Genomic DNA, 55,277 nt, shown 5'->3' with positions numbered 1-55,277 from the left:
AGTAATGGCAGGCGCCGCCAAACAGCAGGCGCCGATCCGCCGAGAGCCGGTAGTAGTCCAGCGCCACCCGTTGATCACACACCGCCATGTTCTGCGGCAGCAGTGAATGAGCCTGCTCTTCGCTCAGGGGTTCGGTGGCGATGATGTAGCTGCCCGCAGGCAGCACTTTGCCGCTGAGTTCAGGGTTGAGCCCGTTGAGATAGGCGTTGCATCCCAGGACCAGGGTCTTGGCGCGGACCGAGCCGTGGAGCGTGCGGACTTTCACTTGCGGGCCATACTCGATGCGGGTCACCGCCGACTGTTCAAACAACCGGGCGCCCAATTGCTGCGCGGCAGCCGCTTCGCCGAGCGCCAGGTTGAGCGGGTGCAGATGCCCGGAGCCCATATCGATGAGGCCGCCCACATACCGATTGGAGCCCACCACCGTGTGCATTTCTTCGGCGTGTAACAGCCGGGTTTCGTAGCGATAACCGAGCTCATGCAGCTCGGCGGCATCTTCGGCGAAACCTTGCAGATCACCGGGCTTGTTGGCGAGGTCGCAATAACCCCAGGTCAGGTCACACGGAATCTGGAAGCGTTCGACCCGCTGGCGGACGATTTCCACCGCCTCCAGGCCCATGAGTTTCATCTGGCGCACGCCGTCGGCGCCGATCACGTTGGCGAACTGGTCGATCCCATGGCCGACTCCACGAATCAGCTGCCCGCCGTTGCGGCCGCTGGCTCCCCAGCCAATCTTATGGGCTTCGAGCAGCACCACATTGAAGCCTCGCTCGGCCAATTCCAGTGCCGTGTTCAGCCCGGAGAAGCCTCCGCCAACCACGCAGACGTCAGCCACCACGTCGCCCTGCAATATCGGATGATCAGGTTGCGCCAGGCTGCTGGCGGCGTAGTAAGAGCGCGTGTGCTGGTGGCTCGCGACCGGTTGCTGAGCACGGGCATTCATGTGCGTGTTCCTGATTCGGGTGTCTGGAAAATTTGACCGAGCATAAGCCGGTCCTTCAAGGCCGGGCAACACTGGTCGGTTCGCGCTGTCTGGATGGGCGCTTTTGCTGCACAATTGCGCTCTATTTCGCTGCTTTGGTCACTGTTTCGATGAGCTGCAACAGTCAGAAAATTCGCGCCCTGCGCCAGCAGATACCCTCGTTCGAGTGCGTGCCCGGCTGCCATGACTGCTGTGGGCCGGTGACCACCTCGCCGGAAGAAATGTCCCGCCTGCCGCGCAAGACCCGCGCCGAACAGGACGCGGCAATGGATGAGCTCAACTGTGTGCACCTGGGCCCGAATGGTTGCACGGTGTATGGCGAGCGGCCGCTGATCTGCCGGCTGTTTGGCACCACCAAAACCTTGCCGTGCCCCAATGGGCGTGGGCCTGTGGAGTTGATTCATCCTCGGGTGGAGAAGCAGATTCATGAGTACATGGCGTCGACCCGACAGGTGTTGGTTTAAACGTCGAAAGTCAAAAGATCAATCCGGAATCGGCAAACACAGGCTCTCCTTCACCTCTTCCATCACGATGTAGCTCTTGGATTCGCGCACATGCGGCAGCTTGAGCAGGATGTCTCCGAGCAGTTTGCGGTACGAAGCCATCTCGGAAATCCGCGCCTTCACCAGATAGTCGAAATCTCCTGACACCAGGTGGCATTCCAGCACGTGCGGCAGTTTCAGCACGGCACGGCGAAACTCCTCGAATGTATCTCCGGATTTGTAGTCCAGGCTGATCTCGACGAACACCAGCAGGCTACCCTTGAGGTGCTGCGGATTCAGGCGGGCGTTGTAGCCCATGATGATCCCTTCACGCTCCAGGCGCCGGACCCGCTCGGTGCAGGGCGTAGTCGAGAGCCCGACCTTTTCCCCCAGCTCGGTAAACGAGATGCGCCCGTCCGCTTGCAGGATCCGCAGGATGTTGCGGTCGATCTTGTCCAGCTCACGTTTGGTCTGAGTGTTGGTACGCATAGGGGATGCGCCTCCGTGAAAAGGGTTTTTGCCGAGAATTGTCGCCAAATATAGGCACTTATATAGTGAAAAGCACTGCCTAATCTTTTTTACACTGCGCACATCATTGCTCGAACACAACAAACGTCAGCGGCGTGCCGCGATGAGGGATATGAAAATGCGCGTTATGGTCTTGGGTAGCGGCGTCATCGGTACCGCCAGTGCTTATTATCTGGCTCGAGCCGGGTTTGAAGTGGTGGTCGTGGATCGTCAGCCGGCCGCTGCCATGGAGACCAGTTTCGCCAACGCCGGCCAGGTGTCGCCGGGTTATGCCTCGCCGTGGGCGGCACCGGGTGTACCGCTCAAGGCGATCAAGTGGCTGCTGCAACGCCACGCCCCGTTGGCGATCAAGGCCACCGCCGACATCGACCAGTACCTGTGGATGGCGCAAATGCTGCGCAACTGCACCGCCAGCCGTTATGCGGTGAACAAGGAGCGCATGGTCCGCCTGTCCGAGTACAGCCGTGACTGCCTCGATGAATTGCGCGCTGAAACCGGCATTGCCTACGAAGGCCGCAGCCTCGGCACGACTCAACTGTTCCGTACCCAGGCGCAACTGGATGGCGCGGCAAAAGACATCGCCGTCCTCAAAGAGTCCGGCGTGCCGTTCGAGTTGCTCGATCGCGCTGGTATCGCCCGGGTCGAACCGGCCTTGGCCAGCGTCACCGATATCCTCGCAGGTGCCTTGCGCCTGCCGAACGACCAGACGGGCGACTGCCAGATGTTCACCACCCGCCTGGCCGAAATGGCCGTGAAACTGGGCGTTGAATTCCGCTTTGGCCAGGACATCCAGAAGCTCGACTACGCCGGCGACCGCGTCAATGGCGTGTGGATCGACGGCAAGCTGGAAACCGCTGACCGCTACGTACTTGCGCTCGGCAGCTACTCGCCGCAGCTGCTCAAGCCGCTGGGCATCAAGGCTCCGGTGTATCCGCTCAAGGGTTACTCCCTGACCGTGCCGATCACCAACCCGGCAATGGCGCCGACTTCGACCATTCTCGACGAGACCTACAAGGTCGCAATCACCCGTTTCGACAACCGCATCCGGGTCGGCGGCATGGCGGAGATTGCCGGTTTTGACCTGTCGCTTAACCCGCGTCGGCGTGAAACCCTGGAGATGATCGTCAACGACCTCTATCCTCAGGGCGGCGATCTGGCCCAGGCAAGTTTCTGGACCGGCTTGCGTCCGACTACCCCGGACGGTACGCCGATCGTGGGCGCGACCCCGTTCAGCAATCTGTTTTTGAACACCGGTCACGGCACCCTGGGTTGGACCATGGCATGCGGTTCCGGTCGCTTGCTGGCCGATCTGATGGCGAAGAAATCGCCGCAGATCAGTGCCGAAGGCCTCGATATTTCTCGTTATGGCCACAAAATTCAGGAGTCCGCAAAACATGTCAATCCAGCGCCAGCTCACCAATGAGCGCATGAGCCAGATCGTCGTCCATAGCGGTACCGTGTACCTGTCTGGGCAAGTCGGCGATGATATGAGCGCCGGGATTGAACAGCAGACCCGCGAAACACTGGCCAATATCGAGCGTTTGCTCGATCTGGCGGGGACCGACAAGAACCGCCTGTTGTCGGTCACGATTTACCTGAAAGACATCGACGCGCATTTCGCCGGCATGAACTCGGTGTGGGACAAGTGGCTGCCAAAAGGCGTCGCCCCAGCCCGTGCCACGGTCGAGTCAAAGCTGTGCGAACCGCAAATCCTGGTTGAGCTGTCGGTAGTGGCCGCTCTGCCTTAAGCAAGATCCCTCTCCCGGTGCGACTGGCGGTGTACGCCACCAGTCGCGCCGGTTTTTCTTCCACTGACCGACCAGAAGTCTGCCGCCATGCGTCCTGCCCGTGCCCTGATCGACCTTCAAGCCCTGCGCCACAACTACCAACTGGCCCGTGAAGTCACGGGGTCCAAAGCCCTCGCCGTGATCAAGGCCGATGCCTACGGTCATGGCGCGGTACGGTGTGCCCAGGCCCTTGAAGCCGAGGCGGACGGTTTTGCCGTGGCCTGCATCGAAGAAGCCCTGGAATTGCGGGCTGCAGGCATTCGCGCGCCGGTCCTGTTGCTCGAAGGCTTTTTCGAAGCCGATGAGTTGTCGCTGATCGTCGAGCACGATTTCTGGTGTGTTGTGCATTCGCTGTGGCAACTCGAAGCCATTGAAAAAGCCGCTCTAAGCAAGCCGATCACGGTATGGCTCAAGCTTGACTCGGGCATGCACCGGGTCGGCCTGCATCCGGCGGACTACCAGGCGGCGTATCAGCGGCTGCTGGCCAGCGGCAAGGTCGCGAAGATTGTGCTGATGAGCCACTTCGCCCGTGCTGACGAGTTGCATGATCAATCCAGTGCCGAGCAGGTCGCGGTGTTTGAGTCGGCCCGCCAGGGGTTGTCGGCGGAAATCAGCCTGCGCAACTCCCCGGCGGTGATGGGCTGGCCGCAGGTTCCCAGCGACTGGGTACGCCCAGGCATCATGCTGTACGGCGCGACGCCGTTCGAAGAAGCCAACACGGTGGCCTCGCGCCTGCAACCGGTGATGACCCTCGAGTCGAAAGTCATCTGTGTGCGTGAGCTTCCGGCCGGCGAGCCGATTGGCTATGGCGCCCGTTTTGTCACCCCGAAGCCGATGCGCGTTGGCGTGGTGGCTATGGGTTATGCCGATGGTTATCCGCGCCAGGCGCCCACCGGTACGCCGGTCATGGTCGCCGGGCAGCGTAGCCAGTTGATTGGCCGGGTGTCGATGGACATGTTGTGCATCGACCTGACCGACGTGCCACAGGCTGGCCTCGGCTCAACCGTCGAACTGTGGGGCCGGAACGTCCTTGCCAGCGAAGTCGCAGCGGCTGCTGACACGATTCCTTACCAGATATTCTGCAATTTGCGTCGGGTGCCAAAGCTCTATTCCGGGGTTTGACGCAAGGCACGGTGTGCACAATATCGCCTCGCCCAACAGGATTCAGGTCCAAGTGTTGTAAATACTGAACGCTGTCGCCATGATAACGCTCAATATTCCAACAACCTGAATTCCTGGAGGCTCCTGCATTGGACGTCGGTGAACGACTGCAATCCATCCGTAAGCTCAAGGGTCTCTCCCAGCGTGAGCTCGCCAAGCGCGCGGGTGTTACCAACAGCACCATCTCGATGATTGAGAAGAACAGCGTCAGCCCCTCGATCAGTTCGTTGCGCAAGGTGTTGGGCGGAATTCCCATGTCCATGGTCGAGTTCTTTTCCGAAGAAATCCTGCAGGAAAAACCGACCCAGATCGTCTACAAGGCCAATGAGCTGATCGATATCTCCGATGGTGCAGTGACCATGAAGCTGGTCGGCCGTGCTCATCCGACTCGCGCCATTGCGTTCCTCAACGAAATCTACCCGCCGGGCGCCGACACCGGTGACGAGATGCTCACCCATGAAGGTGAGGAGACCGGGATTCTGCTTGAGGGTCGACTGGAATTGGTGGTCGGGCTTGAAACATTTGTGCTCGAGGCGGGCGATAGCTACTACTTTGAAAGTACCAAGCCGCACCGTTTCCGTAATCCGTTCGATGCACCGGCGCGGCTAATCAGCGCAGCGACACCGGCGAATTTCTGACGCAAGAGGCGTCCTGCCACTACCGCAGAGGCGCCCGAAGCGTTTTAACGCCATGGAACAAGACCCCTTCGACTTTGGGGTTGTTTCAGTGTGGCGGGCTTACCGTTATACTTGCGCCCGCCTGCGAACCGTGGCCGTGGGCGTGACTAGCCACCATTGAGGGTGAACGCGTGAACCTAATTATGAAAATGCTGGCTGTACCAGCAACCGTACTGGCCCTATGGGCTGTCAGCGCTCAAGCTGCGACGAATGACGATATTGCCAAGCGCCTTGAACCTGTCGGCAAGGTCTGTGTAACAGGTCAAGAGTGCAAAGGTATGGAAGTCGCTGCTTCTGTCGGCGGCGGTGATGCCAAGACGCCTGACTCTATCATTGCAAAACATTGCAACGCTTGCCACGGCTCCGGCCTGCTGGGCGCACCAAAAATTGGTGACACTGCAGCCTGGAAGGAACGTGCGGATCACCAGGGCGGCCTCGACGGCATCCTGGCCAAAGCGATCACCGGGATTAACGCAATGCCGCCAAAAGGCACCTGTGCTGACTGCTCCGATGCAGATCTCAAAGGCGCCATCGAGAAAATGTCCGGCTTGAAATAAGCGTTCATCTTCAGCAAAAAGCCGCTTTCGGGCGGCTTTTTTGTGCCTGTAGGAGCGAGCTTGCTCGCGATGATCGTCAACGATGACGTCGGTGACCTGACGCCCCGCGCAAGCGTGCTCCGCCAATTTTCCACTGTTCCAGACTGTTCAATGCAGCAAAGAGCAGGCAAGCTCGGTCCAACCCTGACTCACGGAATGTAAGGGAAGATCAGATGGTTCAGCTGTGTTCTATCGAGCAAGCGGTCGATGACGTCCTGGCACGGTTGCCGGCGCACATTCACATGGGCCTGCCCCTGGGCCTGGGCAAACCCAACCATTTCGTCAATGCGCTGTATCACCGTGTGGCGCAGCTGCCCGAACGCCAGCTGACCGTCTACACCGCGTTGTGCCTGGGCCGACCGGTGCTGGGCGATGGCTTGCAGCGGCGCTTCCTCAAGCCTTTCATCGAGCGGGTGTTCGGCGATTATCCGGAACTGGATTTCCTGGCGGATTTGCTCAAGGACAGCCTGCCGGCCAACGTGCATGTGCAGCAGTTCTTCATGCAGCCAGGCAGCCTGCTCCACAGCGAATCGGCGCAGCAGGATTACGTCAGCAGCAACTACAGCCACGCCGCGCGGGACATCAATGCCGCCGGCTTGAACCTGATCGCCCAGCTTGTGGCCAGCCACAGCGAGCACCCCGATCGCCTGAGCCTGAGCTGCAATCCAGACATCACCCTCGACTTGTTGCCCATGGTGGAAAAACGCCGGGCAGCGGGGGAGACGATCCTGGTGGTCGGGCAGGTGCATAACGATTTGCCTTATATGCCCGGCGACGCTGAAATCGGTATCGATGTCTTCGACCTGTTGATCGATGCCAAGGACGACACCACGCTGTTCTCCACGCCCAACATGCCGGTGGGCTTGCAGGACCATTTCATCGGGCTGCACGCCAGCGCACTGGTGCGCGACGGCGGTACGTTGCAGATCGGCATCGGCTCGATGGGCGATGCGCTGACCGCGGCCTTGCTCGCGCGTCAGGCCGACAGTGACGGCTACAAAGCGCTGTTGGCAGACATCAATCTCAGCCAGTGGGCGCAACTGATCGAGCGCGAAGGCGGTATCGAACCGTTCGCCAGAGGCTTGTACGGTTGCAGCGAAATGTTCGTCAACGGGCTGCTGGTGCTGGCGGATGCCGGGATCGTGCGGCGCAAGGTCTACCCGGATGTGCCGACTCAGCAACAGGCCAATGCCGGCACACTGGATGAGGCCGCACAGACCGATGGCATCTCGGTGCATGGCGGGTTTTTCCTCGGCCCGCGCAGCTTCTACGAGCGCCTGCGCGAGTTGCCGCAGAGCAAGCGGCTCGAATTCAACATGACCCGCATCAGCTACATCAACGAGCTATACGGTCAGGAGGAGCTCAAGCGCCTGCAACGCCTGGATGCTCGTTTCATCAACACGGTCTTCACCATGACCCTGCTGGGTGCCGGCGTGGCCGACCAGCTGGAGGACGGGCGCGTGCTCAGCGGCGTGGGCGGCCAGTACAACTTTGTCGCCCAGGGTCATGCACTGCAAGGCGCGCGCTCGGTGCTGATCTTGCGCAGCTGGCGCGAGGCGGGTGGGGAGGTCAGTTCGAACATCGTCTGGGAATATGGCCATTGCACCATCCCACGGCACCTGCGCGATATTGTGGTGACGGAATACGGCATTGCCGATCTGCGTGGCAAAACCGATGCGGCGGTGATCGAGGCGCTGCTGAATATCAGCGACTCGCGCTTTCAGCCGGGGCTGATCGAGCAGGCGCAGAAGGTGGGCAAGCTGCCGAAAGACTTCCGCATCGATCCGCGATTTGCCGACAATACGCCGCAACGGCTGCAGGCGATTCAGGCGCGGCATCCGCAGTTGTTCCCCGAATATCCGCTGGGGTGCGATTTCACTGAGGTGGAGCGGGATCTGTTGCGGGCTTTGAACTGGTTGAAGAGCAAGTTCAAGCTGGCGGAAATCCTGGAGCTGGGCAAGGCGGCGCTGGATGCGCCAGAGGCGTCGCAGTTTCCGGTGCATCTGGAGCGGATGCAGCTGACTAACCCGGACGGATTGAAAGAGGATCTGTTCCAGCGGTTGTTGCTCACCGGCCTCAAGGCCACTTCGCAATAGCGCCCAGCACAAGACCAACTGTGGGAGCCAGCCAGCCTGCTGGCGATGGCTGTCTGTCAGTCATTAAGATGTTGACTGACACGATGCCATCGCCAGCAGGCTGGCTCCCACAGAGATAACACAATGCGGCAGGTTACTCGATGAAGGTTACAACGCCATCCTTCAGCGACTGCACGCGCGCCAGCGACTCGACGCGATAACCCTGCGAATCCAGCTCGGCACGACCACCCTGGAACGACTTCTCGATCACGATCCCCAGGCCGGCCACGGTCGCGCCGGCTTGCTTGATGATCGAGATCAGCGCCTGGGACGCCTTGCCGTTGGCCAGGAAGTCATCAATGATCAGCACGCGGTCGCTGCTGGTCAGGTGGCGCGGGGAGATCGCCACGGTGCTTTCGGTCTTCTTGGTGAACGAGTAAACGGTCGCCGACAGCAGGTTTTCAGTCAGGGTCAGGGACTGTTGCTTGCGGGCGAAGATCACCGGCACGCCGAGGTTCAGCCCGGTCATGATCGCCGGCGCAATACCAGAGGCTTCAATGGTGACGATCTTGGTGATGCCCGAGTCCTTGAACAGCGCGGCAAATTCATCGCCGATCAGCTTCATCAGGGCCGGGTCGATCTGGTGGTTCAAAAAGGCGTCAACCTTCAGGACCTGATCGGAAAGCACGATGCCTTCTTCGCGGATTTTCTTGTGCAGTGCTTCCATGAAGCTTTCCTCTACCGGCGCGAGATGCGCCTAGCTTGTCAAAAAGTGTTTGGTTAAAAAGTATTCGATTCTAGCGCTTTAACATCGCCCGTATATCCGCCAATGCGGTATTGCCGCGAACGGCTTTGACTTCGACGGGGGTGTCGTCATTGCCTTCCCAAGCCAGGTCGTCCGGCGGCAGCTCATCGAGGAAGCGGCTTGGCGCACAGTCGATGATCTCGCCATATTGCTTACGCTTGGCCGCGAAGGTGAAGGCCAGGGTCTGGCGCGCGCGGGTGATGCCCACGTAGGCCAGGCGGCGTTCTTCCTCGATGGTGTCGGCTTCGATGCTGGAGCGGTGGGGGAGGATTTCCTCTTCCATGCCCATGATGAACACGTAGGGGAACTCCAGGCCCTTGGAGGCGTGCAAGGTCATCATCTGCACGCCTTCGGCGCCGTCTTCCTCTTCCTGCTGACGTTCCAGCATGTCGCGCAACACCAGTTTGCCGATGGCGTCTTCGACGGTCATCTCGCCTTCTTCGTCCTTCTCGAGGGTGTTTTTCAATGCCTCGATCAGGAACCAGACGTTGCCCATCCGGTAATCGGCCGCCTTGTCGCTGGAGCTGTTGGTGCGCAGCCAGTTCTCATAGTCAATGTCCATGACCATGCTGCGCAGCGCCGAAATCGGATCTTCGCCGGCACACTGCTCGCGGACCCTGTCCATGAAGCGCTTGAAGCGTGACAGGCGATCGGTGAACCGCGTATCCAGGTGTTCGCCCAGGCCGATTTCGTCGGTGGCCGCGTACATCGAGATCTTGCGTTCGGTGGCGTAGTTACCGAGTTTTTCCAGGGTGGTCGAGCCGATTTCCCGGCGTGGGACGTTGATCACTCGCAGGAAGGCGTTGTCGTCGTCCGGGTTCACGATCAGGCGGAAGTAGGCCATCAGGTCTTTCACTTCCTGGCGCCCGAAGAAGCTGTTACCGCCCGACAACCGATACGGAATCTGGTGGTGTTGCAGTTTCAGCTCGATCAGCTTGGCCTGGTAGTTGCCGCGGTACAGGATCGCGAAATCGCTGTAGGGCCGGTCAGTGCGCAGGTGCAGGGTCAGCAGTTCCACGGCCACGCGCTCGGCTTCGGCGTCTTCGTTGCGGCAGCGGATCACGCGGATCTCGTCGCCGTGGCCCATCTCGCTCCACAGCTGCTTTTCGAACTCGTGGGGGTTGTTGGAGATCAGCACGTTGGCGCAGCGCAGGATGCGACTGGTGGAGCGGTAGTTCTGCTCGAGCATGACCACTTTCAGGGACGGATAATCGTCCTTGAGCAGCATCAGGTTTTCCGGCCGCGCGCCACGCCAGGCGTAGATCGACTGGTCGTCGTCGCCCACCACGGTGAACTGGTTGCGCGTACCGATCAGCAGCTTCACCAGCAAATACTGGCTGGCGTTGGTGTCCTGGTACTCGTCCACCAGCAGGTAGCGGACCTTGTTCTGCCACTTTTCGAGGATGTCGGCGTGTTCCTGGAACAGCTTTACCGGCAGCAGGATCAGGTCGTCGAAATCCACCGCGTTGAACGCCTTGAGCGTACGTTGATAGTGGGTATAGACGATGGCGGCGGTCTGCTCCTTGGGATTGCGCGCGTTTTCCAGGGCCTCGGCAGGCAGGATGAGGTCGTTCTTCCACGAGCCGATCATGTTCTTGATCTCGTCGACGCCGTCGTCGCCCGCGTATTCCTTCTGCATGATGTCGGTCATCAAGGACTTGACGTCGGCTTCGTCAAAAATCGAGAAGCCGGGCTTGTAGCCCAGGCGAACATGTTCCTTGCGGATGATGTTCAGGCCCAGGTTGTGGAAGGTGCACACGGTCAGGCCGCGGCCTTCGCCGCCCTTGAGCAGGGTGCCGACCCGTTCCTTCATCTCGCGCGCAGCCTTGTTGGTAAAGGTCATGGCGACGATGTACTGGGCGCGGATGCCGCAGTTCTGGATCAGGTGCGCAATCTTGCGCGTGATCACGCTGGTCTTGCCGGAGCCTGCGCCGGCGAGCACCAAAAGAGGGCCGCCGACGTAGCTCACGGCTTCTTGCTGCCGGGGATTGAGTCGGGACATACGGAATCAGGGAGTCGTTTGCGAAATGGGCCGGCATTTTAACAGGCTCAGCAATTTGTGCTGCTCTCTCCGACTTGTGACGCACCACGCTAACTGTATTTGCCGGTTTTGTTACTTTCACGCAGGATACGTGAGGTATTTGCGTCTAATGTTCGTAATTCCTGATACAAAAGCCACGTCTGATAACTGATGTCATTTGGTCATTGGTTGGCGGCCCGGCATAATGCCTGGCGCGTACACCACTGCAGAGTCTAGGGAGCTAGCTTGTCTACGCCTGTCGAACCCTTGCGTTTGCTGCTACTGGCAGAAGAGCCAGCGTGGACAGCGTTGTTGCGCGAGTGTCTGGCTCCAATGGGGAGCTCGGCCGTGCTCATCAGCGCTCCGAATTGGGAGTCTGTCAGCAGTTTGTTCGATGACAACCGCAGCGCGGTGTTGTTGACGAGCCCTGCTCTGCAGCCACTTCCCGGTCGTTGCACCTTGCCGACGGTATTGCTGCTCGAACACGAACCGGCGTCGCCGCCCGATGGCGTGAGCGACTGGTTGGTGCGCGATCTGCTTGATACAGGCATGTTGCAGCGCTGCCTGCGCCATGTGCGCGAACGGGGGCTGCTGGAGACCACCCTGCAGCGTCTGGCCGAGCAGGACCCCTTGACCGGCATCGCCAATCGCCAGGGTTTTCAGACCCTGCTGGCGGCCCGGCTGGTGGAAAACGATGGCCGTGGCCTGGCACTCGGGCACCTGGACCTCGACAACTTCCGTCACGCCAACGACGCGTTGGGGCACCAGGCGGGCGACCGGTTGATCCTGCAAGTCGTTGCTAGGCTCAAAAGCCAGCTGGAGGTGGGTGATCAGCTCGCACGGTTGGGCAGCGACGAATTTGCACTGCTGATCGACACCCGCCGGGCACCCCAGCGCGCCGAGTGGATGGCCGAACGAATCACCGAAGCACTGGCCGAACCCTACTGGGTCGACGGCGAAAGCCTGTTGATCGGGTCCAGCCTGGGCATCGCCCATGCTCGCGCCCACGCCGGCGCCGACCCGCTGATGTGGCACGCGCACATCGCCATGCAGCAGGCCAAGAGCACCCAGGGCTGTACCTTTCACATCTTCAACGAACGCATCAATCGCAATGCGCGCAGCATGGCCGACCTGGAAAGCGAACTGCGACGGGCATTGCGCCGTGATGAGCTGGAGCTGCACTACCAGCCGCGACTGAACCTCGAAGACGGGCAGATCGTCGGCCTCGAAGCGCTGGTGCGCTGGCGTCATGCCGAGCGCGGTTTGCTGCCGCCAAGCGAATTTGTGCCCTTGGCCGAGCAGAGCGGCTTGATCGTGCCCCTGGGTTACTGGGTGATTTCCCGTGCACTGCGTGACATGCAGGCCCTGCGCGAGCGCGGGCTGCCGGCGCTGCACATGGCAATCAACCTGTCGTTTCGGCAGTTCCAGGACAGCCAGTTGCTGCCCACCCTCAGCCGCTTGATCATCGAGCGCGGAGTCGAGGCGCAGTGGCTGGAGTTCGAACTGACAGAGACCGCAGTGATGCGCCGCAGCGATCTGGTCAAGCAGACCATGGACGCCCTCGGGCGCCTGGGCGTGCGCTTTTCCCTGGATGACTTCGGTACCGGCTTCTCGTCATTCGTGCACCTCAACAGCCTGCCGATCGCCTTGCTGAAGGTCGACAAGAGTTTTGTCGGCGAGATGGAAGAGCGCGAGGAGAATCGCAAACTGGTGCACGCGATGATCAACCTGGCGCACAACCTCAATCTCGAAGTGGTGGCCGAAGGCGTGGAAACCCCGGAGCAGCTGGATCTGTTGCGTGGGTTTGGCTGTGATCAGGTGCAGGGGTACCTGATCAGCAAGCCGTTGCCGTTGGTGGAGCTGGTTGAATACCTGACCTTCGGTTCCAGCCAACAGGCCGTTGTGGAGGCCATTTAAAAGATCGCCAGAACGCGGCCCGAGCCTTTAACAGCTCCTACATGGGAATGTGTACACCCGTAGTAGCTGCCGAAGGCTCGGGCCGCGTTCGGACGATCTTTTGATCTTAATCGGGTTGAATCACCCTGAAACTGGCCTGCACCGCAGGCTCACGCCGAATCATGCGCTTCATCTTCCACTCAAACGCCAGCGTCAGGCTCACCGCCGCACACGCCAGGCCCAGCGCCAGGCCCCACCACACGCCCGTTGGGCCCCAGTCAAGATGGAATGCCATCCACCAGGCTGCCGGCGCACCAATCAGCCAATAGCAGGCCAGTCCAACCAGGAAGGTGGTCTTGGCATCCTTGAGCCCGCGTATGCAGCCCATGGCGATGGTTTGCGTACCGTCGAACAGCTCGAACCAGGCGGCGACCGCCAGCAGGCTCACTGCCAATTCGATGACCGGGCGGAACGCTGGATCATTATGGTCCAGGAACAAGCCAATCAATTGATGCGGCAGCAGCCAGAAAACCATCGCGAAGCCGAGCATCGCCGCCGCTCCGAACACAATACCAACCCGTCCCGCCAGCCGTGCATCCAGCAGTTGCCCGGCACCGTAGTGCTGGCCGATGCGCATGGTAATCGCATAGGACATGCCGGCCGGCACCATGAACGCCACCGAAACGATCTGCAGGGCAATCTGGTGCGCACCCAGTTGCGTACTGCCCATGGTGCCCATGCACAACGCCGCGAAGGCAAACAGCCCGACCTCCACCGCGTAGGTGCCGCCGATGGGCAGGCCCAGCCGCCACAGTTCCTTCAGGTACTGACGGTTGGGCCGCGACAGGCCTTCACGCAATGGATAAGCGTCATACGCCCTATGCCGCCGAATATGCAGGGCCAGCGCCAATGCCATCAGGTTGGCGACGATGGCCGTGACCAGCCCTATCCCCACCAGCCCCATCCTGGGCAGGCCGAACATGCCGGTAATCAATGCATAGTTGAGCAGGAAGTTCGCCACCGTGCCGGCGAGGCTGATCACCATCACCGGCGTCGCCCGGCCGATCGCACTGGTGAAGCCGCGCAGGGCCATGAAGCTCAAGTAGCCGGGCAGGGCGAACGGCAGGATCATCAGGAATTGCCCGGCCATATGGACGTTGCTTTCGGTCTGGCCGAACAGCAGCAGCACGGGCTTGAGGTTCCACAGCAACAGGCCGGCGGCCAGTGCCATCAGCCACGCCAGCCACAAACCTGCCTGGGTCAGCCGGGCGGCGCCAACGATATCGCCCGCACCCTGACGGATAGCCACCAGGGTGCCGACTGCCGCAATCACCCCGATGCAGAAAATCGACACAAAAGAGTAGGTGGCCGCCCCCAGGCCGCCGCCGGCAAGCGCCTCGGGGCTGATGCGCGCCATCATCAAGGTGTCGGTGAGGACCATCAGCATATGCGCCAACTGCGAGGCAATCAGCGGCCCCGCCAGCCGCAGGATGGCCCAGAGTTCAATACGCGCTGGATGCTTCATGATCATCACGCTCGGTTTTCAGAGGGAACAGTAGACCGTCGATTTTCGGCGCTCTGGAGGATTTCCACAAAGGGATAAAAAGGATGGATGGCATGACTAAAACTCATCATGGATGAGTTTCTGCTAAGTTGTGGCGATTGCGCTTTAGGAGCTTTCTGGATGTCTCGTCGTCTTCCTCCGTTGTATGCCCTGCGTGCCTTCGAAGCGGCCGCTCGCCACAGTTCGTTTACCCGTGCCGCGCAAGAGTTGTCGATCACCCAGAGCGCGGTCAGCCGGCATATTCGTACGCTCGAAGAGCACTTTGCCTGCCGATTGTTTCACCGCAGTGGCCGCAACCTGCAACTGACCGAATCGGCCCGGTTGCTGCTGCCCGGCATCCGCGAGGGCTTCACCGCCCTGGAGCGGGCGTGCAACACCCTGCGCGCCGAAGACGACATCCTGCGCATGAAGGCGCCTTCGACCCTGACCATGCGCTGGCTGCTGGCGCGCCTGAGCCGCTTCCGTCACCTGCAACCGGGCAATGAGGTGCAGCTCACCAGCGCCTGGATGGACGTCGACTCGGTGGACTTCAACGACGAGCCCTTCGACTGTGCCGTGCTGTTGAGCAACGGCCATTTCCCACCTGACTGGGAGGCCAGTTATCTGTTCCCCGAAGAACTGATCCCGGTCGGTGCGCCGAACCTGCTGAGCGAGCAGCCTTGGGACGTGACGCGCCTGGCCAATACCGAACTGCTGCACCCCACACCGGACCGCCGCGACTGGCGCAACTGGCTGGAGCGCATGGGGCTGGCCGAACAGGTGTCGCTCAAGGGCGGGCAGGTGTTCGATACGCTGGAGCTGGGCATGATCGCCGCCGCCCGTGGCTACGGGGTTTCGATGGGCGACTTGTTGATGGTGGCCGAGGATGTCGCTCAGGGGCGCCTGAGTTTGCCGTGGCCGACTGCCGTCGCCAGCGGTGAGAAATATTACCTGGTCTGGCCGAAAACCCGGCCCGGCGGAGAACGGATGCGCCGCCTCAGTGACTTCCTGCAGGGCGAGGTCCGGGCCATGGAGTTGCCGGACGTCGAGCACCTGAGCTGAATCGATAGAGCCTGTGCAGCGACAGGCTCCGGCCATATCCTGGTAATCGGCTCAAGTATTCAGGTTTACCGCCGAAGAGATGCAGGTGGAACCTTCGTGCAGGTTCGACGTAACCCCCATTATTAGAAATGTCGCTGAGTGTGCAGCCCGATCAAGGAGGATTCGGACGCTTGGCCAGGAGCTGTCATGTCTCAACCTCGCGCCCGCATCGCCTCACAGCTGGGTATCGCGCTTGCCGTGATACTGGCGATCGTCATCAGCTGCAGCACTGTGTTTGCCCTGCGCTCGCTGGACACCGCCAACCTTGCCACCCGCGAGGAACACCTGGCCAGCGAAGCAAGGCTGCTGGCCGATCAATTGAGCACCTTCCACGGTACGTTGCGTGAGAGTACCCAGCGCCTCAGCGGCTTGTTCGAGAAGCGCTTCAGCGCGGGACTGAGTCTGCACCCGGAGCAGCCGGTGACGGTCGCGGGCGTGCAGACCGCGGGCTTGCACCTGGGCAGCGAAGTGCTGAACAACAACTTCCAGGAAGTGGACGAGTTCAAGCAGATGACTGCCGGTGTTGCCACGTTGTTCGTGCGTAACGGCGACGACTTCATCCGGGTCAGCACTTCCCTGAGCAAGCAGGACGGCACGCGCGCCATTGGCACGCTGCTCGATCACGCGCACCCCGCTTATGCGCGCCTGATGGCGGGGCAGGGCTACGTCGGCCGGGCCCTGTTGTTTGAACGGTCCTACATGACTCAGTACACCCCCGTACGCGACAGCGGCGGCAAGGTGATTGCGGTGCTGTTTGTAGGATTCGATTACACCGACGCGCAGAACGCGCAATTTGCCAATCTCAAACGCTTCCGCATCGGCCAGACCGGCTCCCTGGCGTTGCTCGACGAACAGGGCAAATGGCTGGTGCCGATTGCGGGCGTGCAGGCGTTGGAGCAGGCGGCGCCGACCCTTGCCGCGCTGGCAAAAACGCCTGGCAAAGGTGAGTTCTGGAGCGACAAATCCGAAGACTTTTACAGCGTCGCCGTGCCGTTCGAGGGTGGCCCATGGTCGGTGGTGGCGAGCATGCCCAAAGCGGAAATTCGCGCCGTGACCTGGAGTGTCGGCAGTCAATTGGCGATAGGCAGCCTGCTGGCCATGCTGATCGCCGTGGGTGCGGCGGTCTGGTTGTTGCGCAGCAAGCTGGCGCCACTGGGTGATCTGGTGCGTCAGGCCGAGGCGCTGGGCGCGGGGGATCTGAGCGTGCGCCTGAATGTCTCGAGCCACGACGAAATCGGCCAGTTGGCCCGCGCCTTCAACCAGATGAGCCAGGCCCTGTCGACCATGGTCGAGCACATCCGCAAAGCCTCGCAAGAGGTCAACAGCCGTGCCCAGGCCTTGTCTGGTTTGTCCGGTGGTGCTTACGAAGGCATGGAGCAGCAGTCGGGCGAGATCACCAGCATGGCAGGTGCGGTGGAGGAATTCAGTGCCACTTCCCTGAACATCGCCGACAACATGGGCAGCACCCAGCTGCTGGCTCAGGAAAACGCACAGCAAACCCGGATCGGTCGTACGTCGATGGACGAAGCGTCTTCGTCTCTTGAACAAATTGCGGGCGCGCTGAACAGCACGGCGACGGTCATCAACACACTGGGCCAGCGCTCTCAGGAAATTGGCGGCATCGTCGGGGTGATCACTTCGATTGCCGAGCAGACCAATCTGCTGGCACTCAACGCGGCCATTGAAGCCGCCCGCGCCGGCGAGCAAGGCCGGGGCTTTGCGGTGGTGGCCGATGAAGTGCGCAATCTGGCTTCCCGCACTCGCCAGGCAACCGATGAAATCTCGCTGATGATCCAGAGCATCCAGCAGGAAACCGGCAACGCCATCAGCACCATGGAGCAGGGCAAGGTACTGATGGAGGAGGGCTTGTCGCGCAACGCCAATGTCGCCTCGGCCCTGGCGCGTATCGATGAGCAGAGTCGCTCGGCTGGCCAGCAGTTTTCGGCGATCACCACGGCCACCCAGGAACAAAGCAGCACCGCGACGTTGCTCAGCAGCAACCTGCAAAGCATTGCGCTGGCCAACAGCGAGCAGCGCGAGGTGGTGTCGCACCTGGCCGTGACGGCCAAGGAACTGGAGAGCCTGGCGGCGGAGTTGCGGCAGGAGGTTGACCGGTTTCGTTGAGGTGTTCCGGCTATGGCAATCGCGAGCAGGCTTGCTCCCACAGGTGTGATTGGCGTTCACAAGTTCTGCGTCCACCGACACTCCTGAGTAGGCGTGAGCCCGCTCGGTTTTATCAAGACATAGGGCCATTGTTGGTTTTACGCTTGATGAATCGTTTCAGCCGGTCTATAAAAATGGCACAACTCCAAGAAAGGCTTGTGCCATGACTCCGCTCAAACTCATCGTCGCCCTCGGCGCGCTGTCCGCTGCCTCCCATGCCATGGCGTGGGACTATGTTCTGCTCGACTCCGACAAAGCGGCCGCCAACTGGTCAATCACCAGTCAGCAACTCGGGGTGAAGACCGACAAACCCTTCTCCGTGACCCTGCGTACCTTGCATGGCGGTCGGCAAGAGGGCGTCAGCATCGTCGACATTGATAACGGCACGCTCAAGCTCTCGGTGGTACCGACCCGCGGCATGAACGTCCTGCAGGCCTCGGTGGGGTCTGTGCGCATGGGCTGGGATTCGCCGGTGAAAGAGGTGGTCAACCCGGCCTTCATCGAACTCAACGGTCGGGGCGGGTTGGGCTGGCTGGAAGGTTTCAACGAACTGGTGACCCGCTGCGGTTACGAATGGGTCGGCCACCCCGGCGTGGACAATGGCGAGTTGCTGACCCTGCACGGCCGCGCCGCCAACATTCCGGCCAGCAAAGTCACCTTGCACATCGACGAAAAACCGCCTTACGCCATCAGCCTGCGCGGTGAGTTGAAAGAGCAGGCGTTCAAGAAAGTCGACTTCTCCGTCGCCACCGAACTGGTCACCGAACCGGGCAGCGTGCGCTTCAGCCTCAACGACACCCTGACCAACAATGGCGACTATCCGAAGGAATACCAGGCGCTCTACCACAGCAACTTCAGTACCCCGTTCCTGGAACAGGGTGCTCGATTCGCTGCGCCGGTAAAACAGGTGTCGCCGTTCAACGACAAGGCCAAAGGTGAACTGTCGGACTGGCAGACCTACCGCGGGCCGACCAAGGACTACGACGAGACGGTCTACAACGTGGTGCCGTATGCCGATGCAAAAGGCGACACATTGACCGTGCTGCACAACAAGGCCGGCAGCCTGGGCGTCTCGGTAGGTTTCAACACGCAAACCCTGCCCGTGTTCTCCCTGTGGAAAAACACCGATACCCAAGGGCAGGGCTATGTCACCGGACTTGAGCCAGGCACGAGCTTTTCCTACAACCGCCGGTATCAACGACCACTGGGCCTGGTGCCGACGATCGCGCCAAACGAGCAGAAAGAGTTCCGCATCAGCTACAGCCTCTTGGCGGACAAAGGGGCGGTGGATCAGGCGTTGAAGCGCGTGAGCGAGATTCAGGCCGGGCGGGAAACCGAGGTGCGGCAGATACCGTTGGTGGATCTCACCAAGGAGTAAATCCATTAGTTCGTGGCCGGACGATACTGTAGCGCCTCAGCCAGATGCTCTCGCGTAATGGCATCAATCTGCTCAAGGTCCGCCAAGGTGCGTGCTACCTTGAGCAGCCGATGGGCCGAGCGTAGCGACAGGGTCAATCTTTCGCAGGCGGATTCCAGCCAGGTTTCATCGGCTGTGGATAACTTGCAGTGTATGCGCAGGCCTGGCAGGTCGAGAAAGGCGTTGGCGCAGCCCTGGCGCTTGTGCTGCCGTTCCCTGGCGTCGGCTACCAGCACTGCCGCGCTGGCGGAGTCATCGCCGGGTTTCGCTGAAGGGTTCAGCGCTGTGGCTTCCCGCGCCACGGTCAGGTGCAGATCGATGCGGTCCAGCAGCGGGCCGGACAGTTTGTTGCGGTAGCGCTGGACCATGTCCGGGGTGCATGAACACTTGCCCGTTGGTTCGCCAAGATATCCACAGGGACAGGGATTCATCGCCGCGACCAGTTGAAAGCGCGCCGGAAAACGCACGCGATCCCTGGCCCGGGAAATCACGATATGGCCGGACTCCATAGGCTCACGCAACACTTCCAAAACCCTGCGATCAAACTCCGGTAGTTCATCAAGGAACAGCACGCCATGGTGGGCGAGGGTGATTTCCCCGGGCTGAGGCTTTGACCCGCCACCCACCAGCGCCGGGCCCGACGCTGAGTGGTGAGGTTGGCGAAAAGGACGTTGCGGCCAGTGACTCAGGGGCGCGCAACTGGCCACCGACTGAATGGCCGCGACCTCCAGCGCCTCGCTTTCGGCCAAGGGTGGCAGCAGCCCCGGCAGTCGACTCGCCAGCAGTGTTTTGCCTGTTCCCGGCGGCCCACTGAGCAGCAGGTTGTGAGCGCCTGCTGCGGCAATCAGCAGCGCCCGTTTGGCCGCGAGCTGGCCCTGTACTTCACTCAGGTCAGGGTAGGGTTTGCTGGCGTGCATCAAGCCGTCGGACACGTATGGAGCGATGGGCTGGTGCCCGTTGAAATGCGCCACGGCCTCCAGCAAATGATCCACCGCAATCACCTGCAGGCCCGATGCCAGGCAGGCCTCTTCGGCGTTCGCCCGCGGTACCAGCAACGTTCGACCCGCCTTGCGCGCCGCCAGGGCGGCAGGCAATACGCCGCGCACCGCCCGCACCGCTCCCGACAACGCCAGTTCCCCCAGGCATTCCACGTCATCCAGTGTCAGCGCTGGCACCTGCACGCTGGCCGACAGAATCCCCAAGGCAATCGCCAAATCAAACCGTCCACCATCCTTGGGCAAATCCGCCGGGGCGAGATTGAGCGTGATGCGTCGCGCGGGAAACTGCAGCCCGGAATTGATAATCGCACTGCGCACCCGGTCTTTGCTTTCCTTCACTGCAGTTTCGGGCAAACCGACCATCGTCAGTGACGGCAAGCCATTGGCGAGATGGACTTCCACGGTGACGGCGGGTGCATCCACGCCAATCTGGGCGCGGCTGTGGACGATGGAGAGGGACATGGTCGTTCCTTGAGCTGACGGAGACCGCTTCCTGCGGTGGTTTCAAGGGTAGACGGGGATTGTGTCTACGGGACAGGGAAAGCTTCGCAGGATGTTGCGAGCGTCTTTCTGGTAGGGGAAAGCGTAAGGAGGTGGGAAGTACCAAGAACCGCCTTGGCGCATTTGCATAAGTGAAATCAGGTTATACACTGAAGATTAATGCATAACGTTAAGCTTTATATTATGATCGTTAGCTTTAAGTGTTCTGAGACCGAGTACCTGTTTCGCAACGGTAAGACCCGTATGTGGTCAGCCATTCTGGGTGTCGTGGAGCGAAAACTGACGATGCTTGATGCTGCTGCCGTTCTGACGGACCTTCGATCACCACCAGGCAATCGCCTGGAGGCGCTGGATGGGAGTCGAAAAGGTCAGTACAGCATCCGTATCAATGCTCAATGGCGAATTTGCTTTGTATGGGGTCCTAACGGACCAGCGAATGTCGAAATCGTCGATTATCACTGAGGTGAGTAATGACTAAGAATGGTATGCGCCCGGTTCACCCTGGCGAGATCCTCAAAGAGGAATACCTTGAGCCTCTGAGCCTTACGGCGGCAGCCTTGGCCCGAGCGTTGAGCGTGTCGACTCCGACGGTGAATGACATTGTGCTTCAGCGTCGAGGCGTCAGCGCTGATATGGCACTCAGGCTATCTATCTGCTTGGGCACAACCCCCGAGTTTTGGCTGAACCTGCAATCGACTTACGATTTGCGTAGAGCCGAGATTGAAAGGGGGGCGGCGATTCGGGATCAGGTTGAGCGTCTTCCGCACTGCGCCTGATTCATCTGGGGTTAAACGAAACCCACGCCATAAGCGTGGGTTTTTTGTCGTTCAGAAAGCGTGGAGTATCCGCAAAGCACACTTGCACCACGTTGCATTGGCCACACACCGTGCTGGGGGACGACCAGTGAAGCTGGTCAGCGAATGTGAAGTTAGCGGAGCAAAACGAGAGGCGAAATCAGCTCCAGCAAGCAGTTTTCGTAGGACCGTTCTGAAATGTTTGAAGGGCATTGCGTGAACCGTCGGGGCGCTCTTGTTTGCTGGGGGGCTGCTTATGATCATTGCAGATCAAGCCACCCGGAGAAGGGAAGATGGACAGTAATGGAATGCGCTCGATTTGTTCCGCAGAAGCTCCAGAGCAGGAGCTTCTTGAACCATCGGCTGTCGCGGGGGCTGATCTTGCAGGCCAGCGTTCAGGTTATGAGGTAGCGCTGACAAGGCTTGTCGCGCAAAGCGCAGGCGTCAGTCCGGACCTGGCCAGGAAGCTGGCTGTTCACTTCGATACCACGCCCGATTTCTGGCTGAATCTGCAATCGCATTACGACGCGCTCAGCGACGATATCGAGCGTGTTAGCTGCCTATAGCGACTGCAATGCTCGCGAGGCTTTTTTCCACCATGGCACGTTGACGGCCTGTTGCACCGGTTCTTCATCAGGCAGCAGATGCGGCACATCCTGCAGCCGAATCCACGGCTGGTTGTTCCAGTGCAGCAAACTCAAGGACATATCTGGCCAGATCAGCCGGCTCAGGGTCGGACGTTCCGGGCTATCGGGTTGTCTGGCGTCCCTAAGGGCGGGTACCACGTCGTGAGTCAGCCATTCGCGCAGGCTTCTGTACTCGGGGCAGTAGTGATAGATCAGTAGTGCGTAGACGCCGGATTCACTGATCAGCAGCGTGTTTTCGAGGCTGCCATTGAACAGTATCTGTGCGTACTGGTGCTGGTCGGGATCGAGTTTACGAAGGGTACGTTCGTTGAGACAAATCCCTATTAATCTACCGAGGTCCCGGGCGCTGAACCAAGGCTGGTTTTCCAACAGAAGGGCGTGGAGAGGGCGTTTGTGGCGGGTGAAGACGTGGGGGGGCAGATAAGCTTCATCGCAGTTCATTGATACAGCTCCTTTTACTCAACGGGCTGCATGCGTTCCGGGTCGCCAAACCCAGTGCTGAATGTTCAGCAGAGGCGAGCTTAGGAGATCGTGTTGTATGGCGCAATCTGAAATCTGCTCAATGGGCTGCCAGCCGTCATCGCCAAACGAATGGGTGGCAGCTGTGCGCGGGTTGGCGAACCGGAGCAAAAGGAACCCGGCAGACCCGAAGGTCTCCCACGCACAACCGCCATGACTGGGGTCGAGGATCGTAGTACACCTTTGGCTTCCAGGTCGCCAAACCCTGGGATCAAAAGATCGCAGCCTTCGGCAGCTCCTACGCAAGCAATTCGGGCTGGGAGGGGAGGCGGGCTTTTTCGCGAATATGCCCGCTCCCACAGGGATTCGCGGTGTTTATTCGGCTGGCGGGTTGAGCTTTGCTTCCATCTCGGCCACTTTTGCTTCGAGGCTTTCCAGGCGTGCCCGAGTGCGTGCCAGCACGACCATCTGGCTATCGAATTCTTCACGGCTCACCAGGTCCAGCTTGCTGAAGCCGCTCTGCAACAATGCCTTGAACTGGCTTTCGATTTCGCTTTTCGGCAATGGCGTGTCGCCGCTGAAAAGGCGCGAGGCGGTACCCGTGAGGGCGTCGAGGAAGTCTTTGGGCGCGAGCATGGGAAAGGTCCTGGAAACAATGGCGAGCAGTGTATCACGCAGTGTCTATAGTCAATCCCGAGCACGGGATGCACGGTTTTCGCGCATGGGGACGAACGGTATCGCACCGTTGTTGTGCGTATGCGTCGCATGTTTTTCGCCCATTCGGCTGCATGCCCGGCCAAGGGGTTGAATTCAGGCGCTTTTCAAGAGATGGCAAGCTTTCTGCTAAGAGCCTAGTAACCCATGCACTGATGCAGTCGCTGTGACGAATGCAGTGCGCCGGGCGAAACGGGGAAGTGTTTCGCCAGGAGCGGTTAACTGGCGTCGGACGGGCAGGTAGGGCCGACGATGCGTTACAAAGCCAGGCACTGCGCTTAGACTTGAGTCGGGTTTGTTTTCCTGGGGCAAGTCCACCAATTCGGGAGAGAGTTTTCATGAAGCTAGTCACTGCCATCATCAAGCCGTTCAAACTGGACGACGTGCGCGAGTCTTTGTCCGAGATCGGCGTGCAGGGCATTACCGTTACTGAGGTCAAAGGCTTCGGTCGGCAGAAGGGTCACACCGAGCTGTATCGCGGCGCGGAATACGTGGTCGATTTCCTGCCAAAGGTGAAGATCGATGTCGCCATTGACGACAAGGATCTTGATCGGGTTATCGAGGCGATAACCAAGGCAGCCAACACCGGCAAGATCGGTGACGGCAAGATCTTCGTGGTCAATCTGGAACAGGCGATTCGCATCCGTACCGGCGAAACCGATACCGACGCAATCTAAAAGCCGCCACAAACCCAACGCCCCAGGAGAAAACAATATGACTCTGCGTAAATTCGCAGGGCTAGGAGCCCTGTTGTCCCTCGTAATGCCCAGCCTGGCTATGGCGGCAGACGAAGTGGCGGCCCCAGTCCTCAACTCCGGCGACACCGCCTGGATGCTGACCTCGACAGCCCTCGTGCTGTTCATGACCATTCCCGGCCTCGCGCTGTTCTACGGCGGCATGGTTCGCTCCAAAAACATTCTTTCCGTGATGATGCAGTGCTTCGCCATTACCGGTCTGATCAGCATCCTGTGGGTCATTTATGGCTACAGCATTGCATTCGACACCACCGGCATGGAGCAGGGCGTCGTCAACTTCAACTCGTTCTTCGGCGGCATGGGCAAGGCGTTCCTCGCCGGTGTCACGCCATCGAGCCTGACCGGTCCTGCGGCGCTGTTCCCTGAGGCGGTGTTCATCACCTTCCAGATGACGTTCGCCATCATCACGCCTGCGTTGATCGTCGGTGCTTTTGCAGAGCGGATGAAATTCTCCGCCATGCTGATCTTCATGGGCATCTGGTTCACCCTGGTGTATGCACCGATCGCGCACATGGTCTGGTCCGGCAACGGCGGCCTGATGTGGGACTGGGGCGTGCTCGACTTCGCGGGCGGCACCGTGGTGCACATCAACGCCGGTGTGGCTGGCCTGATCTGCTGCCTGGTACTGGGCAAGCGCAAAGGTTTCCCGACCACGCCAATGGCTCCGCACAACCTCGGCTACACCCTGATGGGTGCTGCGATGCTGTGGGTCGGCTGGTTCGGCTTCAACGCCGGCTCTGCGGCTGCTGCCAACGGCACTGCGGGCATGGCGATGCTGGTTACCCAGATCGCTACCGCTGCCGCCGCCCTGGGCTGGATGTTTGCCGAGTGGGTCACCCACGGCAAGCCTAGCGCACTGGGTATTGCCTCGGGTGTGGTAGCCGGTCTGGTGGCTGTCACTCCGGCCGCTGGTACCGTGGGCCCGATGGGTGCCCTGGTGATCGGCCTGGCTGCTGGCGTGGTGTGCTTCTTCTGCGCTACCACCCTGAAACGCAAACTCGGCTACGACGACTCCCTGGACGCCTTTGGTGTGCACGGTATCGGCGGTATTCTCGGCGCGATTCTCACCGGTGTGTTCGCCGCACCGGCCCTGGGTGGTTTCGGCACTGTGACCGATATCGGCGCACAAGTCTGGATCCAGCTCAAAGGTGTAGGCTTCACAGTGATCTACACCGCGATCATCACCTACATCATTCTCAAGGTCCTGGACGCCGTCATGGGTCTGCGAGTGACTGAGGAAGAAGAGGCGGTGGGTATCGACCTGGCACTGCACAACGAGCGTGGCTACAACTTGTAAGTTTTGCGCAAAAAATAATGCCCGGTTCGCCGGGCATTTTTTTGCCCCGGATTTGTCACTGGAAGGGAAGCTGAAAGGTTTTTTCCTCGAGCTTTGGCTACCTTTGTACCGAGCGATTTTGTGCGGCCAATGGCTTACAGCAACGAAGGAATATTAGGGCCTTTGTTTTTTCCCAGAGCGCGCTAGAATGCGCCCCGAACGTGCGGAGAACTGTATGTGGCAACAGACTCTGATTACCTTGCGGGCGAGGCCCCGGGGCTTTCATCTGGTAACAGACGAGTTACTCGCCGGTTTGCCTGAAATCAGGGCATGTCGGGTCGGTCTGTTGCACTTGTGGCTGCAGCACACCTCGGCGTCGTTGACCATCAACGAGAACGCCGATCCGGCGGTACGTCGCGACTTCGAACGATTTTTCAATCGTCTGATCCCACAAGGAACAGACGGCTTTGAGCACAACGACGAAGGCCTGGACGACCTCCCGGCGCATTTCAAGGCCAGCGTGCTCGGCTGTCAGCTCAGTTTGCCGATTTCGGCAGGCCGACTGGCGTTGGGAACCTGGCAAGGCGTTTATCTGGGCGAGCACCGTGATCATGGTGGTGCTCGTAAAGTCCTCGCCACCTTGCACGGTGAAGGGGCATAAGCCATTGGTCATCAATGGCGGTTGAATTTTTTCTGGCAGCCGTCGACAGACGGCAAAGCTGGGCTATAACTAATCTGCTTTTCGCAAGTCATGAGGTAGAACATGAGCGACGATGATCTGGAAAACGACGACCTCGAAGTAGGCGACGACGACGAAACCGAAGAAGGTCTGGAAGCAGCGGCGGAAGACGTCGCTGAAGACGATGGCGGTGAAACGCCCGTTCCGACCGCCAAAGGCAAGGCCAAGGCTGCGGTTTCGGTCGATGAGCTGCCGAGCGTCGAAGCGAAAAACAAAGAGCGCGATGCGCTCGCCAAAGCCATGGAAGAGTTCCTGGCCAAAGGCGGCAAGGTGCAGGAAGTGGAGGCCAATGTGGTCGCCGATCCTCCCAAGAAGCCTGACAACAAGTACGGCAGCCGGCCTATCTAGGCGCTTGCCCTTGCTTGCTGAAAAAGCCCGCCGTCGCTGCGGGCTTTTTCATGCCTGAAAATCAAAAGATCGCAGCCTTCGGCAGCTCCTGCATTTTATTGTGTACACCTGTAGGAGCGGCCGAAGGCTGCGATCTTTTCAGCCGCGCCTCAAATTTTTGTCGCACTCCACCGCGCCAGCAACGCCGGCAACTCGGTCAGGCTGCGGATTTCGGCGTCCGGAGCCTTTTCGGCTTCCCACACCTTGCCCGCCGGGTTGAACCAGATGGCCCGCAGTCCTGCCTGTTGTGCTCCGGCAATGTCGTCGCCCGGATGATCACCGATGTGCACGGCGGTCTGCGCCGTCGCACCTCCACGTTGCAGCGCCTCATGAAACAGGCGCGCATCGGGCTTGGCGATGCCGATGTCTTCGGCACACAAGGCGAACTTGAAATAATCCGCCAGCCCCAGCCGCCGAACGTCGGCATTGCCATTGGTCACGACCCCGAGGGCGTAGTGCCTGGCCAGCGTCTCCAGGGTCGGCGCTACTTCGGGGAAGATTTCCAACTGGTGGCGCGCATGCAGAAACACTTCAAAACTCTGGTCAGCCAGATCAGTGGCTTCTGCGTGGGTGTAGCCAGCGTCCTCCAGTGCATGGAACAGGACACGGCGGCGCAGGGCGCTGATGCGGTGCTTGAGGCCGGGTTCGTTGCCCAGGATGCGCTCGCGAATTGCCCACAAGTGCTCGACCGGCAAGGCGCCCAGGTTCGGCGCGTGTTCGGTGAGCCATTGGCGCAACACGGCTTCGGCGCTGACAATCACCGGGGCGGTGTCCCACAGGGTGTCGTCGAGGTCGAAAGTGATCAATTGGATCGTCATGAATCATCGCCCTTAATGCGTTTGGCCCGTGGGTGGGCATTGTCGTAGACCGTCGCCAGGTGCTGGAAGTCCAGGTGGGTATAGATCTGGGTGGTCTTGATGTCCGAGTGGCCGAGTAGTTCCTGCACGGCGCGCAGGTCCTGCGAAGACTCCAGCAGGTGGCTGGCGAAGGAGTGCCGCAGCATGTGCGGGTGCAGGTTCTGCCCCAGCTCGCGTTCACCGGCGGCTTTTACCCGAACCTGAATCGCCCGTGGACCAAGGCGCCGGCCCTGTTGGCTGACAAACACCGCGTCATCTGCGGGGTTGGCCATGGCGCGCAATGGCAGCCACAACTCCAGCGCTTCACGGGCTTTCGCGCCGACGGGCAAGAGTCGGGTCTTGCTGCCTTTACCGAGCACCTGGACCATGCCGTCGGCCAGGTCCAGTTGATCGAGGTTGAGCCCGGTCAGCTCCGACAGCCGCAGGCCGGAGGAGTAGAACAACTCCAGGATCGCCTGATCGCGGCGTGCCAGAAAATCATCTTCCACCCCACCCTCGAGCAGTTGCAATGCCCGATCGGTGTCCAGGGTCTTGGGCAGGCGACGCTCGCCCTTGGGCGGTGCCAGGCCATTGGCCGGGTCGTGATCGCACAGCCCTTCGCGGTTCAGGTAGTGATAGAGCCCGCGCACTGCCGACAGCAGGCGCGCGAGGCTGCGGGATGATTGGCCCTGGGAGTGCAGGCGGGCGATCAGGCCTCGCAGGCGCTGGATGTCCAGGGCCGCCCAGCTGGCGATGTTCTGTTTGACGCACCAGCCCAGCACTTTGTCGAGGTCGCGACGATAGGCCTGCAGCGTGTGAGGCGACACCTGCCGCTCACTGCGCAGGTGTTCGCAGTAAGCGTCCAGTTGTCGCTCCATGATCAGCGTACCGAGCGCAGCGGATTGTTGACCCGTGGCAGCACGCGGCCCATGACTTCGGCGATGTAGCTGAGGAACAGCGTTCCCACCGAGCTTTTGTAGTGCTGCGGATCACGGCTGGCGATGGCCAGTACGCCGTGGATGCCTTGATGGCTGATCGCGACGACAGCGGTCGAACCGATCTGCTTGCGTTGCTCCTCGCCAAAGAGGAAATCCAGCTCGTGCTCACGCAGGCTGCCGGCGACGCTCTTGTCCTCGGACAGCAACCCACCAATGGCGGCCTGGGCGTCGGCATGGGTCACCCAGCGGCCGACCGGCATCGGGTTGTCACCGAGCAGGATCAGGCTGACAAAGGGCACCTGGAAGTCCTGGCGCAGGCTGTCCTCGACGCCGATCACCACATCTTCGAGGCTGGCAGCATCCATCAGGGCGAGAATCAGGCGCCGGGTCTTGTCGAAGAGACGATCGTTGTCCCTGGCCACGTCCATCAAGTGTGACAGGCGATGTCGCAGTTCAATGTTGCGGTCGCGCAGAATGGTCATCTGGCGTTCGACCAGCGAGATGGTGTCGCCGCGCTGATGCGGAATGCGCAAGGCTGGGAGCAGTTCTTCGTGCTCGATGAAGAAATCCGGATGAGCCTCCAGGTACGCGGCAATTGCCGCCGCCTCAAGGCTTTCGGAAGGGGATTCGTCGGGCTGTAGGGCGGGTACCTGGGGCTTGTCGGTCATCGGATTGACTCACTCAAAGACGTACTTGTCCTTCGTAAACACGAACTGCCGGGCCGGTCATCATCACCGGTTGGCCAGGGCCTGCCCATTCAATGGACAGGCGCCCGCCGGGCAGGTCGATCAACAGCGGCGAATCCATCCACCCCTGGCTGATCGCGGCCACTGCGGCTGCGCAGGCACCGGTACCGCAGGCCTGGGTTTCCCCGACGCCGCGTTCCCAGACGCGCAGTTGCGCGCGGTTGCGGTCGATGACCTGGAGGAAGCCGACGTTCACCCGTGCCGGAAAGCGCGGGTGATGTTCGATCTTCGGTCCCAGTTCATGCACCGGTGCATTGTTGATGTCGCTGACCCGCAGTACCGCATGGGGGTTGCCCATGGACACGGCGGCCAGGTCGACCTCGGTACCGTCGACTTCGATCTGGTAGCTGAGCGCCTGCTCCGGCGCTTCGAACGGGATGTCGGCCGGCACCAGGCGCGGCGCGCCCATGTTCACGCTGATCTGGCCGTCGCTGCGAATATCCAGTTCGATGATGCCGCTCTTGGTCTCGACGCGGATCTGCCGTTTTGCGGTCAGGCGTTTGTCGAGCACAAAGCGGGCGAAACAGCGCGCACCGTTGCCGCACTGTTCCACTTCGGAGCCGTCGGAGTTGAAGATCCGATAGCGGAAGTCCACGTCCGGGTTGCTCGGGGCTTCGACGATCAGCAACTGGTCGAAACCGATGCCGGTGTGCCGGTCGCCCCATTGTTTGGCGTGCTTGGGCAAAATGTGCGCGTGCTGGCTGACCAGGTCGAGGACCATGAAATCGTTGCCCAGGCCGTGCATCTTGGTAAAACGCAGCAGCATGGTCTTACTCCGGCAGCAGGCTTTCGCCAGCGAACAACTCGGCTACCGTTTCACGGCGACGCACTTCAAATGCCTGATCACCGTCCACCAACACTTCAGCGGCGCGGCCGCGAGTGTTGTAGTTGGAACTCATGACAAACCCATAGGCGCCCGCCGAATGTACGGCCAGCAAGTCACCTTCTTCCAATGCCAGCTGACGATCCTTGGCCAGGAAGTCGCCGGTCTCGCAGATCGGCCCGACGATGTCGTAGGCGCGGCCAGCGGTGTCGCGCGGGCGCACTGCGGTGACGTCCATCCAGGCCTGGTACAGCGCCGGGCGGATCAGGTCGTTCATGGCGGCATCGACGATGGCGAAGTCCTTGTGCTCGGTGTGCTTGAGGTACTCGACCTGGGTCAGCAGCACGCCGGCGTTGGCCACGATGAAGCGGCCCGGCTCGAACACCAGCGCCAGGTCGCGGCCGTCCAGACGCTCGCGCACGGCCTTGATGTAGTCGGCAGCCAATGGCGGCTCTTCATCGCGATAACGCACACCCAGGCCACCACCGAGGTCGATGTGACGCAGGTAGATGCCACAATCGCCGAGACGGTCGACCAGGCCCAGCAGGCGATCGAGGGCGTCGATGAACGGCGGCAGGGTGGTCAGCTGGGAGCCGATGTGGCAATCGACGCCGACCACTTCCAGGTTTGGCAGTTGAGCGGCGCGGACATACACGTCCTCGGCGTCGGCGATGGCGATGCCGAATTTGTTTTCCTTCAGCCCGGTGGAGATGTAGGGGTGAGTGCCGGCATCGACGTCCGGATTGACGCGCAGCGAGATCGGCGCGCGAACGCCCAGCTCGGCTGCCACGACTTGCAGCCGTTCCAGCTCGTCGGTGGATTCGACGTTGAAGCAATGCACGCCGACTTCCAGGGCGCGACGCATATCGTCACGGGTCTTGCCGACTCCGGAGAACACGATCTTGTCAGCGCTGCCGCCAGCGGCCAGCACACGTTCGAGCTCACCACGGGAGACGATGTCGAAACCGGCGCCCAGACGCGCCAGGACATTCAGTACACCCAGGTTGGAGTTGGCCTTGACCGCAAAACACACCAGGTGTGGCGTGCCGGCCAGCGCGTCGGCGTAAGCCAGGTACTGGGCTTCGATGTGCGCGCGCGAGTAGACGTAAGTCGGCGTGCCAAAACGCTCGGCGATGGCGGACAGGGCAACACCTTCCGCGAACAGCTCACCGTCACGGTAGTTAAAAGCGTCCATGAGGTTCCCTTATTGGTAGACGTCGTGCTTGTGGGCTTTCGACGCAGGCTGCTGCTGCGACGACTTGGCCTGCTCGACAGGATCCTGGGAATCGTCAGGCAGGTACAGCGGGCCTTTTTGCCCACAGGCCGACAGCAGGCAGGCAACCGCAGCGAGCGCAGCAAGGGAAGAGATCAGGCGCTTCATGGCGAAATCCTTGAAAATGCTTTAATTGCGCCGGAGTATACCGGCCACCCGGCAGCTTGCCTATGCGACGGCCCTCCCGTCCGGCGGTGCTGTGCACGACCCACGGAACGGCGCCGCAACGCCTGTGGGAGCGGGCTTGCTCGTGAAAGCGGTGTGTCAGTCAACAAAGATATTGAATGTGCTGGCCCCTTCGCGTGCGAGCCCGCTCCCACAGGTACAGTGTTTTATCTACCTGTATCGACCCTTGATCGTTATCCTTTGCAATCACCGGGGCTCGCCCGTATCGTGCGGCGCTTGAGCGCGAGTAGACACTTTTTGAGGTTGCCGTAATGAGTTTGACCGAAGCCCGTTTCCACGATCTGGTCGATGCCACCCAGCAAACGCTGGAGGATATCTTTGACGACAGCGACCTGGACATCGATCTGGAGAGTTCGGCTGGCGTGTTGACCGTGAAGTTCGAAAACGGCAGCCAGTTGATCTTCAGCCGTCAGGAGCCGTTGCGTCAGCTGTGGCTGGCAGCGGTGTCCGGTGGGTTCCACTTCGACTACGACGAAGAGAGCGAGCGCTGGATGTGTGACAAGAGCGAAGAGCAGCTCGGCGAGATGCTCGAGCGCATCGTCAAGCAGCAGGCCGGTGCTGAATTCGATTTCGAAGGTTTGTAAAAAGTGGCCGAGCCTGCATCTGTTCGTCCGCCCAAGCCGCTCTACAGCAACGTCAGCGCGGCAGTCCCGTCGCCGTGCAGCGGAGTCTGCCGGCTGGACGAGCAGAAGGTTTGCCTGGGGTGTTTTCGCCACGTCGAAGACATCCGCGAATGGCGCTCGGCCGACGACGATCGCCGCCGGGTCATCTGCGCCCAGGCCTCAAATCGCAAAGCCACCACCAATATCCTGTAGGAGCTGCCGAAGGCTGCGATCTTTTGATCTTGATTTTTAGCGATTCTGAGTTCGCCTAAGAACAAGATCAAAAGATCGCAGCCTACGGCAGCTCCTACAGGGGCAAAGCCGTCCGCCGCCACTGGCTTGTATATTTATTGAGCTGTGATAGTGTCCGGGTACGCCTCAACCCATCGAGGCTCGTGAAAACCCTGCCTTTTTGTGGCGGGGTTTTGCTTTTTTCGTGCAGAAGAAAGGAGTCTGCCCTGATCATGACCGCACCTTCCATCACCCTTACCCGTCTGGACGTGCAACGTCTGGAGCGCCTGATCGACAGCCTGGATGACACGCTGCCGGGCGTTATCGCGCTGCAAACCGAACTGGATCGCGCCGATACCCTGGTCGGACACGAAGATGTGCCTGCCGACGTCGTGACCATGAATTCCAAAGTGCATTGCCGGGAGGAAAGCAGCGGCAAGGACTACCACCTGACCCTGGTCTACCCCAAGGATGCGAACGCCGACGAAGGCAAGATTTCCATCCTGGCACCTGTCGGCAGCGCGCTGCTGGGCCTCAAAGTGGGTCAGCACATCGACTGGCCGGCACCGGGTGGCAAGACCCTGAAGCTGACCCTGCTGGAAGTTGAATCCCAGCCTGCCAATGGCGGTGATTTCCCGGAGTAAGACTCCTCAGACCTGCTCGAGCGCCTCGTTCAAGGCGCGCTCCAGGTCGGCCTTGTAACCCAGGTACACATTACTTGAGCGCTGATCATCACCGGCCAGGCCCGACAGGTCCAGATCGGTGATGTAGCACCGATAACGTTCGGGTTCCCGGCGTTGCTCGACGATTTCCCGGGCCACCACCCTGAACAGATGATCACCATGCTCCAACTCCGAAAACTCGCGCTGATTACAGTACAGGGTGACCTGCACCCTGTCGGCCCCGGCTTTGCCGACGATGGCCTGCACGTCATAGAACGGTTGGTTCGGCGCAAGCACCGGCGCCGGTCGGCTTTCGACCCGCCGAGCCCGCATCGGGCCTGACGGTAACACCTGGTAATACTGTAGTTCGATGCTCGAAGGCGACACGCCACTCATGGGCAGCAAGGCTTCGCGTCGAAACCCGATGGACTGAAGGAAACGCTGCAGTGGCACCAGCAGGCTCTGATCGTCGTGATAGGGCAGACGCTGCTGCCACAAGGCGTTGAACTCATCCAATATGTAGATATCTGCCTGGTCTTCATGGACCCGGTAGAACACCTGGATGCAGGCTGGCTGGCCCATTGGCAGGATCAGCGCCAGGTCATGGTCGGCAAGGGCCATGGGGTCCAGGTGCAGCGGGCTGTAGCTCGTCTGTTGCCTGGCAAGGTAGTCAACCAGTTCGGCCAGCGTGGCCAAGGCAACATGTTTGACCTGTCCCGGCACCAGCTCCAGCACGTGGTAGTGCTGCTGGACCTGAAGCAGGTAGCGATGATTGAGGCGGCTCAGCAGCAGGTCATGCGCACTGTCGATGATCTCTTCGACCCGCTGGGCGATGAATTGCGCGCGGTTGTGACAGAAGCAGCGCACGCGCAACCGGGGTTGCTGCGGGCCATCCGGCAAATGGTTGAGGTAGTCGCACAGGCAGTCGAGCAAAGCGTGGGGGCCGTCGAAACGGTTGACCAGCACTTCGTTCCAGCTGTTGAGCGTTACCTGATCCAGGGTCAGCACCAGGTTCTCCCGCACCCCGGCGTAGCTGAGGGAGTCGGTGCGTTCGGTGGTCATCAGGATATTCAGGTCGCGATGATGCTTGAGCGGATCCACTCCCACGTTAATCAGGAGTAACACTTCGCTCGGCACGGCGGCGCGCAGCAGCGGTTCTTCGGCGACGGCGGTCAGGGGCAGGGCGATGCTCTGTTGCAGGCTGCCGAGCAGGTTGAACAGCTCGAACTCGCTGAGGTCGCTGGCGCCCGGGTGCAGCGCCAGGCGCGTGCTGCTGTCGATCACGCCGTTGCGATGGCACCAGGTGAGCAATTCCAGTAAATGGCGGCTGCGCTTGATCGGCGCGAAATGCTCCCACTCGTGCGCCGCCAGGCTGCCGTTGTACAGGCCCCATTGGGATTGCCCCGTTTCCTTCTTGCTCGGTGCGAACACCAGCGTCAACGTGTCTTCGGCCAGGTCCGGAGCAATCCCCGGATTGATGAATTCGACCTTGTTCGACTTGCGCTCGAAGGCTGCATACAGCCGGCGCCCCAGCACATTAAGGTCGCGTTTGTTAATCAGGCTGGCGGTTTGTTCATCACGGGCGAAGCGGGTCAGGAAGCGATAGCTGTAGTTGAGTTCGCTGACCAGGGCGCGTCGTTCAGTGCCGACCTGGCGCACTTTCCACTGGCTGCGGCTGTCGAGCAGGGCCAGGTGCCGGTCGTCCCAGTTCCACTCATGGGCCAGGCGTTCGAGCAGCGAACGTTGCCAGCTGCGGGTGCGATTGTTGCTGGCGGTCAGCTTGCGGTTGACCTTCAGGTACAGCGCGCGACGCACCAGCTCCAGGCGCTCCGATTCCCCTCGGGCCTTGAGGTATTCCTCGATGCGCCGGTAGACCACGACGTAGGGGTCGAGCTCGTCCAGGTCGAGCTGGTTGGCGAACACCGCTTGCTTGAAGCGCAGGCTGAGGCAATTGACCCTGGGATGTTCGCTGGCGTAAACCTCGATCAATAGCAGTTTGAGCACTGATTTGTATGGCGAATCGATGCCCTTGAATAACTGCCACAGGCCTGCCCCGATGAATTCGCCAGGCGGGATGTACGCCATATGCCCCAGGTCCAGCGTCTCGTCGGCGCGGATGAAGCGCTTGGAGATCAGCGCGTGGGTATACCGTTCGTAGTTCGCCTCTTCGTACACCGGCACCAGCCACCAGATGGGGGTGCGGCCGGCCAGCCAGATGGCGGTGCGATAGAACTCGTCCAGCAACAGGTAGTGCTGGGTGGTGCCGCAGTCTTGCGAGCTGAGCTGGTTATCCCGCTCGCCGCGAACAAAGCGCGCCGCGTCGATCAGGAAAAAGTGCGCCTCGGCCCCCTGGCTCTCGGCCCAGGCTTCCAGCAACTGACACTTCTTGCGCAGCTCGGCGAGTTCGTTCTCGCCCAGATCCGTTGCGTGGCACACCCAGACATCCATATCGCTCTGGTCCGCCTGGGCCAGGGTGCCGAGACTGCCCATCAGGAACAGGCCATGGATGGGGCGTGGCGGGTTGCTGCCGTGGCGCGGCTTGTAGGAAAACGATCGGGTCAGGCGCTGGGCATCGGCGAGGGTGGTGGCGTCCGGCTCGTAATTCGACAGCCCGGCCGGTGTATTGCCCGAGACGTAGCCGGGCAGCAGCGGATGATTGACGTGAAAGAACAGTGGCAGCAGCGTCAGCACCGCCTGCTGACGGCTCGACAGACCTTCGAGCGCACGGGCGATACGGCCTTCGTTGAGCGTTAGAAAACGTGCGCGCAGCTGGCTGAGAACCTTGCGGTCAATGCCTTCGTCCAGGTCGGGGCGGATTTCATGGTTGCGGGTCATGTCAGCTCAAACCGGCTCGGTAGGCACGGGCGCAGGTGATCTCGGGATAAGCGCAGTTTAGCGCCTCGGCCCCGGGACATTTAAGCTGATTTTGGTTTTCTGACGTCAGATTTTTATCGCGCTGCGACGACGTGCGACAGAGGGTGCCCGCGGAAATCCCGTAACAGGGGTTTCCGTGGGCGATACAGTCACATTCAGGCTGTTTCTTCGACGTTCAGGATGGTCAGTAGCGTTTGGATATTTTGTGCGGCGTCACGTCCGAGGCTGGTCAGATACCCGCCGTCAGGCTGATCGATCAGCTCTTTGTCGTACAGGCGTTTGGCAGCGGCAATGGCTTTTGGGGCAGCGGTCTGATGAATTTTCAAACCTTCCTGGGAACTGTCCAGGTTGAAGAGTGCGAGGATTTCCAGTTCGGCAACCAACTCAGGGGTAAGCGACATAAGGACTCCAGACTTTCTAGGAATTGGACGATAGCGCCCCTAAGGTGAGCCGAGTTGTGCGGCATGTCCAGTGCTTGCAGTGGGGTTTTTTTGCTGCGGGAGAGGCAATAGTGATATTGCGGATGCTTTTCTGTAGGAGCGAGCTTGTTCGCGAAGATCGTGAACGAAAACGCGGTTAGCCAGATGCTCAGCGTCGCTCTTGAGTTTTTCGCGAGCGAGCTCGCTCCTACAGTGGATTGAGTTATTTCTTTTCTGGTGGCAGCTCGGGCAGGGCGCGCAGTGCCGTTTCGTACCATTCGGTGTTGAACGCGCGGTCTTCTTCGAGGATTGCGTCGATTTCTACTGCCAGCACGTGGGCCATCAGGTTGAGAATTTCTTCGCGCTCGTAACCCACCAGCGTCAGCTTGTTGAAGGTTGCCTTGGCCGCAGGCGGGTTGTCGCTTTCAATCTGGTTTTCGATCGCTTCGACCAGAGTGTTCTCGGCGAACTCTTCTTCGTCGATCTCGATATCTGTTGGCTCGCTCATGGCAGGCTCCTCAAGTTAAGACGGCCAGTTTACCTGCATTCAGCGCTGTGATGCTGCTGGCAAGAACTGCAGGGGCGTTCTATAACTGGCGCTGCCAACCCCTGCACGGCCTGGAGGCTTTGTGATGCTCAAGCTCTACGGATTTTCTGTCAGCAACTATTACAACATGGTCAAACTGGCACTGCTGGAAAAGGGTCTGCCGTTTGAGGAAGTGCCGTTTTATGCCGGCACCAGTGCCGAAGCCCTGGCGATCAGCCCGCGCGGCAAAGTGCCGGTGCTGGGCGTCGAGCAGGGGTTCGTCAATGAAACCGCAGTAATCCTCGAGTACATAGAGCAGAGCCAGGCGGGCAAGCCACTGCTGCCGAGCGATCCGTTCGAGCGGGCCCAGGTGTTGGCGCTGGCCAAGGAAATCGAGTTGTATATCGAATTGCCAGGCCGCGCTTGCTATCCCGAAGCATTTTTCGGCATGCCGGTAGCGGATGCGATCAAGGAAAAGACCAAGGCGGAGTTGCTGCTGGGGTTTGCCTCGCTGGGCAGGCACGCCAAGTTCGCTCCTTACGTAGCGGGTGACAGCCTGAGCGTGGCGGATCTGTATTTCCTGTACAGCGTGCCGCTGGCGTGCGCAGTGGCGAAGAAGCTATTCGACCTGGATTTGCTGGCGGAACTGCCGGCGGCCAGGCTTCTGCTGGAGCGGCTGGAGCAGAATCCGCATGTGCAGCGGATTGCGAAGGACAAGGACGCGGCCATGCCGGCGTTTATGGCGATGGTCGCGTCCAAGCGTTAGGTTTTGTAGCGCTCTGAAGTCAGTCATCGCGGGCAAGCCCGCTCCCCCAAGGTTCCCTGTTGGCCAACGATCTGTGGCAACCAGAGAAACCTGTAGGAGCTTGCCCGCGATGTTTCTAGCGGCTGGCGAGCAGTGCCTGGCCGCGAACCACAGCCTTTTTCACCTGCGCTGGTGCAGTCCCGCCGATATGGTCACGGGCATTCACCGAACCTTCAAGGGTCAGCACCGCGAACACGTCCTGGTCGATCTGGTCGCTGAACTTTCGCAGCTCTTCCAGGCTCATTTCCGCCAGGTCCTTGCCACTTTCAACGCCGTATTTCACGGCATGGCCAACAATTTCGTGGCAGTCACGGAATGGCAGGCCACGACGGACCAGGTAGTCGGCCAGGTCAGTCGCAGTGGAAAACCCGCGCAGGGCCGCTTCGCGCATCATGGCGTGCTTGGGTTTGATCGCCGGGATCATGTCGGCGAACGCCCGCAGCGAGTCGCGCAAGGTGTCGGCGGCGTCGAATAGCGGTTCCTTGTCTTCCTGGTTGTCCTTGTTGTAGGCCAGGGGTTGGCCTTTCATCAGGGTCAGCAGGCCCATCAATGCGCCGAATACGCGGCCGGTCTTGCCGCGAACCAGTTCGGGCACGTCCGGGTTCTTCTTTTGCGGCATGATCGAGCTGCCGGTGCAGAAGCGGTCCGGCAGGTCGATGAACTGGAATTGGGCGCTGGTCCAAAGCACCAGTTCTTCGGAGAAACGCGACAGGTGCATCATCGCGATACTGGCGGCCGAACAGAATTCGATGGCGAAGTCACGATCGGAAACGTTGTCCAGCGAATTGCCGCCGACGGCGTCGAAATTCAGCAGCTGGGCGGTGTACTCGCGGTCGATCGGGTAGGTGGTGCCGGCCAGCGCGGCGCTGCCCAAGGGCATGCGGTTGGTGCGCTTGCGGCAGTCGACCAGGCGCTCGTAGTCACGGCTGAGCATTTCGAACCAGGCCAGCATGTGATGCCCGAAAGTCACCGGCTGCGCGGTTTGCAGGTGGGTGAAGCCCGGCATGATGCTGTCGGCTTCGCGCTCGGCCTGCTCCAGCAGCCCTTGTTGCAGGCGGGTGATTTCGGCGAGGATCAGGTCGATCTCGTCACGCAGCCACAAGCGGATGTCGGTTGCGACCTGGTCGTTACGGCTGCGCCCGGTGTGCAGTTTTTTTCCGGTCACGCCGATGCGATCGGTCAGGCGCGCCTCGATGTTCATGTGCACGTCTTCGAGGTCGATGCGCCAGTCGAATTGTCCGGCCTCGATTTCACCCTGGATGGTGTTCAGGCCATCGATGATGCTGTCGCGTTCGGCGTCGGTCAGTACGCCGACCTTGGCCAGCATGGTGGCGTGGGCGATCGAGCCCATGATGTCGTGGCGATACAGGCGCTGGTCGAAGGTGACGGAGGCGGTGAAGCGGGCGACGAAGGCGTCGACGGGTTCACTGAAGCGGCCGCCCCAGGACTGATTGGTCTTGTCAGTGCTCATGAATTCGCTCGTATCGGGTGAAATAAAGTGACGTTGGAAGCTGTGGCGGATAATAACAGGGTTGCCAAGCCTGTCGCTGACACTGGTCGACAGGAATGATTTCAGAGGCTGCCGAGCCGGGGCAGGTCCGACTTTCAATAATTCGCACAACGATATTTTTCGATTGAGCAATATCGCGCCGGCAACCGTCTACAGTTGGACAGAGGGATCAGCGCACTTCCGGGCGCTGCAACTGGCTATAAAAAGAGGGGGTGTGCATATTGTGTATCAGCAAACCCTACGGCGATGCCTCGCCAACGCGGGCCTGGGCCGATAATTGCCCGGATGATGAAAATTTAGCCGTCGTTCCAGCGGCACTTTTTGGCCCTCGCGCTAGTCTTAGCGTGGATCGCGGTGACGGACGTCACTTCACCTGTCTACGCTATCCTTGTGCGAGACTCACGCAGGAATCCAGCGCAATATGAATGTCCTGATCGTTGATGACGAACCCTTGGCCCGCGAGCGCCTGAGCCGAATGGTTGGCGAACTCGAGGGATACAGCGTCCTGGAGCCTAGCGCCACGAACGGCGAAGAGGCGTTGGCACTGATCGACAGCCACAAGCCGGATATCGTGTTGCTCGATATCGGCATGCCGGGCCTTGATGGCCTGCAAGTGGCTGCAAGATTGTGCGAACGCGAAACCCCGCCCGCCGTGGTGTTTTGCACAGGGCCCGATGAATTTGCCGTGGAAGCCTTACAGGCCAGCGCCGTAGGCTATCTGGTGAAACCTGTGCGCACTGAACATTTGCAAGAAGCGTTAAAAAAGGCCGAGCGCCCCAATCGCGTCCAGCTCGCTGCACTCACCCGTCCTGCCGCCGAGACTGGCAGCGGCCCGCGAAGTCATATCAGCGCCCGAACCCGTAAGGGTATCGAGCTGATCCCGCTGGGCCAGGTGGTCTATTTTATCGCCGACCACAAATATGTGACGTTGCGCCACGAAGGCGGCGAAGTGCTGCTCGACGAGCCTCTCAAGGCACTTGAGGATGAATTCGGCGACCGGTTCGTGCGTATCCATCGCAATGCGCTGGTGGCTCGCGAGCGAATTGAACGCCTGCAACGTACGCCTCTTGGGCATTTCCAGCTGTACCTCAAGGGCTTGAATGGTGATGCGCTGATCGTCAGTCGCCGCCATGTGGCGGGCGTGCGAAAAATGATGCAGCAGCTTTAACTCGCGGTTCACACGCGTTTTGTCCAGCGGCTTGCAGGACATCCGAGGCCAGGGAGGCCACTACGTTTCTGATACAAGTCAAAGTGGATTTGGCTGAGCTGTTATTATCCGCCGTATCTATTCAGTACGGATTGATCCATGTCCTCTCGCGAAATCCGCATCGCCACCCGCAAAAGTGCTCTCGCCCTGTGGCAGGCCGAATATGTTAAAGCCCGCCTGGAACAGGCCCATCCGGGACTGCTGGTGACACTGGTGCCAATGGTCAGTCGCGGCGACAAGCTGCTCGACTCGCCGCTTTCGAAAATCGGTGGCAAAGGCCTGTTCGTCAAGGAACTGGAAACGGCGCTGCTGGAAAACGAAGCGGACATCGCCGTGCACTCAATGAAAGACGTGCCAATGGACTTCCCCGAAGGCTTGGGGCTGTTCTGCATCTGCGAGCGCGAAGATCCGCGCGACGCTTTCGTTTCCAACACCTACGCCAGCCTGGACGAACTGCCTGAGGGCAGCATCGTCGGTACCTCCAGCCTGCGCCGCCAGGCCCAGTTGCTGACTCGTCGCCCGGATCTGGAAATCCGCTTCCTGCGCGGCAACGTCAACACGCGACTTGCCAAGCTCGATGCCGGTGAATATGACGCGATCATCCTGGCAGCTGCCGGCCTGATTCGACTGGGCTTCGAAGACCGCATCACCTCGGCCATCAGCGTCGACGACAGCCTGCCTGCCGGCGGCCAGGGCGCAGTGGGCATCGAGTGCCGCAGCGTCGATACGCAAATCCACGCCTTGCTGACGCCGTTGCACCATCAGGACACGGCTACCCGTGTCACCGCCGAGCGAGCCCTGAACAAGCATTTGAATGGCGGCTGCCAGGTGCCGATCGCCTGCTACGCCGTGCTTGAAGGCCAGCAGGTCTGGTTGCGCGGCCTGGTGGGTGACCCAAGCGGCGGCCTGTTGCTCAGCGCCGAGGCACGTGCACCACGCAGCGAGGCCGAAGCCCTGGGCGTGCAAGTGGCTGAAGACCTCCTGAGCCAGGGTGCCGATGACATCCTCAAAGCGGTGTATGGCGAGGCAGGTCACGAGTGACTTGCTGGCGCCTGTTGCTGACGCGTCCCGCCGATGAGTCGATGGCGCTGGCTAGCGTGTTGATGGACGCGGGCGTTTTCAGCAGCAGCTTGCCGCTTTTGGGCATAGAGCCTCTTCCCGTTTCTGCCAACATGCGCGAGTTGATCCAGAGGCTGGATCGCTTCGATGCGGTGATCGTGGTCAGCAAACCCGCCGCCAGGATCGCCGTCGAGTTGCTCAGCGAGTATTGGCCAGAGCCACCGGCGTTGAAGTGGTTCACCGTCGGCGCGGCTACCGCGCAGATACTCGATAAGCATCGTCTGGACGTCAGCTTTCCCGAGCAGGGCGATGACAGCGAAGCATTGCTTGAGCATGGCGCGTTTCGCCAGGCACTCGCCGGGCCTGCTTCGCGTGTGCTGATCATGCGCGGGGAGGGCGGGCGCGAGTTGCTCGCTGAGCGTTTGCGCGGGCTTGGTGCTAGTGTCGAGTATCTGCAGTTGTACCGTCGCGAATTGCCCCACTACCCGCCGGCAACGCTGCCTGAGCGGATCCGCGCGGAACGCTTGAACGGGCTGGTGGTCAGCAGTGGACAGGGTTTTGAGCACTTGCATCAATTGGCTGGCAATTCCTGGCCGCACTTGGCGCAGTTGCCGTTGTTTGTACCGAGCCCCCGGGTCGCCGAAATGGCACGTGCTGCCGGGGCGCAAATAGTTGTGGATTGTCGTGGCGCCAGTGCCGCGGCCTTGCTGACGGCGTTACGGGAGCATCCCGAACCCGTTCTCTAATGCAAAGGATGGATACGTGAGCGAAACAGCCTTGCCAAAAGATGACGTCCAGCCAGTGCTGCATGCCCCGGTTGAAGATCCGATTGATACCGTGCCTCCTGCCCCCGTGCAGCGCCGTGGCAATGGCCTGGCAATCGTCGCGCTGTTGCTGGGTGCTGCCGGCGTTGCTGTCGGCGGTTGGGGTGTCTGGCAGGTGCGTCACCTGCAGGCCAATAACCAGCAACAGCTGAGCCAGGTGCAGGCCTTGAACGATCAGGCGCAGAGCCTGAAACTCAATGAGCAACGCCTGAGCGCTCGGTTGGAGCAACTGCCCCCTGCCGATGAACTTGAGGCCCGCAGCCGCCTGGTGGCTCAGCTGCAAGGCGATCAGCAGCGCCTGAACCAACGCCTGGAGACCATCCTCGGTGCCAGCCGCAAGGACTGGCGCCTGGCTGAGGCTGAGCATCTGTTGCGTCTCGCCGGCCTGCGCCTGTCTGCTTTGCAGGACATCAGCAGCGCTCAGGCCCTGGTCCAGGGTGCCGACGAAATCCTGCGCGAACAGAACGATCCGGGCTCCTTCGCTGCCCGCGAGCAAGTGGCCAAGACCCTGGTCGCGCTGCGCAGCACCGAGCAGCCGGACCGCACCGGACTGTTCCTGCGCCTGGGCGCATTGCGCGACCAGGTGATCAACCTCACCGAACTGGCGCCGGAGTACAAGGACCGTGGCGAGTCGTTGCTGGGCCTGACCGCCGATGGCGATGGCGCGAGCCGCTGGGCTCAATGGTGGGACCAGATCTCGCGCTACATCCGCATCGACTTCAACGCCGACAAGAATGTTCGCCCATTGCTGGCAGGCCAGAGCCTCAGCCAGGTGCGCCTGGCGCTTAGCCTGGCCCTGGAGCAAGCCCAGTGGGCTGCGCTGAATGGTCAGGGCCCGGTGTACACCCAGGCCCTGGCCGAAGCCCGGGACATACTCAAGGGCAACTTCAACCCGGACAACCCGCAGAGCAAAGTGATGCTTGAGCAGGTGGGTGAGCTGAGCAAGCAGCCGGTGACCGTGGTGACCCCGGACCTCACTGGCGCACTGAGCGCGGTGCAAGGGTACCTGGAGCGACGCAACGTCAACGCCGAGGAATCCGTCAAGCCGATGGCCAAGCCTGCCGCTGACACCGCGCAGGAGGCCACGCCATGAAACGCCTGTATGTGATCGTGTTTCTGGTGATAGCTGCTGCGGCCGCGCTGGGCCTGGCGATTGCCGAGCATTCCGGCTACGTGCTGATCGCCTACAAGAGCTTTCGTTTCGAATCGAGCCTGTGGGCTACCCTCGCGCTGGTGGCCGTTTTGTGGCTGGTGATTTGGGGCATCAAGGCGCTGATCGAACTGGTGATGACATCCAGTGGCGTGGTCAATCCCTGGTCGCGACGCAATCGCAGTCGCCGCGTGCAGGTCGCGATCGAACATGGCCAGCTGGATCTGGCCGAGGGCCGCTGGGCCAGTGCGCAGCGTCACCTGCATCGAGCTGCGGAAGCCGAGCGCCAACCGCTGCTCTACTACCTCGGCGCTGCCCGCGCGGCCAACGAACAAGGCAAGTACGAAGAGAGCGACAACCTGCTCGAGCGGGCGCTCGAGCGCCAGCCACAGGCCGAGCTGGCCATTGCCTTGAATCATGCGCAACTGCAGACCGATCGAGGCGACACCGAGGGTGCCCTGGCGACGCTTCAAGCCATGCACGAGCGCCATCCGCATAACGTGCAGACGTTGCGCCAGCTGCAACGCCTGCATCAACAACGGGGCGATTGGTCGGCAGTGATCCGGTTGTTGCCGGAATTGCGCAAGGACAAGGTACTGCCACCTGCCGAGCTGGCCGACCTGGAACGCCGTGCCTGGGGTGAGAACCTGTCCCTGGCAGCGCAGCGGGAAGAGGACGGCACCGTCGGCCTGCAGTCGCTCAACAGCGCCTGGCAGAAGCTGACATCGGCCCAGCGCCAGGAGCCGCAACTGGTGCTGGCCTACGCCGAACAGCTGCGCCAACTGGGTGCCCAGGTGGAAGCGGAAGAAGTGCTGCGCACAGCGCTCAAGCGTGATTACAACAGCCACCTGGCGCGCCTTTACGGGCTCGTGCGCGGCAGCGACCCGGTGCGGCAGCTGCAAACTGCCGAGGGCTGGCTCAAGGATCATCCGGCCGATCCGAGCCTGCTCCTGACACTGGGCCGCCTGTGCCTGCAAAGCAGTTTATGGGGCAAAGCGCGAGACTACCTGGAGAGCAGCCTGCGAGTGCAGCGTAACCCGGAAGCCTGTGCAGAACTGGCGCGGTTGCTGGCGCAATTGGGTGATACCGAACGCAGCAATCAGCTGTTCCAGGAAGGGTTGGGCCTGCTGGATGAACGCTTGCTGGCGGCACCGTTACCCGTACCGATCCACGCTTGAGTTCGAGGTAGGGAGCTCGAGATGAGGGGGCTCGCTCCCTCGTCAAAAAGCACCCTGCTGCTGTCAGAATATTCCCCTCAAAGCGCCGAGTCGGCTTATTCCTACAGACGGTTATGTCAGATCCTAGCGCATCTGTCGTGGTTTCCCACCCTCGCTGTGGAACTCTCCCTGCTGTAGTACCTTGAAAGATCTGCGCGCTTTCCTCTAACGTAATTGCCTGTCTCTTACTGTTACGGAAATGCCATGTCTTTGGCCCGCACACGCTCCTTGTTCTTCATGGTTTTCGTCGCAGCTGCCCTGGCATTAGGTATTTCCTATTACCTGCAATACGCCGTCGGCCTCAGGCTGTGCGGCCTGTGCATCCTGCAGCGCGGCTGCCTGTGGTTGCTCACGGGGGTGTGCTTGTCTGCTTGCGTGCATGGCCCTGGCCGTGCGGGTACGCTGGTGTATGGGTTGCCGGTGTTGATCTGCAGTGTGGCCGGAACGGTAACGGCATGGCGTCAAGTTGTGCTGCAGAGCGATCCGCTGCATCACCTGTCCGACTGCTCGGCGAGCCTGGCTGATGCTTTTGCCAATACATCCTGGTCAGGCGCACTGAAGCAGATGTTCGAAGGTACTTTCGATTGTGCCGAGATTTCATGGACGCTGTTCGATCTGAGCATCCCGGAGTGGAGCCTGCTGTTCTTCTTTGCGGTGACAATTGTGGTTGTTTTTCAACCGCTCGGGCTTCTGTGGCGCACCTTTCGGCGACCACTCAGCGGCGAGTCGTCGCAGGGCAGTCTGGCGCGCGATTAAACACTTGTATGAACTTTATCTCCTGCGTACCTTGAAGCCACAGTCGAGCGGGCATAATCTGGCCCGCACGTGTCATTGGAATTATGTTGCTCGAATGACGCTCTGCCTGACCGATCCTTGACCTTCAAGTGCGTGACAGGTGTAGGGCAGCATGACCCACAAGGGAAGAGAGATCACCATGCTCGAAAGTTGTCAGAATGCTCAAGAACGATGGGGTGGAGTGCATCTGCTGATCGATCGCTGGTTGCAGGAGCGTCACGAACTGGTGCGGGCTTATGACGATCTCGGCGAAAAGCCCGAGGCGCTGAGCGAGAACCGCAACCCTTTGCAGGAATTCTGCGGTGTGCTGGTCGATTACGTCTCAGCCGGGCATTTCGAGATCTACGAACAACTGACAGGGGAGGCCAAGGCCTTCAATGACAAGCGTGGGCTGGAACTGGCCGAGACGATTTACCCCCGAATCGACGTCATCACTGAAAAGCTGCTCGCGTTCAACGACCTGTGCGATGCAGGTCAGTGCGTGGCGGAGAAGTTCAAGGAGCTCGGTGGCTTGTTGCACGAGCGCTTCGAACTGGAAGACTGCCTGATCGAAGTGTTGCATACCGCGCACAAGGAAGAAGATTCGGTTCAGGCCTGAATTTCTTTGTGCAGGACCTGAAAAACGGTGCGCTTGGCGCGCCGTTTTTTGTGCCTGGAATTCAGCCTTTCGCGCCGCGTAATTCCACCTCGAATACCAGGGGCGTGAAGGGCGCAATCAGGTCCCCGGCACCTTCGGCGCCATAGGCTTGCGCCGATGGAATCACCAGTCGCCATTTCGCGCCCACCGGCATGTTCTGCAGCGCCGTCCGCCAGCCCGAGATCACGCTATCCAGGCTGAACCATTGCGGCTGACTGTTTTGATCGAACACCGTGCCGTCGGGGAGGCGTCCGATGTACAGCACCTGTACCTTGCCATTCGGACCGGCCGTTGCTCCGGCACCTGGCGTCAGTTCCGTCAGCAGGATGCCGTCCTCGATTTCCCGAGCGCCAGGTCGGGCCTTTTCCGCGGTGAGAAAACGCTGTTCTTTTTCGAGGGCAATTTCGCTTTGCCCCAATGTCGGTTGCTCGGCAATTTGCGCTTCATGTTCGGCCAGGATCTTCTCGATCTGTTCGTCTTTCAGTGCCAGGGGCTTGCCCTGATAAGCCTGCTGCAAACCGTCGAGCAGTGCCTGCACTTGAAGGTCAGGTACCTCCTGGCGCAGCCGTTCGCCGAGGCTCGCCCCCAGGCTGTAGGCGAGATTGTGAGCGTCTGTTTCGGTGGTTTTTTCCGCAGCCTGAGCCACTGAAAAAAACACGCACAACGATAAAAAAAGATAACGCGACATGGGCACTCTCCGGCCTGGGATGCGGCCGATTATGCCAGTGCGAATGCAATGAACGGTGAACTGCTTTCTGGCGGGAGCAGAAGTTTTGCTGTCAGGTGCAACGCAACGCTTTCGATACTGTCAACATGCCCTAGCGGCGGTGTCTGCAGAGGTCTAGTATGAGCCGCACCCACGTCAGCCAGGAGGTAAACCATGTCGGCCACCAAGAAGCCTGTAAATACTCCGTTGCACTTACTCCAACAATTGTCGGGCAGCTTGCTCGAGCATTTGGAAACCGCTTGTTCGCAAGCCTTGGCTGATGCTGAAAAACTGCTCGCCAAACTGGAAAAACAGCGCGGAAAAGCGCAGGAAAAATTGCACAAATCCCGTACCAAATTGCAGGACGCTGCGGCGGCCGGCAAGGCTAAGGCGCAAGCCAAGGCCAAGGATGGAGTCAAGGAACTTGAAGACCTGCTCGATGCCCTCAAGGATCGTCAATCCGAGACCCGCAACTACATCCTGCAACTTAAGCGTGACGCTCAGGAAAGCCTGAAACTGGCCCAGGGTGTCGGTCGTGTTCAAGAGGCTGTCGGCAAGGCGTTGTCCCTGCGTTCGGCCAAGCCTGCTGCCGCACCTGCCAAGAAAGCCGCAAGCAAATCGACAGCTGCAAAAGCACCCGCCAAGGCTGCTGCCAAACCAGCCGCGAAAGCACCGGTGAAAGTGGCTGCTAAAAAGCCAGTGGCTGCCAGTGCTGCCAAGCCGGCTGCGACCAAACCTGCTGCGGCAAAACCGGTAGCCAAGCCGGCGGCGAAAACTGCTGCAGCAAAACCAGCTGCGGCCAAAACCGCTGCTGCAAAAGCGCCTGCCAAACCTGCCGCGAAAACTGCCGCCGCCAAACCTGCTGCAGCAAAAAGCGCAGCAGCCAAACCAGCTGCTAGAACTGCAGCCGCGAAGCCTGCTGCCAAACCTGCTGCAGCTAAACCGGCCGCGGCAAAACCTGCTGCCGCTGCCGCTGCCAAGCCAGCTACCGCTGCAAAACCCGCTGCTGCCAAGCCAGCTGCGAAACCTGCAGCCAAACCAGCGGTGAAAAAACCCGCTGCTGCGAAGCCGACTCCAACCGCTGCTGCCAAGCCGGCAGCGCCTGCTTCATCGTCGAACTCGGCTTCGCCAACTACCAGCAGCACTTCGACCCCTGCAGCGGCGCCAACGCCAGCTGCGTCGTCGACGCCAGGCACTAGCCCAACCAGCGCTTCCTAAGTGCCGGTCACCGCGACGCGCAGCTGATGCAGCGCGTCGCGGCCAACGTTGGTGGTGTCCGCCGCGACACCTTCCAGCCAGGCCGTTGTTCCGGCCTTGTCATTCTGCGGCCACTGCTGCGCGGTTTTTTCCAGTCGCGACAAAAGAATCCGCTCGCCTTCAAGTTCCAGCGCCTTGACTTTTTCACGCAAGATATTGAGGTCTGTATCGTCAGCTGCGGCGGCTTTCCATTGGCCGCGTAATGCACGCAGGGGCTGAATCACGCCCGCATCCCAGCCTTCGACTACTTCCCGCAGTTGCAGCAATCGCAGTTCGTTAAAGACTACCCCTCGGTGTTCCAGCCACAATCCGCACAGCAGCAGGCACACGTTCGTGCCCGCCGATTGCAGTTGCAGGCACGCCCGCTCAGCGCCGGGCCGCGCGTAAGCGTCAAGGGAAAAGCTCCACAGGTCAGAGGACATAGTGCTACTCGCGCCAGTTGCGAGCGAAGCTGGTAGACTCCGCCGCCATTATGATTCGACTTCAGAACCTGACTTTACAGCGTGGCCCGCAACGTCTGCTAGAAGACGCCGAGCTGACCCTGCACGCCGGCCACAAAGCCGGCCTCATCGGTGCCAATGGCGCCGGCAAATCGAGCCTGTTCGCCCTGCTTCGGGGTGAGCTGCACCCGGACTCGGGTGACTGCTTCCTGCCGGCCGACTGGCGCATCGCCCACATGCGCCAGGAAATCGAGACGCTCGAACGCATTGCGGTCGACTACGTGCTCGATGGCGACCTGCGCCTGCGTGAGGTGCAACATGACCTGGCGGCGGCGGAAGCGGCGCACGACGGTGCCGCTCAGGCCCGCCTGCACTCTGAACTCGACAGCGCCGATGGCTACACCGCTGATGCCCGGGCTCGCAAGCTGCTGGCCGGCCTGGGGTTCACCAACGAACAGATGGATCGTCAGGTGGGGGACTTCTCCGGTGGCTGGCGGATGCGCCTGAACCTGGCGCAGGCACTGATGTGCCCCTCGGACTTGTTGCTGCTCGACGAACCCACCAACCACCTGGACCTCGACGCCATCATCTGGCTTGAGGAGTGGCTGAAAAGTTATCCGGGCACCTTGTTGCTGATCTCTCACGACCGGGATTTCCTCGATGCGGTGGTTGACCACGTAGCCCACGTCGATCAGCGCAAGATCACGCTGTATCGCGGTGGCTACACCGCGTTCGAGCGTGCCCGTGCCGAGCGCCTGGCCCAGCAGCAACAGGCCTACGAGAAGCAGCAGGCGCAGCGAGCGCACATGGAAAGCTACATTGCGCGCTTCAAGGCCCAGGCCACCAAGGCCCGTCAGGCCCAGAGCCGGATCAAGGCGCTGGAGCGGATGGAAGAGTTGTCTGCGGCCCATGTCGATTCGCCGTTCGACTTCGTTTTCCGCGAGTCGACGAAGATTTCCAGCCCGCTGATCGACCTGTCTGATGCCCGCTTGGGCTACGGCGAGAAAACCGTGCTGGAGAAGGTCAAGCTGCAACTGACCCCTGGCGCACGGATCGGTTTGCTCGGCCCTAATGGTGCCGGTAAGTCGACCCTGATCAAGAACCTTGCGGGTGAGCTGGAGCCCTTGGCCGGTCGACTGACCCGTGGCGAAAACACGGTCGTTGGTTACTTTGCCCAGCATCAGCTTGACTCCCTGGACTCCAAAGCCAGCCCGTTGCTGCACTTGCAGCGCCTGGCGCCTACCGAGCGCGAACAGACGTTGCGGGACTTCCTCGGGGGTTTCGACTTCCGCGGTGCACGCATCGACGAGCCGGTGCTGAATTTTTCCGGGGGCGAGAAAGCGCGCCTGGCCTTGGCATTGATCGCCTGGGACCGGCCGAACCTGCTGCTGCTCGACGAACCCACCAACCACCTTGACCTGGAAATGCGCCTGGCGCTGACCATGGCCTTGCAGGAATTCAGTGGTGCGGTCCTGGTGGTCTCCCACGACCGCCACCTGCTCAAAAGCACCACTGACAATTTCTACCTGGTCGCCGATGGCAAGGTCGAGGAGTTCGACGGCGATCTGGACGACTACACCCGTTGGCTGGTGGAGTATCGCCAGCGCAATGCGCCGGTCAGCAACACGCCGGTCAATCCGGACAAGACCGACAAGAAAGCCCAGCGCCAGGCCGCCGCTGCCTTGCGCCAGCAGTTGGCGCCGCACAAGCGCGAGGCCGACAAGCTCGAAGCCGAACTGGGCAAGCTGCACGAAAAGCTGGCCAAAATCGATGTGAGCCTGGGCGACAGCGATATCTACGAGCCGGCCCGCAAGAACGATTTGCGTGACCTGCTGGCCGAACAGGCAAAGCTGAAAGTGCGTGAAGCCGAGCTTGAGGAGTCCTGGATGGAAGCCCTCGAGTTGCTCGAAAGCATGCAGGCGGAGCTGGAGGCGTTGTCCTGATGGAGGCCTTCAGGCTGCCGCTGTCTGCCATGTGGGTAGAGCCGCTGTGGCTGGTGCTGCAGATCCTGCTGATTTTGCTCGCGGGTTACATCGCCCAGCGCTTTGTTGCCAAATGCCTGAACCGCCTGGGGGAGCGTTATCCGTTTCCCCCTCAGCTTCTGCTGCCGCTGCGAGGCGGCCTGCGCTGGCTGATCATGGGCAGTGCGCTGATTTTCGTGCTGGAGCGCCTGGGCGTGTCCGCGACAGTGCTGTGGACAGCATTGTCCGGTTTTGTTGCGGTCGCGGCGGTGGCGTTCTTCGCCATGTGGAGCGTGCTGTCCAACTTGCTGTGCGCGATCCTGATCTTCACCGTGGGGCCGTTTCGCATTGGCGACGTGGTCGAACTGGTCGATACCACCGACAAGCCGGGCGTGAAGGGGCGGGTGATCGCGATCAATCTGCTCTACACCACCTTGATCGAGGCCGAAGAGCTGGGCACCGGCAGTGCCATGGTGCAAGTGCCCAACAGCCTGTTCTTCCAGCGTTCGGTTCGGCGGTGGCGGGGAAGTGATGTGTTTCCTTCGAGCGGGTTCGAGAAGTAATCCTCAAGATCAAAAGATCGCAGCCTTTGGCAGCTCCTACAGCAGGCGCGTTTCCATGCAGGAGCTGTCGGAGGCTGCGATCTTTTGCTTTTCCCCCCGAGCCGCATTAGCTTAGAGACCTGTCAAAAGAGTTTCGGTCGAGGTGTGCAATGGAGCTTCAAACATGGCTGGCGTTCTTTGCCGCCTGCTGGGTGATCAGCCTGTCTCCCGGTGCCGGCGCCATTGCGTCGATGTCCAGTGGTCTGCAATACGGCTTCTGGCGCGGTTACTGGAACGCCCTGGGCCTGCAGATCGGCCTGGCGGTGCAGATTGCCATTGTGGGTGCCGGTGTTGGCGCGATCCTCACAGCGTCGGCCACAGCGTTCCATGCGATCAAGTGGTTTGGCGTCGCCTACCTGGTATTCCTCGCGATCAAGCAATGGCGCGCATTGCCCAGTGACATGAGCGACGATGCCGCAGTGCGCCAGATCGGCAAGCCGATGGCCCTGGTGTTCCGTGGTTTCCTGGTGAACATCAGCAACCCCAAGGCCCTGGTGTTCATGCTGGCGGTGCTGCCGCAGTTCATCGACCCCCATGCGCCACTGCTGATCCAGTATTTAGTGATCGGCGCCACCATGGTCTGCGTCGACCTGATTGTCATGGCCGGTTACACCGGCCTGGCGTCCAAGGTGCTGCGCATGTTGCGTACTCCCCAGCAGCAGAAACGCATGAACCGGACATTTGCCGGTTTGTTTATCGGCGCGGCAGCGTTCATGGCGACGTTGCGCAAAGCCGCAGCGTAAAGCCCCGATGCTGGAAAAAAAGCGACCTGCGGGTCGCTTTTTTGTTGAATGCCCTTCCGTATAACCAGAAGCCGAAAGCTGATTACGGCGCAGTGCGCGGGACAAGCAATCGCAAAATAACCAGACAATCGGCATCGAGCCTGCGAACAACGCTTGAATGAATCTCATTCGAAGTGAACAATATGTAACTTCGTATTTCCTACTGAGATTCATTCATGATTGCCCCGTCGCGATTCCTGGCCTGGCTGTTAATCCCCTTGGCAGCCTTATGCAGCACCAGACTGCTGGCCGACACCGTGGAAGGCGCCCCACAGGCGCTGCATGGGCTCGATTACATTGCAGCGGATTACCCGCAGACGGTGCAGGCGGGCAGGGTCATCAAGGAGTCTGGTTATCGCGATCAGCTCGATTCGCTCAAGGCCGTGCAAGGCCTGATCAGTGCAATGCCGGCCAAACCGGAGCAAGGCGCTTTGCTGCAGGGCGTCAATTCGCTGCGCAACGCCATTACCGAGCGTCAGGATGGCGCCGACGTGGCTCGTCAGTCCCGGCAACTCGCGGCAAAGCTGGCAGTGGCCTATGAAATCAGCCAGGCGCCGATCATTACCCCCGATCCGACCCGTGGTGCGCCGTTGTACGCCCAGCATTGCTCGGTGTGCCATGGTGATGCGGGAGCCGGCGATGGCCCGGCAGGCGTCGGCCTGACACCGCCACCGTCGAATCTGCGCGACAGCGTGCGCATGGATCACCTAAGCCTCTATGCGATCTACAGCACCCTGGGCCTGGGTATCGAGGGCACCGACATGCCGGCGTTCGCCGATCAACTGGATGATCGCCAGCGCTGGGACCTGGCCACCTATATTGCCAGCTTCAGCGCCGCCCCGGATGCTGGCGCTGTTGAAAAGACCTACAACATTGCCGACCTCGCCCGTCAGACGCCTGCCGAAGTGCAGGCTGGCGAGGGTCCGCAGGCCGCTGCGGCCTATCGTGCGCAGCGCGCTCAGCCGCCGCAGGTCAAACGGGGCCCGGCGCAACTGCTCGATTACACCGCAGCCACCCTGGACAAGAGCATCGCTGCCTACCGGGCCGGGGATCACGATCAGGCCTATGACTTGTCGGTGGCGGCGTACCTGGAAGGGTTCGAGCTGGTCGAGAGCTCCCTGGACAACGTCGACGCCAATGTACGCAAAGACACCGAAAAATCCCTGATGGCCTACCGCCAGTCCCTGCAGGATGGCTTGCCGGTGGCCCAGGCCCAGCAGCGCCTGGATACCGCGAAAGGTAAATTGAAAGAGTCTGCCGGCCTGTTGGGCAGCGATGGCTTGAGCTGGTCCCTGAGCTACATTTCCGGGTTGTTGATTTTGCTGCGCGAAGGTCTGGAAGCGATTCTGGTGCTGGCGGCGATCCTCGCATTCCTGCGCAACACCGGCCAGCAATCTGCGGTACGCAGCGTTAACGTCGGTTGGTGCCTGGCGCTGCTGGCCGGCCTTGCCACCTGGGGGCTTGCCGCCTACGTTATCGACGTCAGCGGCTCGCAGCGCGAGTTGCTTGAAGGTGCCACCGCGTTGTTCGCCAGCGTGATGGTGCTGTGGCTCGGTGTGTGGATGCACGATCGTCGCCACGCCGCGGCCTGGCAGAATTACATCAAGAGCAGCCTGGTGGGCGGCGGCGGACGATTCGGGTTTGCGATCCTGGCGTTCTTCTCGGTTTATCGTGAGTTGTTCGAAGTGATCCTGTTCTACGAGACCCTGTGGCTGCAGGCGGGTCCTGCCGGGCATAACGCAGTGCTCGCAGGCGGTGCCACTGCGCTGGTATTGCTGGTGGGGCTGGCCTGGGTGATCCTGCGCGGCTCGGCCAAGCTGCCGCTGTCGTTGTTCTTCAGCATCAACGCCGCGTTGTTGTGCGCGCTATCGGTGGTGTTTGCCGGTCATGGGGTCAAGGCATTGCAGGAGGCGGGGATTTTCGGTACGCGTCCGGTGCCATTCTTCGAATTCGACTGGCTGGGTATTCACGCGGATGCCTACTCGTTGAGTGCCCAGATGGTGGCGATTATTGCGATAATCGTGCTGTATGGGCGCAGCTGGTTGACGCAGAAGCGTCGGGTTCAGGTTTCCTGACCCGAGTAAACCTGGAAAGATCACAGCCTGCGGCAGCCCCTGCAGGGAGTAGGCATGTCGATGCAGGCTGCGATCTGTTCAGTTTTTCAGAGGAAATGTGATGCGCGTTTGGATAGATGCCGACGCCTGCCCACGGGCGGCCAAGGACCTGGTAGTGAAGTTCGCTCTCAAGCGCCAGTTCGAAGTGGTGCTGGTGGCTGGCCAACCGCAAATCAAGCCGGGCCTGTCCCTGGTGAAATTGATCGTGGTGCCTAGCGGCCCGGATGCAGCGGACGATTATCTGGTGGAACACGCAGTGCCGGGCGAGCTGGTGATTTGCAGTGACGTACCGCTGGCCGACCGATTGGTGAAGAACGGCGTCACCGTGCTGGATCCGCGAGGCAAGGAGTTTGACGCGCAGAACATGGGCGACCGGCTGGCTGTACGTAACCTGTTCACCGACCTGCGTGAACAAGGCCAGATGAGCGGGGGGCCAGCGCCCTTTGGTGAACGTGAGAAGCAAGCGTTCGCCAATTCGCTGGACCGTATCCTGACTCGACTGTCGCGCAAGCCCTGAGCCCACCTCGAAGCTGAGACCAAGCCCTGTGAGAGGCCCCCTGTGGGAGCGAGCCTGCTCGCGATAACACCGGCACAATCAACATCGCTTGCGGCGGCTACTCCGCTATCGCGAGCAGGCTCGCTCCCACACTGCCCATGCCCACACTCATGCCTGCATCACACGTCGTTTTCGTGAGTCAGTTCGAGCACGCGATCCACCAGCTTGTTAATTCCTGAGGCCGCTTCACTGATCGACTGCGCCAGCATGTACGCCGGCGTGCTCACCAGTTTGCGCGCCTTGTCTTCGACGATGTCGGTGACCGCGCACTCGGCATGGGTAGCCCCCATTTTGTTCATGGCAGCGGCGGTATCGGCATCGTTGCCGATGGTGCAGGTCACACCTGGGCCGTAGATCTTCGCCGCCAGGGCGGGCGAGATGCAGATCAGCCCGACTGGCTTGCCTGCTTCGGCAAAGGCTTCGGTCAGCGCCAGGACGTCAGGCTGCACGGTACAGCCGGCACCTTCGATGGCGAAGTTCGACAGGTTCTTCGCCGCACCGAACCCGCCAGGCACGATCAGGGCATCGAAGTCCTCGACGCTGGCCTCGCGGATGTCCTTGATGTTCCCACGGGCGATCCGCGCCGATTCAACCAGCACGTTACGCGACTCGGGCATTTCCTCGCCCGTGAGGTGGTTGATCACGTGCAACTGCGAGATATTGGGGGCGAAACACTGCACCTGAGCGCCACGCTGGTCCAGCCGCAACAGGGTGATCACGCTCTCGTGGACCTCGGCACCGTCGTAGACGCCACAACCGGAAAGGATCACTGCAATTTTTTTGCTCATGGGCTTTTCTCCTTGTTCATGGCGTTAAATGTCCACTAATTCGCCACTCGTTGCCATAGGGATAATGTGCGGTAACAACCAGGGCGCGCCGCCCCAACATCGGGCTGGCACGGAGCAGAAGGCTTTCTAAATGGATCGCATCGAAGCCAGGGTGTTCATTATTTGCGAGCGTCTGTCACGCGGCGTGGCGACGCGCGCAAATAATGAACACCCTGGCTTCGATGCGATCCATTTAGAAAGCCTTCTGC

At 60.6% G+C, this 55,277-nt stretch carries 56 protein-coding genes (1 of these 56 running past the window's edge); 35 read left to right on the top strand and 21 right to left on the bottom strand.

The genetic code is table 11. From position 1 onward, the window contains the following. Positions 1-943: the 5' portion of an NAD(P)/FAD-dependent oxidoreductase gene (locus IMW75_RS01965; protein WP_205891730.1), read on the bottom strand. Its footprint begins 371 nt before the window's first position; only the first 943 of its 1,314 coding nucleotides appear in the window; it begins with the start codon at positions 941-943; the stop codon falls past the left edge of the window. A 149-nt stretch (positions 944-1,092) separates the two neighbouring features. Here IMW75_RS01965 and IMW75_RS01960 point away from each other — a divergent pair, with 149 nt between their 5' ends. After that, on the top strand, positions 1,093-1,446 hold the full coding sequence (locus tag IMW75_RS01960) for a YkgJ family cysteine cluster protein (RefSeq protein ID WP_045059177.1): 354 nt from the start codon (positions 1,093-1,095) through the stop codon (positions 1,444-1,446). An 18-nt stretch (positions 1,447-1,464) separates the two neighbouring features. Here the strand turns inward: IMW75_RS01960 and IMW75_RS01955 are convergent, their stop codons facing one another. Beyond that, positions 1,465-1,953, bottom strand: a complete 489-nt coding sequence (locus IMW75_RS01955; protein WP_010465173.1) for an Lrp/AsnC ligand binding domain-containing protein — start codon at positions 1,951-1,953, stop codon at positions 1,465-1,467. A gap of 157 nt (positions 1,954-2,110) precedes the next feature. On the opposite strand from IMW75_RS01955, the gene dadA reads away from it, so the two are divergent. The 6 genes from dadA to IMW75_RS01925 all read left to right on the top strand — a co-directional run bounded on the left by dadA (position 2,111) and on the right by IMW75_RS01925 (position 8,309). Next, positions 2,111-3,415 (top strand): D-amino acid dehydrogenase, encoded by a 1,305-nt coding sequence (gene dadA, locus IMW75_RS01950; protein WP_205891729.1) that lies wholly within the window; start codon positions 2,111-2,113, stop codon positions 3,413-3,415. Beyond that, positions 3,387-3,740 (top strand): RidA family protein, encoded by a 354-nt coding sequence (locus IMW75_RS01945; protein ID WP_205891728.1) that lies wholly within the window; start codon positions 3,387-3,389, stop codon positions 3,738-3,740. Before dadA ends, IMW75_RS01945 begins: the two co-directional genes overlap by 29 nt. Before the next feature lie 87 nt (positions 3,741-3,827). After that, the gene (gene alr, locus IMW75_RS01940) at positions 3,828-4,901 is read left to right on the top strand and encodes an alanine racemase (protein ID WP_205891727.1); all 1,074 of its coding nucleotides are present in this window, start codon (positions 3,828-3,830) and stop codon (positions 4,899-4,901) included. A gap of 128 nt (positions 4,902-5,029) precedes the next feature. Then, positions 5,030-5,578 carry a cupin domain-containing protein gene (locus tag IMW75_RS01935; RefSeq protein WP_045059174.1) on the top strand — a complete coding sequence of 183 codons (549 nt, stop codon included), beginning with the start codon at positions 5,030-5,032 and terminating at the stop codon, positions 5,576-5,578. A gap of 182 nt (positions 5,579-5,760) precedes the next feature. Further along, positions 5,761-6,174 (top strand): c-type cytochrome, encoded by a 414-nt coding sequence (locus tag IMW75_RS01930; RefSeq protein ID WP_045059173.1) that lies wholly within the window; start codon positions 5,761-5,763, stop codon positions 6,172-6,174. Between the two features lie 212 nt (positions 6,175-6,386). Next, complete coding sequence (locus IMW75_RS01925; protein WP_205891726.1) at positions 6,387-8,309, top strand: acetyl-CoA hydrolase/transferase C-terminal domain-containing protein; 1,923 nt, start codon at positions 6,387-6,389, stop codon at positions 8,307-8,309. Positions 8,310-8,442: 133 nt separating this feature from the next. Here the strand turns inward: IMW75_RS01925 and IMW75_RS01920 are convergent, their stop codons facing one another. Together IMW75_RS01920 and rep are read right to left on the bottom strand one after the other, a co-directional pair. Next, complete coding sequence (locus tag IMW75_RS01920; protein WP_016772573.1) at positions 8,443-9,015, bottom strand: xanthine phosphoribosyltransferase; 573 nt, start codon at positions 9,013-9,015, stop codon at positions 8,443-8,445. Positions 9,016-9,085: 70 nt separating this feature from the next. Further along, on the bottom strand, positions 9,086-11,095 hold the full coding sequence (gene rep, locus IMW75_RS01915; RefSeq protein ID WP_045059317.1) for a DNA helicase Rep: 2,010 nt from the start codon (positions 11,093-11,095) through the stop codon (positions 9,086-9,088). Positions 11,096-11,359: 264 nt separating this feature from the next. Between rep and IMW75_RS01910 the strand changes: the two genes are divergently transcribed. Next, a complete protein-coding gene (locus IMW75_RS01910; RefSeq protein ID WP_205891725.1) occupies positions 11,360-13,030 on the top strand; it encodes a putative bifunctional diguanylate cyclase/phosphodiesterase in 1,671 nt (556 codons plus the stop codon). Between the two features lie 106 nt (positions 13,031-13,136). Here IMW75_RS01910 and IMW75_RS01905 read toward each other — a convergent pair whose 3' ends face one another. Continuing rightward, positions 13,137-14,534, bottom strand: coding sequence for a NorM family multidrug efflux MATE transporter (locus tag IMW75_RS01905; RefSeq protein ID WP_045059320.1), 1,398 nt, complete (start codon positions 14,532-14,534; stop codon positions 13,137-13,139). A gap of 159 nt (positions 14,535-14,693) precedes the next feature. Here IMW75_RS01905 and IMW75_RS01900 point away from each other — a divergent pair, with 159 nt between their 5' ends. The 3 genes from IMW75_RS01900 (at position 14,694) to IMW75_RS01890 (ending at position 19,194) form a co-directional block, all read left to right on the top strand. Further along, positions 14,694-15,614, top strand: coding sequence for a LysR substrate-binding domain-containing protein (locus IMW75_RS01900; RefSeq protein WP_045059315.1), 921 nt, complete (start codon positions 14,694-14,696; stop codon positions 15,612-15,614). A gap of 186 nt (positions 15,615-15,800) precedes the next feature. After that, positions 15,801-17,777 (top strand): methyl-accepting chemotaxis protein, encoded by a 1,977-nt coding sequence (locus tag IMW75_RS01895; RefSeq protein WP_045059314.1) that lies wholly within the window; start codon positions 15,801-15,803, stop codon positions 17,775-17,777. A gap of 202 nt (positions 17,778-17,979) precedes the next feature. Further along, positions 17,980-19,194, top strand: coding sequence for an aldose 1-epimerase family protein (locus tag IMW75_RS01890; protein WP_205891724.1), 1,215 nt, complete (start codon positions 17,980-17,982; stop codon positions 19,192-19,194). A gap of 5 nt (positions 19,195-19,199) precedes the next feature. Here IMW75_RS01890 and IMW75_RS01885 read toward each other — a convergent pair whose 3' ends face one another. Next, the gene (locus IMW75_RS01885; RefSeq protein WP_205891723.1) at positions 19,200-20,693 is read right to left on the bottom strand and encodes a YifB family Mg chelatase-like AAA ATPase; all 1,494 of its coding nucleotides are present in this window, start codon (positions 20,691-20,693) and stop codon (positions 19,200-19,202) included. Positions 20,694-20,915: 222 nt separating this feature from the next. Between IMW75_RS01885 and IMW75_RS01880 the strand changes: the two genes are divergently transcribed. From IMW75_RS01880 to IMW75_RS01870, 3 genes are all read left to right on the top strand, one after another. Beyond that, entirely contained in the window at positions 20,916-21,194 is a 279-nt protein-coding gene (locus IMW75_RS01880) for a type II toxin-antitoxin system RelE/ParE family toxin (RefSeq protein WP_045059705.1), read from the top strand. Positions 21,195-21,202: 8 nt separating this feature from the next. Further along, the gene (locus tag IMW75_RS01875) at positions 21,203-21,508 is read left to right on the top strand and encodes a HigA family addiction module antitoxin (protein ID WP_045059703.1); all 306 of its coding nucleotides are present in this window, start codon (positions 21,203-21,205) and stop codon (positions 21,506-21,508) included. A gap of 311 nt (positions 21,509-21,819) precedes the next feature. Beyond that, a complete protein-coding gene (locus tag IMW75_RS01870) occupies positions 21,820-22,092 on the top strand; it encodes a helix-turn-helix transcriptional regulator (protein ID WP_205891722.1) in 273 nt (90 codons plus the stop codon). Here the strand turns inward: IMW75_RS01870 and IMW75_RS01865 are convergent. Then, entirely contained in the window at positions 22,087-22,614 is a 528-nt protein-coding gene (locus tag IMW75_RS01865) for a BRO-N domain-containing protein (RefSeq protein WP_205891721.1), read from the bottom strand. The genes IMW75_RS01870 and IMW75_RS01865 overlap by 6 nt on opposite strands. A gap of 393 nt (positions 22,615-23,007) precedes the next feature. Next, positions 23,008-23,268 carry an accessory factor UbiK family protein gene (locus IMW75_RS01860; RefSeq protein ID WP_205891720.1) on the bottom strand — a complete coding sequence of 87 codons (261 nt, stop codon included), beginning with the start codon at positions 23,266-23,268 and terminating at the stop codon, positions 23,008-23,010. A 416-nt stretch (positions 23,269-23,684) separates the two neighbouring features. On the opposite strand from IMW75_RS01860, the gene glnK reads away from it, so the two are divergent. From glnK to sutA, 4 genes are all read left to right on the top strand, one after another. Beyond that, positions 23,685-24,023, top strand: coding sequence for a P-II family nitrogen regulator (gene glnK, locus IMW75_RS01855; RefSeq protein ID WP_002555808.1), 339 nt, complete (start codon positions 23,685-23,687; stop codon positions 24,021-24,023). A 37-nt stretch (positions 24,024-24,060) separates the two neighbouring features. After that, positions 24,061-25,398 (top strand): ammonium transporter, encoded by a 1,338-nt coding sequence (locus IMW75_RS01850; RefSeq protein ID WP_122841012.1) that lies wholly within the window; start codon positions 24,061-24,063, stop codon positions 25,396-25,398. Positions 25,399-25,612: 214 nt separating this feature from the next. Continuing rightward, positions 25,613-26,038 (top strand): secondary thiamine-phosphate synthase enzyme YjbQ, encoded by a 426-nt coding sequence (locus tag IMW75_RS01845; RefSeq protein ID WP_205891719.1) that lies wholly within the window; start codon positions 25,613-25,615, stop codon positions 26,036-26,038. Between the two features lie 102 nt (positions 26,039-26,140). Further along, complete coding sequence (gene sutA / locus IMW75_RS01840; RefSeq protein ID WP_045059697.1) at positions 26,141-26,464, top strand: transcriptional regulator SutA; 324 nt, start codon at positions 26,141-26,143, stop codon at positions 26,462-26,464. A gap of 149 nt (positions 26,465-26,613) precedes the next feature. On the opposite strand, the gene IMW75_RS01835 is transcribed toward sutA, so the two are convergent. From IMW75_RS01835 to lptM, 6 genes are read right to left on the bottom strand one after another with little or no spacing between them, the layout of a single operon-like run. Beyond that, positions 26,614-27,321 (bottom strand): HAD family hydrolase, encoded by a 708-nt coding sequence (locus tag IMW75_RS01835; protein ID WP_205891718.1) that lies wholly within the window; start codon positions 27,319-27,321, stop codon positions 26,614-26,616. Further along, positions 27,318-28,217: a tyrosine recombinase XerC gene (xerC, locus tag IMW75_RS01830; protein ID WP_045059695.1), complete on the bottom strand. Its 900-nt coding sequence runs from the start codon at positions 28,215-28,217 to the stop codon at positions 27,318-27,320. The genes IMW75_RS01835 and xerC overlap by 4 nt, the downstream gene beginning before the upstream one ends. A gap of 2 nt (positions 28,218-28,219) precedes the next feature. Continuing rightward, on the bottom strand, positions 28,220-28,945 hold the full coding sequence (locus IMW75_RS01825) for a DUF484 family protein (RefSeq protein WP_045059694.1): 726 nt from the start codon (positions 28,943-28,945) through the stop codon (positions 28,220-28,222). A 13-nt stretch (positions 28,946-28,958) separates the two neighbouring features. Then, positions 28,959-29,789, bottom strand: coding sequence for a diaminopimelate epimerase (gene dapF, locus IMW75_RS01820; RefSeq protein ID WP_045059693.1), 831 nt, complete (start codon positions 29,787-29,789; stop codon positions 28,959-28,961). Positions 29,790-29,793: 4 nt separating this feature from the next. Further along, a complete protein-coding gene (lysA, locus tag IMW75_RS01815; protein ID WP_122841017.1) occupies positions 29,794-31,041 on the bottom strand; it encodes a diaminopimelate decarboxylase in 1,248 nt (415 codons plus the stop codon). A gap of 9 nt (positions 31,042-31,050) precedes the next feature. Further along, positions 31,051-31,227 (bottom strand): LPS translocon maturation chaperone LptM, encoded by a 177-nt coding sequence (lptM, locus tag IMW75_RS01810; RefSeq protein ID WP_045059691.1) that lies wholly within the window; start codon positions 31,225-31,227, stop codon positions 31,051-31,053. Between the two features lie 329 nt (positions 31,228-31,556). On the opposite strand from lptM, the gene cyaY reads away from it, so the two are divergent. The 3 genes from cyaY to rnk all read left to right on the top strand — a co-directional run bounded on the left by cyaY (position 31,557) and on the right by rnk (position 32,782). Further along, positions 31,557-31,889, top strand: a complete 333-nt coding sequence (gene cyaY, locus IMW75_RS01805; protein ID WP_045059690.1) for an iron donor protein CyaY — start codon at positions 31,557-31,559, stop codon at positions 31,887-31,889. Between the two features lie 3 nt (positions 31,890-31,892). Next, the gene (locus IMW75_RS01800) at positions 31,893-32,120 is read left to right on the top strand and encodes a DUF1289 domain-containing protein (protein ID WP_205891717.1); all 228 of its coding nucleotides are present in this window, start codon (positions 31,893-31,895) and stop codon (positions 32,118-32,120) included. A gap of 251 nt (positions 32,121-32,371) precedes the next feature. After that, the gene (rnk, locus tag IMW75_RS01795; protein ID WP_045059688.1) at positions 32,372-32,782 is read left to right on the top strand and encodes a nucleoside diphosphate kinase regulator; all 411 of its coding nucleotides are present in this window, start codon (positions 32,372-32,374) and stop codon (positions 32,780-32,782) included. 6 nt (positions 32,783-32,788) lie between these two features. On the opposite strand, the gene IMW75_RS01790 is transcribed toward rnk, so the two are convergent. From IMW75_RS01790 to IMW75_RS01780, 3 genes are all read right to left on the bottom strand, one after another. Continuing rightward, positions 32,789-35,635 carry a class I adenylate cyclase gene (locus tag IMW75_RS01790; protein ID WP_205891716.1) on the bottom strand — a complete coding sequence of 949 codons (2,847 nt, stop codon included), beginning with the start codon at positions 35,633-35,635 and terminating at the stop codon, positions 32,789-32,791. Positions 35,636-35,829: 194 nt separating this feature from the next. Then, positions 35,830-36,075, bottom strand: coding sequence for a TIGR02647 family protein (locus IMW75_RS01785; protein WP_045059686.1), 246 nt, complete (start codon positions 36,073-36,075; stop codon positions 35,830-35,832). 241 nt (positions 36,076-36,316) lie between these two features. Continuing rightward, positions 36,317-36,601, bottom strand: a complete 285-nt coding sequence (locus tag IMW75_RS01780) for a hypothetical protein (RefSeq protein WP_045059685.1) — start codon at positions 36,599-36,601, stop codon at positions 36,317-36,319. 124 nt (positions 36,602-36,725) lie between these two features. Here IMW75_RS01780 and IMW75_RS01775 point away from each other — a divergent pair, with 124 nt between their 5' ends. Beyond that, positions 36,726-37,385: a glutathione S-transferase family protein gene (locus IMW75_RS01775; RefSeq protein ID WP_205891715.1), complete on the top strand. Its 660-nt coding sequence runs from the start codon at positions 36,726-36,728 to the stop codon at positions 37,383-37,385. A 115-nt stretch (positions 37,386-37,500) separates the two neighbouring features. Here the strand turns inward: IMW75_RS01775 and argH are convergent, their stop codons facing one another. After that, the gene (gene argH, locus IMW75_RS01770; protein ID WP_045059683.1) at positions 37,501-38,895 is read right to left on the bottom strand and encodes an argininosuccinate lyase; all 1,395 of its coding nucleotides are present in this window, start codon (positions 38,893-38,895) and stop codon (positions 37,501-37,503) included. Positions 38,896-39,355: 460 nt separating this feature from the next. On the opposite strand from argH, the gene IMW75_RS01765 reads away from it, so the two are divergent. From IMW75_RS01765 to IMW75_RS01735, 7 genes are all read left to right on the top strand, one after another. Next, positions 39,356-40,102 (top strand): LytR/AlgR family response regulator transcription factor, encoded by a 747-nt coding sequence (locus tag IMW75_RS01765; RefSeq protein ID WP_045059682.1) that lies wholly within the window; start codon positions 39,356-39,358, stop codon positions 40,100-40,102. 138 nt (positions 40,103-40,240) lie between these two features. Continuing rightward, a complete protein-coding gene (hemC, locus tag IMW75_RS01760) occupies positions 40,241-41,182 on the top strand; it encodes a hydroxymethylbilane synthase (protein ID WP_045059681.1) in 942 nt (313 codons plus the stop codon). After that, the gene (locus tag IMW75_RS01755) at positions 41,179-41,946 is read left to right on the top strand and encodes a uroporphyrinogen-III synthase (protein WP_205891714.1); all 768 of its coding nucleotides are present in this window, start codon (positions 41,179-41,181) and stop codon (positions 41,944-41,946) included. The genes hemC and IMW75_RS01755 overlap by 4 nt, the downstream gene beginning before the upstream one ends. A 16-nt stretch (positions 41,947-41,962) precedes the next feature. Next, entirely contained in the window at positions 41,963-43,117 is a 1,155-nt protein-coding gene (locus IMW75_RS01750; RefSeq protein ID WP_205891713.1) for a uroporphyrinogen-III C-methyltransferase, read from the top strand. Further along, entirely contained in the window at positions 43,114-44,352 is a 1,239-nt protein-coding gene (locus tag IMW75_RS01745; RefSeq protein WP_122841025.1) for a heme biosynthesis protein HemY, read from the top strand. Before IMW75_RS01750 ends, IMW75_RS01745 begins: the two co-directional genes overlap by 4 nt. 243 nt (positions 44,353-44,595) lie before the next feature. Continuing rightward, a complete protein-coding gene (locus IMW75_RS01740) occupies positions 44,596-45,147 on the top strand; it encodes a disulfide bond formation protein B (protein WP_045059677.1) in 552 nt (183 codons plus the stop codon). Between the two features lie 178 nt (positions 45,148-45,325). Then, complete coding sequence (locus tag IMW75_RS01735; protein ID WP_045059676.1) at positions 45,326-45,784, top strand: Rsd/AlgQ family anti-sigma factor; 459 nt, start codon at positions 45,326-45,328, stop codon at positions 45,782-45,784. Positions 45,785-45,845: 61 nt separating this feature from the next. On the opposite strand, the gene IMW75_RS01730 is transcribed toward IMW75_RS01735, so the two are convergent. Next, positions 45,846-46,511: an FKBP-type peptidyl-prolyl cis-trans isomerase gene (locus tag IMW75_RS01730; RefSeq protein ID WP_205891712.1), complete on the bottom strand. Its 666-nt coding sequence runs from the start codon at positions 46,509-46,511 to the stop codon at positions 45,846-45,848. Positions 46,512-46,703: 192 nt separating this feature from the next. Here IMW75_RS01730 and IMW75_RS01725 point away from each other — a divergent pair, with 192 nt between their 5' ends. Further along, on the top strand, positions 46,704-47,747 hold the full coding sequence (locus IMW75_RS01725) for an AlgP family protein (protein WP_205891711.1): 1,044 nt from the start codon (positions 46,704-46,706) through the stop codon (positions 47,745-47,747). On the opposite strand, the gene IMW75_RS01720 is transcribed toward IMW75_RS01725, so the two are convergent. Then, on the bottom strand, positions 47,744-48,208 hold the full coding sequence (locus IMW75_RS01720) for a TIGR02444 family protein (protein WP_205891710.1): 465 nt from the start codon (positions 48,206-48,208) through the stop codon (positions 47,744-47,746). The genes IMW75_RS01725 and IMW75_RS01720 overlap by 4 nt on opposite strands. A 50-nt stretch (positions 48,209-48,258) precedes the next feature. Between IMW75_RS01720 and IMW75_RS01715 the strand changes: the two genes are divergently transcribed. The 5 genes from IMW75_RS01715 (at position 48,259) to IMW75_RS01695 (ending at position 54,202) form a co-directional block, all read left to right on the top strand. After that, positions 48,259-50,169, top strand: a complete 1,911-nt coding sequence (locus IMW75_RS01715) for an ATP-binding cassette domain-containing protein (protein WP_205891709.1) — start codon at positions 48,259-48,261, stop codon at positions 50,167-50,169. Continuing rightward, a complete protein-coding gene (locus IMW75_RS01710) occupies positions 50,169-50,750 on the top strand; it encodes a mechanosensitive ion channel family protein (protein WP_205891708.1) in 582 nt (193 codons plus the stop codon). Before IMW75_RS01715 ends, IMW75_RS01710 begins: the two co-directional genes overlap by 1 nt. A gap of 149 nt (positions 50,751-50,899) precedes the next feature. Further along, the gene (rhtB, locus tag IMW75_RS01705; RefSeq protein WP_045059670.1) at positions 50,900-51,532 is read left to right on the top strand and encodes a homoserine/homoserine lactone efflux protein; all 633 of its coding nucleotides are present in this window, start codon (positions 50,900-50,902) and stop codon (positions 51,530-51,532) included. Positions 51,533-51,747: 215 nt separating this feature from the next. Further along, positions 51,748-53,646, top strand: coding sequence for an FTR1 family protein (locus IMW75_RS01700; RefSeq protein WP_045059669.1), 1,899 nt, complete (start codon positions 51,748-51,750; stop codon positions 53,644-53,646). Between the two features lie 100 nt (positions 53,647-53,746). After that, entirely contained in the window at positions 53,747-54,202 is a 456-nt protein-coding gene (locus IMW75_RS01695) for a YaiI/YqxD family protein (RefSeq protein ID WP_045059668.1), read from the top strand. A gap of 158 nt (positions 54,203-54,360) precedes the next feature. Here IMW75_RS01695 and elbB read toward each other — a convergent pair whose 3' ends face one another. After that, complete coding sequence (gene elbB, locus IMW75_RS01690; RefSeq protein WP_045059667.1) at positions 54,361-55,029, bottom strand: isoprenoid biosynthesis glyoxalase ElbB; 669 nt, start codon at positions 55,027-55,029, stop codon at positions 54,361-54,363. Positions 55,030-55,277: the final 248 nt, after the last annotated feature.

Origin of the sequence: Pseudomonas gregormendelii, from assembly GCF_017114825.1 — a bacterium.
Lineage (GTDB): Bacteria > Pseudomonadota > Gammaproteobacteria > Pseudomonadales > Pseudomonadaceae > Aquipseudomonas > Aquipseudomonas gregormendelii.
The sequence above is the reverse complement of the archived record's forward strand: the minus strand, read 5'-3'. Positions and strand labels throughout refer to the sequence as shown.

Coding starts and splice junctions, on each gene's coding strand:
- IMW75_RS01960 (WP_045059177.1), top strand. CDS start 1,093: ATGAGCTGCAACAGTCAGAAAATTCGCGCCCTGCGCCAGCAGATACCC.
- IMW75_RS01955 (WP_010465173.1), bottom strand. CDS start 1,953: ATGCGTACCAACACTCAGACCAAACGTGAGCTGGACAAGATCGACCGC.
- dadA (WP_205891729.1), top strand. CDS start 2,111: ATGCGCGTTATGGTCTTGGGTAGCGGCGTCATCGGTACCGCCAGTGCT.
- IMW75_RS01945 (WP_205891728.1), top strand. CDS start 3,387: ATGTCAATCCAGCGCCAGCTCACCAATGAGCGCATGAGCCAGATCGTC.
- alr (WP_205891727.1), top strand. CDS start 3,828: ATGCGTCCTGCCCGTGCCCTGATCGACCTTCAAGCCCTGCGCCACAAC.
- IMW75_RS01930 (WP_045059173.1), top strand. CDS start 5,761: ATGAAAATGCTGGCTGTACCAGCAACCGTACTGGCCCTATGGGCTGTC.
- IMW75_RS01925 (WP_205891726.1), top strand. CDS start 6,387: ATGGTTCAGCTGTGTTCTATCGAGCAAGCGGTCGATGACGTCCTGGCA.
- IMW75_RS01920 (WP_016772573.1), bottom strand. CDS start 9,015: ATGGAAGCACTGCACAAGAAAATCCGCGAAGAAGGCATCGTGCTTTCC.
- rep (WP_045059317.1), bottom strand. CDS start 11,095: ATGTCCCGACTCAATCCCCGGCAGCAAGAAGCCGTGAGCTACGTCGGC.
- IMW75_RS01905 (WP_045059320.1), bottom strand. CDS start 14,534: ATGAAGCATCCAGCGCGTATTGAACTCTGGGCCATCCTGCGGCTGGCG.
- IMW75_RS01900 (WP_045059315.1), top strand. CDS start 14,694: ATGTCTCGTCGTCTTCCTCCGTTGTATGCCCTGCGTGCCTTCGAAGCG.
- IMW75_RS01895 (WP_045059314.1), top strand. CDS start 15,801: ATGTCTCAACCTCGCGCCCGCATCGCCTCACAGCTGGGTATCGCGCTT.
- IMW75_RS01890 (WP_205891724.1), top strand. CDS start 17,980: ATGACTCCGCTCAAACTCATCGTCGCCCTCGGCGCGCTGTCCGCTGCC.
- IMW75_RS01885 (WP_205891723.1), bottom strand. CDS start 20,693: ATGTCCCTCTCCATCGTCCACAGCCGCGCCCAGATTGGCGTGGATGCA.
- IMW75_RS01880 (WP_045059705.1), top strand. CDS start 20,916: ATGATCGTTAGCTTTAAGTGTTCTGAGACCGAGTACCTGTTTCGCAAC.
- IMW75_RS01875 (WP_045059703.1), top strand. CDS start 21,203: ATGACTAAGAATGGTATGCGCCCGGTTCACCCTGGCGAGATCCTCAAA.
- IMW75_RS01870 (WP_205891722.1), top strand. CDS start 21,820: ATGGACAGTAATGGAATGCGCTCGATTTGTTCCGCAGAAGCTCCAGAG.
- IMW75_RS01865 (WP_205891721.1), bottom strand. CDS start 22,614: ATGAACTGCGATGAAGCTTATCTGCCCCCCCACGTCTTCACCCGCCAC.
- IMW75_RS01860 (WP_205891720.1), bottom strand. CDS start 23,268: ATGCTCGCGCCCAAAGACTTCCTCGACGCCCTCACGGGTACCGCCTCG.
- glnK (WP_002555808.1), top strand. CDS start 23,685: ATGAAGCTAGTCACTGCCATCATCAAGCCGTTCAAACTGGACGACGTG.
- IMW75_RS01850 (WP_122841012.1), top strand. CDS start 24,061: ATGACTCTGCGTAAATTCGCAGGGCTAGGAGCCCTGTTGTCCCTCGTA.
- IMW75_RS01845 (WP_205891719.1), top strand. CDS start 25,613: ATGTGGCAACAGACTCTGATTACCTTGCGGGCGAGGCCCCGGGGCTTT.
- sutA (WP_045059697.1), top strand. CDS start 26,141: ATGAGCGACGATGATCTGGAAAACGACGACCTCGAAGTAGGCGACGAC.
- IMW75_RS01835 (WP_205891718.1), bottom strand. CDS start 27,321: ATGACGATCCAATTGATCACTTTCGACCTCGACGACACCCTGTGGGAC.
- xerC (WP_045059695.1), bottom strand. CDS start 28,217: ATGGAGCGACAACTGGACGCTTACTGCGAACACCTGCGCAGTGAGCGG.
- IMW75_RS01825 (WP_045059694.1), bottom strand. CDS start 28,945: ATGACCGACAAGCCCCAGGTACCCGCCCTACAGCCCGACGAATCCCCT.
- dapF (WP_045059693.1), bottom strand. CDS start 29,789: ATGCTGCTGCGTTTTACCAAGATGCACGGCCTGGGCAACGATTTCATG.
- lysA (WP_122841017.1), bottom strand. CDS start 31,041: ATGGACGCTTTTAACTACCGTGACGGTGAGCTGTTCGCGGAAGGTGTT.
- lptM (WP_045059691.1), bottom strand. CDS start 31,227: ATGAAGCGCCTGATCTCTTCCCTTGCTGCGCTCGCTGCGGTTGCCTGC.
- cyaY (WP_045059690.1), top strand. CDS start 31,557: ATGAGTTTGACCGAAGCCCGTTTCCACGATCTGGTCGATGCCACCCAG.
- rnk (WP_045059688.1), top strand. CDS start 32,372: ATGACCGCACCTTCCATCACCCTTACCCGTCTGGACGTGCAACGTCTG.
- IMW75_RS01790 (WP_205891716.1), bottom strand. CDS start 35,635: ATGACCCGCAACCATGAAATCCGCCCCGACCTGGACGAAGGCATTGAC.
- IMW75_RS01785 (WP_045059686.1), bottom strand. CDS start 36,075: ATGTCGCTTACCCCTGAGTTGGTTGCCGAACTGGAAATCCTCGCACTC.
- IMW75_RS01780 (WP_045059685.1), bottom strand. CDS start 36,601: ATGAGCGAGCCAACAGATATCGAGATCGACGAAGAAGAGTTCGCCGAG.
- IMW75_RS01775 (WP_205891715.1), top strand. CDS start 36,726: ATGCTCAAGCTCTACGGATTTTCTGTCAGCAACTATTACAACATGGTC.
- argH (WP_045059683.1), bottom strand. CDS start 38,895: ATGAGCACTGACAAGACCAATCAGTCCTGGGGCGGCCGCTTCAGTGAA.
- IMW75_RS01765 (WP_045059682.1), top strand. CDS start 39,356: ATGAATGTCCTGATCGTTGATGACGAACCCTTGGCCCGCGAGCGCCTG.
- hemC (WP_045059681.1), top strand. CDS start 40,241: ATGTCCTCTCGCGAAATCCGCATCGCCACCCGCAAAAGTGCTCTCGCC.
- IMW75_RS01745 (WP_122841025.1), top strand. CDS start 43,114: ATGAAACGCCTGTATGTGATCGTGTTTCTGGTGATAGCTGCTGCGGCC.
- IMW75_RS01740 (WP_045059677.1), top strand. CDS start 44,596: ATGTCTTTGGCCCGCACACGCTCCTTGTTCTTCATGGTTTTCGTCGCA.
- IMW75_RS01735 (WP_045059676.1), top strand. CDS start 45,326: ATGCTCGAAAGTTGTCAGAATGCTCAAGAACGATGGGGTGGAGTGCAT.
- IMW75_RS01730 (WP_205891712.1), bottom strand. CDS start 46,511: ATGTCGCGTTATCTTTTTTTATCGTTGTGCGTGTTTTTTTCAGTGGCT.
- IMW75_RS01725 (WP_205891711.1), top strand. CDS start 46,704: ATGTCGGCCACCAAGAAGCCTGTAAATACTCCGTTGCACTTACTCCAA.
- IMW75_RS01720 (WP_205891710.1), bottom strand. CDS start 48,208: ATGTCCTCTGACCTGTGGAGCTTTTCCCTTGACGCTTACGCGCGGCCC.
- IMW75_RS01715 (WP_205891709.1), top strand. CDS start 48,259: ATGATTCGACTTCAGAACCTGACTTTACAGCGTGGCCCGCAACGTCTG.
- IMW75_RS01710 (WP_205891708.1), top strand. CDS start 50,169: ATGGAGGCCTTCAGGCTGCCGCTGTCTGCCATGTGGGTAGAGCCGCTG.
- rhtB (WP_045059670.1), top strand. CDS start 50,900: ATGGAGCTTCAAACATGGCTGGCGTTCTTTGCCGCCTGCTGGGTGATC.
- IMW75_RS01700 (WP_045059669.1), top strand. CDS start 51,748: ATGATTGCCCCGTCGCGATTCCTGGCCTGGCTGTTAATCCCCTTGGCA.
- IMW75_RS01695 (WP_045059668.1), top strand. CDS start 53,747: ATGCGCGTTTGGATAGATGCCGACGCCTGCCCACGGGCGGCCAAGGAC.
- elbB (WP_045059667.1), bottom strand. CDS start 55,029: ATGAGCAAAAAAATTGCAGTGATCCTTTCCGGTTGTGGCGTCTACGAC.